Annotated in this window: 48 protein-coding genes and 1 tRNA gene (1 of these 49 cut by a window edge); 14 read left to right on the top strand and 35 right to left on the bottom strand. The window is 39.7% G+C overall.

The window, feature by feature from the left end; translation table 11 throughout:
• Positions 1 to 359: 359 nt before the first annotated feature.
• A complete protein-coding gene (locus tag AB4J89_RS09340) occupies positions 360 to 1,349 on the bottom strand; it encodes a glycosyltransferase (RefSeq protein ID WP_088494549.1) in 990 nt (329 codons plus the stop codon).
• A 425-nt stretch (positions 1,350 to 1,774) separates the two neighbouring features.
• Here AB4J89_RS09340 and AB4J89_RS09335 point away from each other — a divergent pair, with 425 nt between their 5' ends.
• Together AB4J89_RS09335 and AB4J89_RS09330 are read left to right on the top strand one after the other, a co-directional pair.
• A complete protein-coding gene (locus AB4J89_RS09335; RefSeq protein WP_088494548.1) occupies positions 1,775 to 3,148 on the top strand; it encodes a type II toxin-antitoxin system HipA family toxin in 1,374 nt (457 codons plus the stop codon).
• The gene (locus tag AB4J89_RS09330; protein WP_088494547.1) at positions 3,145 to 3,522 is read left to right on the top strand and encodes a helix-turn-helix transcriptional regulator; all 378 of its coding nucleotides are present in this window, start codon (positions 3,145 to 3,147) and stop codon (positions 3,520 to 3,522) included. The genes AB4J89_RS09335 and AB4J89_RS09330 overlap by 4 nt, the downstream gene beginning before the upstream one ends.
• Before the next feature lie 127 nt (positions 3,523 to 3,649).
• Here the strand turns inward: AB4J89_RS09330 and hycI are convergent, their stop codons facing one another.
• The 13 genes from hycI to efp all read right to left on the bottom strand — a co-directional run bounded on the left by hycI (position 3,650) and on the right by efp (position 17,418).
• Positions 3,650 to 4,150, bottom strand: coding sequence for a hydrogenase maturation peptidase HycI (hycI, locus tag AB4J89_RS09325; protein WP_088494546.1), 501 nt, complete (start codon positions 4,148 to 4,150; stop codon positions 3,650 to 3,652).
• A complete protein-coding gene (locus tag AB4J89_RS09320) occupies positions 4,147 to 4,557 on the bottom strand; it encodes a formate hydrogenlyase maturation HycH family protein (RefSeq protein WP_088494545.1) in 411 nt (136 codons plus the stop codon). Before AB4J89_RS09320 ends, hycI begins: the two co-directional genes overlap by 4 nt.
• A complete protein-coding gene (locus AB4J89_RS09315; RefSeq protein ID WP_072069032.1) occupies positions 4,550 to 5,332 on the bottom strand; it encodes an NADH-quinone oxidoreductase subunit B family protein in 783 nt (260 codons plus the stop codon). The genes AB4J89_RS09320 and AB4J89_RS09315 overlap by 8 nt, the downstream gene beginning before the upstream one ends.
• On the bottom strand, positions 5,329 to 5,883 hold the full coding sequence (gene hyfH / locus AB4J89_RS09310) for a hydrogenase 4 subunit H (protein ID WP_069369752.1): 555 nt from the start codon (positions 5,881 to 5,883) through the stop codon (positions 5,329 to 5,331). The genes AB4J89_RS09315 and hyfH overlap by 4 nt, the downstream gene beginning before the upstream one ends.
• Positions 5,884 to 5,894: 11 nt before the next feature.
• Positions 5,895 to 7,628 (bottom strand): NADH-quinone oxidoreductase subunit C, encoded by a 1,734-nt coding sequence (locus AB4J89_RS09305; protein ID WP_088494544.1) that lies wholly within the window; start codon positions 7,626 to 7,628, stop codon positions 5,895 to 5,897.
• 1 nt (position 7,629) lies between these two features.
• Complete coding sequence (locus tag AB4J89_RS09300; RefSeq protein WP_088494543.1) at positions 7,630 to 9,198, bottom strand: hydrogenase 4 subunit F; 1,569 nt, start codon at positions 9,196 to 9,198, stop codon at positions 7,630 to 7,632.
• Between the two features lie 4 nt (positions 9,199 to 9,202).
• Positions 9,203 to 9,853 carry a hydrogenase 4 membrane subunit gene (hyfE, locus tag AB4J89_RS09295; protein WP_036934333.1) on the bottom strand — a complete coding sequence of 217 codons (651 nt, stop codon included), beginning with the start codon at positions 9,851 to 9,853 and terminating at the stop codon, positions 9,203 to 9,205.
• A gap of 12 nt (positions 9,854 to 9,865) precedes the next feature.
• Positions 9,866 to 11,317, bottom strand: a complete 1,452-nt coding sequence (locus tag AB4J89_RS09290; protein WP_088494542.1) for a hydrogenase 4 subunit D — start codon at positions 11,315 to 11,317, stop codon at positions 9,866 to 9,868.
• A gap of 6 nt (positions 11,318 to 11,323) precedes the next feature.
• The gene (locus tag AB4J89_RS09285; RefSeq protein ID WP_006536164.1) at positions 11,324 to 12,274 is read right to left on the bottom strand and encodes a respiratory chain complex I subunit 1 family protein; all 951 of its coding nucleotides are present in this window, start codon (positions 12,272 to 12,274) and stop codon (positions 11,324 to 11,326) included.
• A gap of 12 nt (positions 12,275 to 12,286) precedes the next feature.
• Positions 12,287 to 14,302 carry a hydrogenase 4 subunit B gene (hyfB, locus tag AB4J89_RS09280; RefSeq protein WP_088494541.1) on the bottom strand — a complete coding sequence of 672 codons (2,016 nt, stop codon included), beginning with the start codon at positions 14,300 to 14,302 and terminating at the stop codon, positions 12,287 to 12,289.
• A gap of 1 nt (position 14,303) precedes the next feature.
• A complete protein-coding gene (locus AB4J89_RS09275) occupies positions 14,304 to 14,924 on the bottom strand; it encodes a 4Fe-4S dicluster domain-containing protein (protein WP_075673437.1) in 621 nt (206 codons plus the stop codon).
• A gap of 321 nt (positions 14,925 to 15,245) precedes the next feature.
• The gene (locus AB4J89_RS09270) at positions 15,246 to 16,142 is read right to left on the bottom strand and encodes a pirin family protein (RefSeq protein ID WP_311755269.1); all 897 of its coding nucleotides are present in this window, start codon (positions 16,140 to 16,142) and stop codon (positions 15,246 to 15,248) included.
• Positions 16,143 to 16,851: 709 nt separating this feature from the next.
• Positions 16,852 to 17,418 carry an elongation factor P gene (gene efp, locus AB4J89_RS09265; RefSeq protein WP_088494539.1) on the bottom strand — a complete coding sequence of 189 codons (567 nt, stop codon included), beginning with the start codon at positions 17,416 to 17,418 and terminating at the stop codon, positions 16,852 to 16,854.
• A 44-nt stretch (positions 17,419 to 17,462) separates the two neighbouring features.
• On the opposite strand from efp, the gene epmB reads away from it, so the two are divergent.
• On the top strand, positions 17,463 to 18,491 hold the full coding sequence (epmB, locus tag AB4J89_RS09260; protein ID WP_088494538.1) for an EF-P beta-lysylation protein EpmB: 1,029 nt from the start codon (positions 17,463 to 17,465) through the stop codon (positions 18,489 to 18,491).
• 107 nt (positions 18,492 to 18,598) lie between these two features.
• Here the strand turns inward: epmB and AB4J89_RS09255 are convergent, their stop codons facing one another.
• The 5 genes from AB4J89_RS09255 to AB4J89_RS09235 form a co-directional block, all read right to left on the bottom strand.
• Complete coding sequence (locus AB4J89_RS09255; RefSeq protein WP_023582946.1) at positions 18,599 to 18,943, bottom strand: DUF4156 domain-containing protein; 345 nt, start codon at positions 18,941 to 18,943, stop codon at positions 18,599 to 18,601.
• A gap of 324 nt (positions 18,944 to 19,267) precedes the next feature.
• Entirely contained in the window at positions 19,268 to 20,899 is a 1,632-nt protein-coding gene (locus AB4J89_RS09250; protein ID WP_311755268.1) for a Na+/H+ antiporter, read from the bottom strand.
• Between the two features lie 189 nt (positions 20,900 to 21,088).
• Positions 21,089 to 22,735, bottom strand: a complete 1,647-nt coding sequence (gene groL, locus AB4J89_RS09245; RefSeq protein WP_088494536.1) for a chaperonin GroEL — start codon at positions 22,733 to 22,735, stop codon at positions 21,089 to 21,091.
• Between the two features lie 52 nt (positions 22,736 to 22,787).
• Positions 22,788 to 23,081: a co-chaperone GroES gene (locus AB4J89_RS09240; protein ID WP_036914050.1), complete on the bottom strand. Its 294-nt coding sequence runs from the start codon at positions 23,079 to 23,081 to the stop codon at positions 22,788 to 22,790.
• 169 nt (positions 23,082 to 23,250) lie between these two features.
• Positions 23,251 to 23,757 carry an FxsA family protein gene (locus AB4J89_RS09235; protein WP_088494535.1) on the bottom strand — a complete coding sequence of 169 codons (507 nt, stop codon included), beginning with the start codon at positions 23,755 to 23,757 and terminating at the stop codon, positions 23,251 to 23,253.
• Between the two features lie 373 nt (positions 23,758 to 24,130).
• Between AB4J89_RS09235 and aspA the strand changes: the two genes are divergently transcribed.
• The 11 genes from aspA to AB4J89_RS09180 all read left to right on the top strand — a co-directional run bounded on the left by aspA (position 24,131) and on the right by AB4J89_RS09180 (position 40,135).
• Entirely contained in the window at positions 24,131 to 25,555 is a 1,425-nt protein-coding gene (gene aspA / locus AB4J89_RS09230) for an aspartate ammonia-lyase (RefSeq protein WP_088494534.1), read from the top strand.
• A gap of 158 nt (positions 25,556 to 25,713) precedes the next feature.
• On the top strand, positions 25,714 to 27,039 hold the full coding sequence (locus AB4J89_RS09225; protein ID WP_088494533.1) for an anaerobic C4-dicarboxylate transporter: 1,326 nt from the start codon (positions 25,714 to 25,716) through the stop codon (positions 27,037 to 27,039).
• A gap of 184 nt (positions 27,040 to 27,223) precedes the next feature.
• Entirely contained in the window at positions 27,224 to 27,796 is a 573-nt protein-coding gene (locus AB4J89_RS09220; RefSeq protein ID WP_368469007.1) for a transcriptional regulator, read from the top strand.
• 296 nt (positions 27,797 to 28,092) lie between these two features.
• Positions 28,093 to 28,168: transfer RNA gene (locus AB4J89_RS09215), tRNA-Phe, on the top strand.
• A gap of 277 nt (positions 28,169 to 28,445) precedes the next feature.
• Complete coding sequence (locus tag AB4J89_RS09210; protein ID WP_088494531.1) at positions 28,446 to 28,781, top strand: type II toxin-antitoxin system PrlF family antitoxin; 336 nt, start codon at positions 28,446 to 28,448, stop codon at positions 28,779 to 28,781.
• A 6-nt stretch (positions 28,782 to 28,787) separates the two neighbouring features.
• Entirely contained in the window at positions 28,788 to 29,261 is a 474-nt protein-coding gene (locus tag AB4J89_RS09205) for a type II toxin-antitoxin system YhaV family toxin (protein ID WP_368469005.1), read from the top strand.
• 310 nt (positions 29,262 to 29,571) lie between these two features.
• The gene (locus tag AB4J89_RS09200) at positions 29,572 to 30,219 is read left to right on the top strand and encodes a CPBP family intramembrane glutamic endopeptidase (protein ID WP_088494529.1); all 648 of its coding nucleotides are present in this window, start codon (positions 29,572 to 29,574) and stop codon (positions 30,217 to 30,219) included.
• A 302-nt stretch (positions 30,220 to 30,521) separates the two neighbouring features.
• Complete coding sequence (locus AB4J89_RS09195; RefSeq protein ID WP_194951260.1) at positions 30,522 to 31,157, top strand: OB-fold-containig protein; 636 nt, start codon at positions 30,522 to 30,524, stop codon at positions 31,155 to 31,157.
• An 86-nt stretch (positions 31,158 to 31,243) separates the two neighbouring features.
• The gene (locus AB4J89_RS09190; RefSeq protein ID WP_088494527.1) at positions 31,244 to 33,439 is read left to right on the top strand and encodes a hypothetical protein; all 2,196 of its coding nucleotides are present in this window, start codon (positions 31,244 to 31,246) and stop codon (positions 33,437 to 33,439) included.
• A 90-nt stretch (positions 33,440 to 33,529) separates the two neighbouring features.
• Positions 33,530 to 38,464 (top strand): DNA repair ATPase, encoded by a 4,935-nt coding sequence (locus AB4J89_RS09185; RefSeq protein ID WP_368469003.1) that lies wholly within the window; start codon positions 33,530 to 33,532, stop codon positions 38,462 to 38,464.
• Between the two features lie 705 nt (positions 38,465 to 39,169).
• Positions 39,170 to 40,135 (top strand): helix-turn-helix domain-containing protein, encoded by a 966-nt coding sequence (locus AB4J89_RS09180; RefSeq protein ID WP_088494525.1) that lies wholly within the window; start codon positions 39,170 to 39,172, stop codon positions 40,133 to 40,135.
• Positions 40,136 to 40,205: 70 nt separating this feature from the next.
• Here the strand turns inward: AB4J89_RS09180 and AB4J89_RS09175 are convergent, their stop codons facing one another.
• From AB4J89_RS09175 to AB4J89_RS09100, 16 genes are all read right to left on the bottom strand, one after another.
• Positions 40,206 to 40,490: a ferredoxin family protein gene (locus tag AB4J89_RS09175; protein WP_075673872.1), complete on the bottom strand. Its 285-nt coding sequence runs from the start codon at positions 40,488 to 40,490 to the stop codon at positions 40,206 to 40,208.
• Positions 40,487 to 41,773 carry an FAD-dependent oxidoreductase gene (locus tag AB4J89_RS09170; RefSeq protein WP_088494524.1) on the bottom strand — a complete coding sequence of 429 codons (1,287 nt, stop codon included), beginning with the start codon at positions 41,771 to 41,773 and terminating at the stop codon, positions 40,487 to 40,489. The genes AB4J89_RS09175 and AB4J89_RS09170 overlap by 4 nt, the downstream gene beginning before the upstream one ends.
• A gap of 63 nt (positions 41,774 to 41,836) precedes the next feature.
• Positions 41,837 to 42,778: an FAD-binding protein gene (locus tag AB4J89_RS09165; RefSeq protein WP_311755263.1), complete on the bottom strand. Its 942-nt coding sequence runs from the start codon at positions 42,776 to 42,778 to the stop codon at positions 41,837 to 41,839.
• A gap of 11 nt (positions 42,779 to 42,789) precedes the next feature.
• A complete protein-coding gene (fixA, locus tag AB4J89_RS09160) occupies positions 42,790 to 43,566 on the bottom strand; it encodes a putative electron transfer flavoprotein FixA (protein ID WP_368469000.1) in 777 nt (258 codons plus the stop codon).
• Between the two features lie 53 nt (positions 43,567 to 43,619).
• On the bottom strand, positions 43,620 to 44,759 hold the full coding sequence (locus AB4J89_RS09155) for an acyl-CoA dehydrogenase family protein (protein ID WP_088494521.1): 1,140 nt from the start codon (positions 44,757 to 44,759) through the stop codon (positions 43,620 to 43,622).
• A gap of 95 nt (positions 44,760 to 44,854) precedes the next feature.
• Positions 44,855 to 46,174: a GntP family permease gene (locus AB4J89_RS09150; protein ID WP_072069069.1), complete on the bottom strand. Its 1,320-nt coding sequence runs from the start codon at positions 46,172 to 46,174 to the stop codon at positions 44,855 to 44,857.
• 80 nt (positions 46,175 to 46,254) lie between these two features.
• On the bottom strand, positions 46,255 to 47,388 hold the full coding sequence (locus AB4J89_RS09145; protein WP_368468997.1) for a 2-hydroxyacyl-CoA dehydratase subunit D: 1,134 nt from the start codon (positions 47,386 to 47,388) through the stop codon (positions 46,255 to 46,257).
• On the bottom strand, positions 47,388 to 48,629 hold the full coding sequence (locus AB4J89_RS09140) for a 2-hydroxyacyl-CoA dehydratase subunit D (protein ID WP_036934372.1): 1,242 nt from the start codon (positions 48,627 to 48,629) through the stop codon (positions 47,388 to 47,390). The genes AB4J89_RS09145 and AB4J89_RS09140 overlap by 1 nt, the downstream gene beginning before the upstream one ends.
• Positions 48,626 to 49,453, bottom strand: coding sequence for an acyl-CoA dehydratase activase (locus tag AB4J89_RS09135; RefSeq protein ID WP_023582974.1), 828 nt, complete (start codon positions 49,451 to 49,453; stop codon positions 48,626 to 48,628). The genes AB4J89_RS09140 and AB4J89_RS09135 overlap by 4 nt, the downstream gene beginning before the upstream one ends.
• A 36-nt stretch (positions 49,454 to 49,489) precedes the next feature.
• Positions 49,490 to 50,725: a CaiB/BaiF CoA-transferase family protein gene (locus AB4J89_RS09130; RefSeq protein WP_088494519.1), complete on the bottom strand. Its 1,236-nt coding sequence runs from the start codon at positions 50,723 to 50,725 to the stop codon at positions 49,490 to 49,492.
• A gap of 66 nt (positions 50,726 to 50,791) precedes the next feature.
• The gene (locus AB4J89_RS09125; protein ID WP_311755262.1) at positions 50,792 to 52,429 is read right to left on the bottom strand and encodes an AMP-binding protein; all 1,638 of its coding nucleotides are present in this window, start codon (positions 52,427 to 52,429) and stop codon (positions 50,792 to 50,794) included.
• Positions 52,430 to 52,911: 482 nt separating this feature from the next.
• Positions 52,912 to 54,234: an MFS transporter gene (locus tag AB4J89_RS09120; RefSeq protein ID WP_368468994.1), complete on the bottom strand. Its 1,323-nt coding sequence runs from the start codon at positions 54,232 to 54,234 to the stop codon at positions 52,912 to 52,914.
• Between the two features lie 84 nt (positions 54,235 to 54,318).
• Positions 54,319 to 54,606, bottom strand: a complete 288-nt coding sequence (fixX, locus tag AB4J89_RS09115; protein WP_023582978.1) for a ferredoxin-like protein FixX — start codon at positions 54,604 to 54,606, stop codon at positions 54,319 to 54,321.
• On the bottom strand, positions 54,603 to 55,895 hold the full coding sequence (gene fixC / locus AB4J89_RS09110; RefSeq protein ID WP_368468992.1) for an FAD-dependent oxidoreductase FixC: 1,293 nt from the start codon (positions 55,893 to 55,895) through the stop codon (positions 54,603 to 54,605). Before fixC ends, fixX begins: the two co-directional genes overlap by 4 nt.
• A 57-nt stretch (positions 55,896 to 55,952) precedes the next feature.
• Entirely contained in the window at positions 55,953 to 56,891 is a 939-nt protein-coding gene (locus AB4J89_RS09105) for an FAD-binding protein (protein WP_088494515.1), read from the bottom strand.
• 11 nt (positions 56,892 to 56,902) lie between these two features.
• Positions 56,903 to 57,671, bottom strand: the 3' portion of a protein-coding gene (locus AB4J89_RS09100) for an electron transfer flavoprotein FixA (RefSeq protein ID WP_088494514.1). It continues 5 nt past the right edge of the window; only the last 769 of its 774 coding nucleotides appear in the window; its start codon lies beyond the right edge, outside the window; its stop codon occupies positions 56,903 to 56,905.

The raw sequence follows: 57,671 nt of genomic DNA, 5'->3' as shown, positions 1-57,671 counted from the left end.
TCTAAATAAGATGAAGAGGCTGAAACAAGATAAATAACAATGATAATTATGATGTTCTGCAACTTGGTACAGATAAAGGCTAAACCAGTGGCATCATAATAAGTTTTTTTATTCAACTACTCGAATAATATTCGACAGTTTATTGATTTTACATAAACTTTTATTAAGCAGTAATACTCATTATGGCAAACTTCTAGCAAGTGCACAGTATTTTTCTAATAAATAAGTTATATATTTATCATTGAATTTATTAGTGAGCGCAAAACGAAATAAAGTGACTTTTTAACGAAATTAGATTATTTCATTTTATTTAATATGCACTGAAAATAAAAAAGGCACATTATTGTGCCCTCTTGTGATTATGAATTTAATATTCTTTTTAATTTAAAATAGCGTCGTCCTAGACGCCAACGCAATCTAAAATCTTTCGCATTATTCCAAATTAATGACCATATTCCTCTATCAAAAAACTCTTTAACTATCTGTTTTTTAACTTCAATAGATTGAATAGAACCAATTGAATGGATGATCCCCAACCCCTCTTTAGCTATTTGCCAATAACATGCATTGATATTTTGAGACACTTCCTTATGCTTTTGATTAATAGCATCAAGCATTTCTAATATTTTCATGTAATTATGAATTGTTCTAACATGAATAGAATCATTAGGTGTTGTATGAGAAACAGATCCAGAGTGAATAAAGTAATCGTAGTAACGCTCATCAATATATTTGACACGTTTAGCGGTTAATAATGCTTCTGTTGTCCACGGAATATCTTGATGATGTAAACCAGGCTCAAAATAATAACCATGAGCAAGTAGAAATTCGCGTCGATAAATATTTAACCAAGTCACATGCAAAAATTTCTTAGAATTTAATGCCATTTCTAGCCATTGTGGCCCAGTTAAAACATCGGTTGAATGTAATCGGTTAGATGGGAATATAGGTCGTGAAGGTCGTCCATCTGCATAGACATAATTACCATTGCAAGTCGCAATATCTAAATCATCAGCAAGAGCGATTTCGAGCAAACGAGAATACATTCTGGCATCGATAACATCGTCAATATCAGGGAAAGCGACGTATTTTCCACGAGCAGCATGAAAACCAGTATTGCGAGCAACGGAAACGCCTTGGTTTTCTTGTGTCAAAATAGTGACATCAGGGAATTTATCTTCCCATTCATAAAGTAATTTCAGTGAATTATCTTTAGAACCATCATCAACAAGAATAAGCTCCCAACTCGGTAGTTTCTGCGCTTGTAAATAGTTAAAAAATTTCGATAAAAATTTCTCACCATTATAAACGGCAACGATAATACTTAATTGAGGTACAAAAGAAGACATAACCAACCTTTTATTCTTTCTAATAAGTAACTTTCGTTCTGAACATATTGGTTAAGGATAGCAAAGATACCAACCTCAATATGGAGCTATTCTTGCTATTCACTCGTTATGCTTAAATAAAAAGTTACTTTTCTGCCGATTCGAAGTAAAAATCATTATTAATAAAGAATAAGTATAGTTAACTTTGAAGATATCCCATGAAGAAAGGGTTAAGGTGGTTTATTTTTTAAAAGAAATAACTAAAGGGAAAATTAAGGTTTATACAGAAAAAACATGTTATTAGTCGTTATGCTATTTATTAATGAGTAATATAAGTGTCATTAGTGCTCATCTTTGCAGTTAACGAGTAATATAAGTGTCATTAAATTCTTTTTTATGCTTTAATGAGTAATATATCACTCATTAGGGTATGAAGGATAATTGATATGGAAAAAATAACATTACAAGCCTTCCTGAATCAAGAATGGACAGATATTGCCATTATTAATTTTCCTAAGTATGACCGCATGTTATATGCCAATAAATATGATATTACTTATCCAATTACAGAGTTGGAGTATGAAACAAGTTATTCAATAGAGCATCTTTATCAAGATGATCACCATGCCGTTTCTATTAATCATCCTGTTGAACTTTATTTTGATGATAATGGCTCACCAAGCTGGCTTAAATTCTTAGATGATATTGTACCTAGTGGAGCGAGTCGGCGATATTGGATCCAATATCTTGATATTGCTGAACTTAGCATTGAACAACAAAATTATAAATTACTTCATAACGGTACTATTTCTCCCATTGGAAACTTAAGGGTGAAAGAGTCATTACCCATACCATCTCCCTTAAATAGAAATCTTTTTTTCACTATTAATGATGTAAAAAATCGAGCGAGTGATTTTTTAGATTATGCTCAACGTAAAGGAGCAGCAGCAGGTGGCGCAACAGGGGCTGGAGGTGAGGCACCTAAGTTATTATTAAGATGCAACGATAATGAGGAAGTTTGGATTGATACTTATCAAGACGATATATCTAATCTTGATAAGCATTATTTAGTTAAGTTTCCTAGAGGAAGCCGTTCAACTGTAGATTGTAATATCTTAAGAGCAGAATATCATTTTTATCACGAACTCACAGATATGGGATTTGATACGATCCCAATTAATGATATGCGTTTAGAAGAAGGTGATAATTACCCTTCTTTATGGCTGCCTCGGTTTGATATAAAAATAGAAGATAACAAAATTATTCGTTTAGCTATGGAGTCCGTCTATTCCATATTGAATAAAGCACCAGGTACAACGCTATATCATGAAACTGTTATCAAAGAATTAATAGATAAGATTACCCACAGTAATATGGTTACTGAATTTGGTTTTCAATTTGATACGGCAAATTTTATTATCGAATGGGTAAGGCGAGATTTATTGAATATTATTTTTGGTAATAGCGATAATCATGGGCGAAATACTTCTTTTATAAGATATAACAACGCAATTTATCTCGCACCTATTTATGATTTTGCACCAATGAAAGCTGATCCAGAAGGTATTGCTAGAACGACAAAATGGAGCTCTCAAAGTGAAATTGGTGGTGAGTACAATTTTATTAATATTGCAGATTCCTTATCTGATTTAATATCGCCAGAACAATTACTTAAAGCATTAAAAGAAACAGCACAACAATTACTGACTTTAAAAGAAAGATTAGAAATGAGGGGTGTACCTACGCAAATTTTGACCATGCCTTCATTTGGCTTTGATTTCATACCTAATAAATTAGAACGCTGGGGATTATTACCATGAACAATGTTGAAAATAAAAATCACATAGATAAATTTCCCACTAGAGCTTCTAAGAATCATCAGTTTGTAGCAACAACTGATAGAAAACAAGTCATTAGCAAGATTATGGCAAATCTGTTATTCGGAGAAATAACTCAAGGAGAAGCATTGAAAATGCTAAGGATTAGAGTCCTAGGTTTGAATCAAGATCTTTATGCAAAACTCATTAATGTTTCACGCAAAACCTTATCTGAAATAGAAAATGATAGAGGTAATTACTCTGCTGATATCATTAATAAAGTATTCAAACCTTTTGGCTTAAAGGTAGGACTTGTTCCTTCTTCACCACATGTTTTATCTTTACTATTAAAAGAACGCCTTCCAATTAATGAGTAATATAAGTGTCATTAGCACTCATTTTTGTAGTTAATGAGTAATATAAGTGTCATTAACGAAAAACATCCGCAAAGCGGATGTTTTAGTTTTTATTTATATAAATAATCAGTGGATACTTGTTGTATTTTTATTCTTCAATATCTTCTTCATCGCAGACTTCAAGTTCTGGAAAGTAATCAACTCGCCAAGACTTAATCCCTTGATACACTTCATCAACGGCATTTTTTACCGCTTCGGTCATTGGATAATAAAAACCGACGAGATCGGGCTGGATACCTAAGAAAGTGATATCTGGAATATCATCTTTTAATTGATCGATAAGAAAATTCAGCGGCATATTATGGGTGCTCATAATAAACATTTCCGCTATGTAATCAGGATCTATCACCCTAATTTCACCGGGGTTTAGACCAATATCAGCTGCATCAACAATGACAACACATTGAGGTTGTAGTTCTCTTACTTGATAAGAGACATTTTCAGGTGCACTTCCCCCGTTGATAACAATCCATCCATCAATGGGATTTGCTTCCATTAACTCAGCAAGCAGAGGACCTGCACCATCGTCGCCCATCATGCTGTTGCCAACCGTTAATACCACTTTAGGTGCTGTCATTGCTTTACTCATGGTTTTCTCTTCACAATCAAATAAATAGCAGGTTCTGCATGGATCTCACCCAGTAATTTAATCAGCGTTTGACTCCATTCACTAAAAATAGGATCGTCATTTTTGATAATAGGATCAAAGGCTAACGCTAATAAGTGAGTATGCTCCGAGTTAATATTGATTTCACCGAATGTCAGCAATCCTTGCATTTTGCGTTTTGCTTCACCTTCAGGTAATAAATCAATCCATGCTTTATATTTTTCTAAAGGGCAGACTAGCTCTGTTTTTAGACAATCAATCATACCCACATGGTGACCAATCGCGAGCGAATAGTACATCACCTGTTGCGCTTGCTCAGGAATATCATCATCGCTATCAACAAACTTTTGTCTTAGTGACCAAAAGTAAACTTTAGCGTCATCAGGCATAAATTCCTCCTTGGCTTAATGAATAGACCAGACGTTTTACAATCTCAGATAAACGAGGATCGTTTGCTTGTCGTAGCCATTCATCAACACGTCCACTCACTTCTTGAATAGTGGCACCTTCTAATAAGGTGAGGAAATGATCACTGATTTGTCTTCCTTGATAATAACCAGCAAGACGTCGTGCTTCACGCTCAATCATTACTCGAGCATCTAAAGGAATCGAAGGCAGAATTAGAGATGCTTTCTCATTTTCTACTTCAATGTGTGATTCACCTTTTAATTTTTGGTCTAACAAACCCAGTGCAACAGCAAATCCATAAATCGTTGCCGCTGGTGTTGGAGGACAACCGGGTATCCACACATCAATAGGAACGATAGATTCACTACCACCCCATACACAATAGAGATCGTGGAAAATACCGCCACCACAGCCACAAGCGCCATAAGAGATACAGATTTTTGGATCTGGCGCTGATTCATAAGCACGTAATGCAGGTACACGCATCTGGCGCGTTACTGCGCCAGTAAATAATAAAATATCAGCGTGACGAGGTGAGGCTACCACTTTGATACCAAAACGTTCAGCATCAAAAACCGGTGTAATTGCGGAGAAAATTTCAATCTCACAACCATTACAACCACCACAGTCAACACGATAAACATAGGCTGAACGCTGAATATCTTTCAACAATGTCTGTTTTAGCTTTTGTACCTGATCATCAAGGGTGATCGGTTGGCTAACATGATGATTAATGGGAATTTCTGGTAGACTCATTTTATTGTACTCCCAATTTCGCCCATACTAATATTTTCACGGCCATCAGATAACAAGTTATGTTTACGCTTACATTCAGGGCAAGTTTCAAATTGTGGGCGCATCGCTTCAACAGTTTGCTCATCCCAACCTGATTGCACTAATAGTTCCATCGCATATTCAACTGATTTTCTAGGCGTAAATGGTTGATGGCATTCTCGGCAATTCAATAATTTAAAAGTCCCTTTAATATAAAGATCTGACTTTTTAGTCACTGCCGTTTCAAACATATCGGATAAAACAATCGCTCTTGTTGGGCAAACTTCTTCACAACGACCGCAGTAAATACAGCGACCAATGAATAATTGCCAATGACGCTCGCCTGTTTCCAAATTCGTTTCCATCGTTAACGCATTAGCAGGACAGGCTGCGGTGCAAGCACCACAGACAATACATTGCTGTGCATCATATTCAGGCTTTCCTCTGAAACCATCAGGTAAATCCAGAGGCTTAAACGGATATTTGGTCGTTGCTTCGCCTGTTTTGATTATGGTTTTAAACAATTTTAACATCGTTCATTCCCTCACTTGAGCGGCGAATTTTTACGTTCGATGCTGTAACGTTCAATTTCTTTATAAGAAACTGTTTTAGATTTACGTTTTTTCACATCGACGAGCGTTACCCTGTCAGTACAGGAATAACAAGGGTCAAGACTACCGATAATTAACGGCGCATCAGAGACGGTATTTCCTTGTAACATATAACGTAATACAGGCCAGTTAGCATAAGTTGCAGCACGGCAACGCCAGCGGAATAATTTTTGGTTATCACCCAACATACTCCAGTGAACGTCTTCGCCTCGTGGTGCTTCAGTAAAGCCTAGTGCAAATTTATAAGGTTGATAAGTAAAGCCTTCGGTTAACAATGGGCCTTCTGGCAAATTATCTAAGGCGTATTCAATCATTGCCATTGAATCCAAAACCTCTTTGATACGTACCATCACACGGGAGAATACGTCGCCACCTTCATAACTAAATAGAGTCAGTGGAAGATTGCCATAATCTGCAAATGGGTGGTCAAAACGCACGTCACGTTTAAAGCCACTCGCTCTGATCATTGGACCTACTGGGCTGAAATCACGAGCCACTTTCTTATCTAAAATACCTACGCCGACTGTACGCTGCTCCATATTAGGCGCTGATAGAAGAATATCTACCAGTTCAGTAACTTCTAGACGCATTTCTCTAACTAACTGAATTGTTTTCAGACGCTGATCTTTTAAGATATCGCGACGAATACCACCAATTAAGTTTAAGCCATACGTTTTACGCGCACCGGTCAGCATTTCTGCAATTTGCATTGATTTTTCACGAATACGGAAAAATTGCATAAAACCAGTATCAAAGCCTGTAAAGTGGCTAGCTAAACCAATATTTAATAAATGGCTATGAAGACGTTCGACTTCTAATAAGATAGAACGAATAGTATGCGCACGACGAGGCACTTCAATGCCTAACGCATTTTCAACAGAAGTCACATACGCCACACTGTGAGTAAAACCACAAATACCACACACGCGGTCTGATAAGAATGTGACCTCGTTATAACCCATACGGGTTTCAGCCAGTTTTTCCATACCACGGTGAACATAGAACATGCGGTAATCAGCATCAACAATGTTTTCACCGTCTACGAATAAGCGGAAGTGTCCCGGTTCATCTGAGGTAATGTGCATAGGACCAATTGGTACAACACGTGCATCTTGCTTACCTTCATTCAAGAAAGGATAAGTTTCAACTTCAGTTGCTGGTGCTGGACGTTGGCGGTAATCCATCGCGTCTTTACGCAGTGGATACATCTCTTCAGGCCAGTCATCTGGAAGCACTAAACGACGTTCATCAGGTAAACCAACAGGGATAAGACCGTACATATCACGGATTTCACGTTCTCCCCACACTGCAGCAGGTACACGCGGTGTTACTGACGGGAATTCTAAAGTGATTGGGCTAACGTGGGCTTTTACTACAACCCAGCACTTTTCACCCTCTTCCATTGATAATGCGTAGTAAACAGCATAGTCCCCGTTTAAACTACGTTCATCATTACCAAATAAAACAGGTAACCAACCGCCTAAGCCGTAATACAGGTATTCCACCACTTCAGGAAGTGATTCCGTTTTTACTGTTATCGTCAATTGATCAGCGGTTTGTCGCTCTTCATCAAGAACAGCTGATGGGAATTTTTCACGAACTTTGGCAACATAATCTCCGCCTAATTCTTTTCCCTCTTTTCTACTGACATAATTTTGGTAGCTCACGTTACATCTCCTGAACCGATGTGGATGGATTGCTGATTAAAGCCGTTGGCCATGCATAAGTAGGTGACTCACTTTTATCAATATTCATCACGATATTAGCGGCATTTTCTAACAGCTCGCTGACAGGCTTAGGAATGTGAGTTCCCATTAACAGCATAAGTGCAATCAGAATGACCATTGGTAATGTGGTTAAAATTCCCAGTTCACCTTTAGCAACAACATCAGGTTTTGGACCAAAGACAGTTTTAGCCACCATACGAACTAACCCACCTAATACCACGGTCAATAACAATAATAATAGGATAGTTAAGCCAATGTGCTGAGAAGCTAAACCTGCTACAACAATCATAAATTCACTGATAAAGACGTTGAAAGGAGGCATACCGCCTAACGCTAAAGCACCACCAGCAAAAAGAGCGGCACTTAATGGCATCACTTTAAACATGCCTTTCACGACATTTAAATCACGAGTACCGTATTTCAATAACACGTTACCTGAGCCACAGAACAACAGTGCTTTCGCCAGACTGTGGTTTAAGGTGTGGAATAAAGCAGCCAAAATACCGATCGGTCCACCAATTCCTAATGCGACGGCGATTAATCCCATGTTTTCCACACTGGAATATGCTAAAAGACGTTTCATATCACGCTGAATAAGGATAAAGAACGCCGCGATAGCAACAGAGAGGAAGCCAAAGATTAACAATAAGTTACGTGTGAATTCAGTACCAATTGCCGCATCAATAATGATGTAGTAACGAATGATGATTAGCAGTGCACAATTCAGTAGTACAGCTGATAACAGCGCACTGACTGGGCTTGGTGCTTCACTGTGCGCATCGGGTAACCATGCATGCATTGGGAATAAACCCGTTTTGGTACCGAAACCGATTAAAATAAAGACAAAAGCTAAATGCATCAGTGTTGGGTCTAACTGGTCTGTATATTTCAACACTTCAGTCCAGAAGATAGCCTGATCTGGATCAGGCATAAAGCTTGCGGCATTGGCATAAACCAAAATAGTACCGAAAAGGCCAAACGCTACACCCACACTACAAATGATGATGTACTTCCACGCAGCTTCCAGAGAAGAACGTTGACCATAAATTCCGACTAAGAATGCAGAACTTAGGGTTGTTGCTTCAATCGCAGCCCACATTAATATCAAGTTATTACTCGTGATTGCTAATAACATGGTGAATAAAAAGAGGTGGAAGAAACCATAGTAGTTACACAAAGTGCGCACTGAGATTTCACCCTCATCCACTTCATGATTCATATAGCCAATAGAATAAAGCCCCGTTAAAAAGCCGATAATACCTAAGATGGCAAGGAATAATGCGCCAAGGCTATCCACATGAACCCAATTAGCAGCAGCCAATATTTCGCCATGAGACATGACATCTGCCACAGTCCCTAATGCAGCGATTAACAATACGGTGATACCAATAGCATGAATACCCGTCACGACAGGACGCGCACCCGCTTTTAATAACGGACTTAGAAACGCCAGTATTGAAAATACCAACGGTGCAAACATTAAAATTGTTAACATGGTTGTTTGGTTCATCTCCTCACCCCTTCAGCGCGGTCAGTTGATCCACGTTCAGTGTGTTGAGCGTGCGGTAAATCTTACGAGCCAACACTGCCATAACAATCACAGCAAAGATGGCGTCAGTGGCGATACCGATTTCGACCAGTTCTGGTGCTCTCCACGCTAATAGTGCCAGTGTTAAGTGAGAGCCGTTTTCCATTAAGCAGTAACCAAAAGCTTGTTTTAGGATATTTCGTTGAGTCACGATACAAAGCAGACCCAACATAAAGTGTCCTAAAGAAACCGCGAGTGCAGGTTTCAAATCAACAACCATTGGTATTTGAATTGGCTCAACCACAAACCAACTTAAAATAACGATAACAGCAGCCAGCAACATTAAAAGTGCAGGGCTAATAACACTGATATTCGCACTAGGATCGGATAACTTACGGAATGCAAATCCTAAAATAAGTGGCACAAGCAGAACTTTAGTAAAGAAGGCGGTAATCGCCCAAAGTGTGAGTTGGTGTGCATCCAATGTATTGGCTAAAGTGACGAAAATCATCACTAAAACGAAAGATTGCAATGCATAGAACCAACATGAAGCAATCGGCTTTTTAGCGCCAATCACCAGTAGCGAGGTGATCATCATTAACCCCGCCAAATTGTTTACGATAAGTGCTCCAGTCATGATTTATCTCCCTTATCCTAGCCAAGTGACTGCGATAACACTGGATGCAAAGGACATAACAATCAGTATTCCAATCACAATTTGCATTGCCATAGGAACAGGTTGCCCTTGTGCAACTTCTGTACTTGGTTTGCCAGGAACAACACGACCAAACCAGTAGATAAACCAAGTGAAGCTAGCAACAGATTCAATCAGTACTAGCACCATAATTGGTGTCATCACCCAGAAAACACTCGACAGTTCAAAACCTGCGGCAAAAATTGGGAATTTACTAAAGAAACCATTCATTGGTGGAACACCTGCAATTGCCAGCGCGGCAACACAGAAACCGACACCCAATAATGGATATTTGTTAATTAACCCTTTTAAGCGAGGCAACATACGAGTACCACAGCTATAACTCAGCGCACCTGCAACTAAGAAGAACAAACTTTTAGCGAAGGCATGGTTAAAGATATAAGCGATACCGCCTTCAAACGCTTCGCGCGGTCCAAAGATAGAAATAGATAATGCAAGGAAGATATAAGAGAGCTGAGTGATGGTTGACCATGCTAACAGGCGTTTCATATCTTTTTGTGGCAGATACATCATAAAGCCATAAATCAACGTGATAACCGCCATGGTAATACCCACCCAACCAATAAGATGAGGGACATCACCATCTGCTGACATAATCGCACGAGCAAAGATGTAAACACCGACTTTTACCATTGACGCTGCGTGTAAGTAAGCACTAACAGGAGTTGGTGCTTCCATTGCATCAGGTAACCAAGCTTGCAGTGGTAATTGAGCTGATTTACCCCAAGCAGCAAAGAGAATTCCACCAAACACAATCAGTTTGGTTGGTTCATCTAAGGTTGCAATTGCAGTTAACTCAAAGGTACCCGTACTCACAAACAAGGTTGCTGCCGCAAGATAAAGACCGATTGAAGCAACGTGAGTTATCAACAACGCTTTCATTGCTGAGCGGAGCGATTTTTCAGATTGGTAGTAACCGATTAATCCCCAAGAACATCCCCCTGTGATTTCGAAAAACAGGAGTTGACCTAAAATAGTCGATGAAAGGACTAATCCCGCCATTGCACCAATAAAAATCAGTAAAAAGGCATAATAGCGACGAGTACCATCATGTGGATGCTCACGGTTGCCATTGGTCAGATAGCCAGTAGAGTAAAAACTCACTAACAATCCTAAGAACACAACAGCGAAAGCAATCAATGTACTGACACGGTCAATGGTAAAACCAAAGAGCGCAACATCACCATATTGTACTAGCGTAATTGTGGTATCGACTTTACCTTCAGCGAGGAACTGCCAACCTAAAACAACCGTTCCTAATGTGGCTAATAAAGCGAACAGTGTACATAACCACTTCGCCATCCGATTTGGCATTAAGGACGTAATCAACGCCCCCGCAAATGGGATGAGTAAGGTCGCAAGAGCTATATTTTCCATTGTAATCATCGCTCCTTATAGACCGGTTAAATAGAAAACAAGAGCCAGTGCCGCAACACCGAATCCTAACCATGTCACATGGTGAGTCAGTAAGAAGCGACCACGCGCTAAACTGTTTTCAACCAATGACGCTAATACAAACACTACTAACAATTTCACTGCCATTAAAACTAGCGCAATGATCAATGCAATAAAGGTGAATTCTGTTGCTTTACCGAAAGGAATAAAGATGGCTAAGAACAGTTCAGCCACAACCACTTGTTTTAAACCAAGACCCAGTTTTACCATTGCAAAACCAGAGCCTGAATACTCAGTTAATGGCCCTTCTTGTAACTCTTGCTCAGCTTCCGCAACATCGAATGGCATTTTGCCCATTTCGATAAATGCGGCAAAAGCACAAGCTAATAGCGCTAACAGTGTGGCAGTTGGTGATACCCAACCTTGAGCAAGTGTTGCACTGATAGTGCCGACGTTGGTTGAACCCACAATTAAAGCCACCACAATCAGTGATAACACTAAGATTGGCTCAACTAACACACCCAGTGTTAATTCACGGCTAGCACCAATACCCGCAAATGGGCTTCCTGAATCCAAACCAGATAAAGAGAAGAAGAAACGATAAAGTGCAAACAAATAAATCAGTGCGATAAGATCCGCTGCACCCGCAAACAGTGACGTTGCAGTAAAGACGGGCAGCGCCATAGCAACCACTAACATACTTCCGAGTAATACATATGGCATCACTTGGAAGATCACACCAGATTGCTCAGGCGCTACTGATTGACGTTTAAATAACTTAAAGATATCTCGATAATCTTGCAGAATTCCGGGGCCTTGACGAGAGTGCATCTTGGCGCGAATTGTGCGCGAAATACCTGTACATAATGGGGTTATCGCCAGCAAAAAGAGTGCTTGTATAAGTGCGAATATTCCCATCATTAACGTAGGTGCTTCTTGGAAAGTCATAAGTCCCTCTCCTTACGCTGCGATGACTAAAAGCAAGATGACCAGCGCTGCGACAACGTATAGACAATAGAGTCTGAAATCCCCACCTTGTAGGCATTGGATACGTTTTGCAAAGCGTTGGATACCACGAACCAGAGGATAAATAATGCGTTCATCCCAAAATGGTTCGACCTTTTCAGCACCGAGCTGTGTTTTATTAAAACCACGAGACAGCAATGGAGATGGATCAAGTTGTTTACGCATACGATAAAGTGGTGCAAACATGCTACGTAATGCTTGAGTAAAGCCACCTGCTGACACTGCCATGTCTTTTTCCCACACATAACCACACGCCCAAGGATTACCTTTGCGACGAAACGCAGGTTGATTGCCTTTCAGACCGAGGTAAATCAGGAATGGAATAAGCGGTAGAGCAATTAATAAAACAAATGTTAATGCTGGAGAGAACATTGCTTGCGATGCAGCATCAGGAACAAGCATGGAGCCTTGAGCCACAGTTAATGCGCTGGTTTCGCTAAGAGACATTGCAATATTTGCAATAATTGGTGCGACAAAAGCAGCACCCACACCTAACACAACACAGAAAAGGGCTAATAAACCCATCGCAATCGTCATTGGTAATGGTACTTCTTTTGCTTTTGTTGCTTGCTCACTACGAGGGCCACCACAGAAGCTAACACCATAGACTTTAACGAAACACATTGCCGCTAATGCCCCTGTAATTGCCAACATAATAATGGCAATAGGACCACTTAAGCGCATCACAAAGTTACCTTCGTGACTCATCGTGAATAGAGATTGATAGGTATACCATTCGCTCACAAAACCGTTTAATGGTGGTAACGCGGAAATCGCCATACAACCAATTAAAAATGCTGTTGCAGTGTAAGGCATCAGTTTGGCTAACCCACCCATTTTATCCATATCACGAGTGTGAATTTGGTTAATAATGGCACCAGCACCTAGGAATAATAATCCTTTGAACACCGCATGGTTTAATAAGTGATATAGAGCACCTAACAGGCCAAGTGCAGCAATAACAGGATGGTCTGTTGCCATTCCTACCATACCTACACCAACACCCATTAAGATGATGCCGATATTTTCAACGGTATGCCATGCAAGTAAACGTTTTAAATCGTGCTCTGCTAATGCGTACATAACACCCAGTACAGAAGAAACTGCACCGAATGCGAGGACAACAATTCCCCACCACATTTCTGTTGCACCCAGTAAATCGATACCCACTTTGATTATCCCGAAGATACCAATTTTGACCATCACACCTGACATTAATGCCGATGCATGTGAAGGTGCTGCGGGGTGAGCTTTTGGTAACCAACTGTGTAATGGCAACATACCGGCTTTGGCACCAAAACCAAAAAAGCCCAGTAAGAACACCACAGAGGCCATTGCAGGAGAAAGAGAAAGTTGACGGAATGAATCAAAATCTAGGCTACCACTTTCACGCCACATCAAGAAGAAGGCAATCATGATTAACACGGAGCCTGCGTGAGCGATAAAGAAGTAAAGTAGACCTGCGTGAATAGATTCGTCATCTTGGTCAGCAATAACTAAGAACCAAGAAGCCAGTGACATCATTTCGAATAGGATAATAAAGTAGAACGCATTATCCATCACGACTAAGCCAACCATAGAAGCAATAAACAGATTCATAAAGAATCCCATGCTCCAAGCGCCACGTCCTTTATATTCTTGTACATAAGCAAGAGAATAAAGCGCACACACGCTGACCAGTAATGAAATGACGAACACCATAAACGCGCCTAACATATCCATACGCACCACGAAGGCGGCAAAATCGAAAGGCCCTGCGGCAGTAAAAGTCGCGATTTCACCACCAAAAATAACCGGTAATGCACTTAAAATACCTAAGACACCACCAATGATTGCGCTGATCCCTGAAATAAGGATTGCCAACCCTTCCTGTTTTTTTAAAAACAGTGCAATAACGCCACCAACAACATACAGGATGACTGACCACAGCAGTAACTGAAGAGGTTCCATATTACTTCCGCTCCTGTGTCAAAGTAGATAAATCGTCAAGACTGGTAATTGGTTCCATCACTGAGCCTAAGCGACGCGTTTTCATCTGCTCTTCAAGTTTGTCTTCTTCAACTAAATGCAATGCATCGGTTGGACATACGTTGACACAAGCAGGGCCTTCATCTGAGAAAGCACATAAATCGCATTTCACTGCGATTGCGCGGACACCCACATTCCATGCAAGGAATGGGTTGGTTGTTGGAAGGCTTGCTGGTACATCAGCCAACATTTCTTCAGGCACAAAGTGTTCAAAAACAGCCGGTAAGTTAACGGGTTTACTGCCTGATGGTGTAATTGCACCAAAAGGACAAACCAGACCACACAACTTACAGCCAATACACAGGCTCTCATTAAGAAAGATCATATTATCTTCATGAGTGATGGCATTGACTGGGCACACGCGAGCACAAGGAGCATCCTCACAGTGCCGACAAAGCATCGGTGCTGTCTGATCCTCCACTTTTACCACTGTAAGACGCGGATGCGCCTGTAAACCCACAGCTTGGTGAACTTCTGAACAAGCTGCCATACAGGTATTACACCCTATGCATCGTTGTGGCTCTGCAATTACAAAGCGATTCATTCGCCACATCCTCCGAGAAAAACGTTTAACAGCATTACTGTCGTCAATTTTTCTTTAGATAAAGCATATTTCATGCCAAGAGAGGATTTAAATTATTTGCCATAAAAATCAATTGGATAGAAATAAAGAGAGGGACTAAGAATGACGTGTCGACAATAATGACGTTGACAGTAAGAGGTGTGTTCTAAACAACAATTTCGTCGTCACTATGATGAAGTATCAAAAATGGTGGAGTACAAAGAAAAAAATAGCTGAATTATATTTAGATAACTCAGCTAAGTTTAAACGCGTAATATTAAGACTTACCTTTATAACATAGGATTAAGGCATTAAAGGTGATACCAGCGGTGTTCTTTCATCATTAACCACTTTACCAAAACGCTCACTGCCTGCATTCCAATCGGTAATTGCTTGCTGAATTTCCTCTTTGCTACGACCAATAAAATTCCACCACATCAAAATTTTTTCATTTAAAGGTTCACCACCTAAAAAGAGAATTTGGGCATTATCACTAAGTTCAATCGTTAATGACTCTGGGTTTTGTATCCCAATATAAGCAAGTTCATTCGCAGCAAAGGTTTCCCCTTCTATTATCATTTCTCCCGTTAAGACAAAAAGCCCATACTCATATTTAGGATTTAATGATAAAAGAATACGAGTGGCATGTTTTGCCATAATATCCATGCCAACCATGGGTAATAAACATAATACGGGAGAGTTCTGATTTTGATAATCACCAATTAATAATGTGAAATCAGCACCGTCGGCTTGCCATTTGGGTAGGTCAGGATAGTGATCAAAACGCGGTGGCATATTTCTTTTATCGTTTGGTAGCACTATCCATAATTGTGCCAGATGAACTTCTTTTTTATCACCGTGGCTATCTTCTGAATGGCTAATACCATGCCCTGCTGTCATTAAATTAACTTGTTGAGGACGAATAACTTGCTGAAAACCGAGACTATCACGATGTAATATTTCCCCATCTAACATCCAAGTAAAGGTTTGCAAGCCAATATGGGGATGTGGCGAAATGGCTAATTTATCGACAGAGTCATTAAAAACGGTGGGGCCTAAATGATCGAGAAAACACCACGGTCCAATTAAGCGTTGTTTTTTATCAGGTAAAGCACGATAAGTTTCAATCCCTCCAACATCACGGGTTTTAGAGGTAATACGTAATGGGGTATTTACTGCATCAGAGTGTTGATGTTCCATTGTTCACCTACTTTTGATTTATTGTTTTAAGTATTTTTTAGTGTAGCGAGCAAATGGCACTAGCTCAATCTTTGAAAAATAAATAAATTTTTTATTTATAATAAATAATTTTTAAATAGGATATTTAAAAAAATAGGTATAGAAACGTTATTTTTGGACACGTTAAAATATTTTAAAATAAAGAAATGAACAACAAATAGAAAGGATTAAATAGATAATAAAGTGTTTCTAAAAAAACAAAAGAGATATATCAAAGTAAATGTCTATATTGAAAGGGTTTCCCTAGTACAACTAAAATATAAAATAAAGATCAATAATATTACAGGATTAATGTTTTTATCTATACTCTTCAATATCTCTTAAAGGAAAGTCAAAATAACTTAAATAAATATTGCTGTGGATTATCTTTACCAAAACAACCTACACATTCATTCTAAGAAAATGGTTATTTTTTACCAATTCCAATATTGAATACGGCATTCTATTTTGGCATTAGATATAATGAAGGGATAAATAAATCAGAAACAAAATAATAACACAAAAAATTAAATAATGCAGTAATACAAATCACTCAAATTTTTAGAAAGAAAATACTGCCTATTAATCAATATTTATAAATTAAAATAAAAAAATACCGCAGATATTTAACATTATCTGCGGTAATTATTTATTGTGCATAACGTTGCACTCAGTAAAATAATCTACGCGATTATTTTACGCGCGATACGTATTCACCTGAACGAGTATCAACTTTGATAACTTCACCGATTTGTACAAACAGTGGAACTTTAACAACAGCACCAGTGCTTAATGTTGCTGGTTTACCACCTGTACCTGCGGTGTCACCTTTCAGGCCTGGATCAGTATCAACGATTTCTAATTCAACAAAGTTTGGTGGAACAACAGCGATAGGACGACCATCCCACAGTGTTACGATACACTCAGCTTGGTCGATCAGCCATTTAGCGTTTTCGCCAACAGCTTTCTCGTCTGCTGCTAATTGTTCGAAGGTTTCATTATTCATGAAATGCCAGAACTCACCGTCGTTGTACAGGTAAGTTAAGTTGATATCCATGACATCAGCACCATCTGCTGAATCAGTAGATTTAAATGTTTTTTCCAGTAATTTGTTAGAAATCAGTTTACGCAGACGCACACGAGCAAATGCCTGACCTTTACCTGGTTTAACAAATTCACATTCAGTAATGACGGCTGGCTCGCCATCTAACATGATTTTAAGACCTGAACGAAAATCGTTGGTATTATAAGAAGCCATGAATATCCTCTAACTTTTTTAATTTAAAATGGCATAGCCAAAAAATGGCACACATTGTAACTCATAATCACCCCACCAGAGAAGTCTGGTTAACACAACTCGCGCAGGCAATCAGTGATCCTGTTGAATTACTCCAACTTTTAGCGTTGGAACATCACGCTGATCTCCAAAAAGGGGCTCAGGCACGACGGCTTTTTCCGCTACGGGTTCCCCGTGAATTCGTTGCACGCATGAAAAAAGGCGATCCTAACGATCCATTACTTTTACAAGTATTAACTGCAAATGCTGAATTTACCATAACACCGGGATTTTCTACGGACCCGTTAGATGAGCAACAAAATGCGGTGCCAGGTTTATTACATAAATATCAGAATCGTGCATTGCTTCTGGTCAAAGGTGGTTGCGCTGTCAATTGTCGCTACTGTTTTCGTCGTCATTTTCCTTACGAAGATAACAAAGGAAACAAAGCGAATTGGCAAAAAGCAATTGAGTATATCAAAAATAACCCAAAACTCGATGAAATCATCTTCTCTGGGGGAGATCCCCTTATGGCGAAAGATGATGAGCTTGATTGGCTGATTACACAATTAGAGGCTATTCCTCATCTTAAGCGCTTACGTATCCATTCTCGTTTACCTGTGGTCATTCCAGCACGTGTCACTGATGCGCTATGTCAGCGCTTACAACAATCACGTTTGCAAAATATCATGGTACTGCATACCAATCACGCCAATGAGATTGATGATGCATTAAGAGAAGCCTGTGCAAAACTAAAAAATGCCAATGTCACTTTATTGAATCAAGGTGTGTTATTACGAGGTGTCAATGACAGTGCTGAAGTCCTTGCGGATTTAAGCCGTGCACTCTTTGATGCCGGTGTTATGCCGTATTACTTACACGTTCTAGATAAAGTACAAGGTGCTGCTCACTTTATGGTGCCAGACAGTGAAGCGAGAGAAATTATGAAAGCACTGATGAGCTTAGTTTCAGGTTATATGGTTCCCAAACTCACGCGTGAAATCGGTGGTGAACCGAGTAAAACATTGTTAGATCTTGGGTTACGCCAGCAATAATCAATGCCACAAAAACAAAAAAGCTGTAGCTCAGTTCAAATAGATGAAGTGACTACAGCTTTTTTATCTATTAGTAGACTAATAAATAGTGAATAAATTAAATGCCCTTATTGGCATTTATAAACTTGTCCACTCATTTTGCTATCTAATGGTGCAAAGCTATCAACAAAGCTACCTGCGCCAGTACCAACGTTAAAAATAACGTTACCACCCATTGCGGCTGCTTTGTTACGTAGATCGTTAGCAGCACCTCGCAGTGATTGGCTTTCAGTACGGGAACCTGATAACCAGTTATTCTGAACACCTGTCACTGTTCCTAATAATTGGCATTCACTGCCTGGTTGCGTATCAGTGATTTGTACCTGTGAGCCCGCAGTGCTTAATGTGTTTGTTGCAGAACAGCCTGCTAGTAACAACGCTGCAGCAGCTCCCAATAACAATTTAATTCGCATGATCCCCTCATTTATTTGAGTGTCCGTTTAGTCACGACAACAATATACCTTGTCATCCCTATTATGCGCAAAAATAAATCATCATTGCTATCTCACATTAGCCAATAGCCTTAAGATATTATTTTCGCTTTAAACTTATTTTAACGTACAAATTCAGCTTTGAGATAGACAAAGCAATAATGTCTCTATTCTACACCGCTTTTATGCTTTTAAAACGATCTGGCTTATTTTCGGTCTATACAGTGCGAGAATGAACACACAATTAGTTCATTTTTTAAAAATCTTCAGACAGCAAACCGCTATCTGAAGATAATATTGTCCAAATTAACTCAAATGATGATTCAGTGCTTCTTCTTTTAAATCCAACTCATGTCGTAAACGATGGTAAATATGTTCACTAATATGACGAGATTTGCGTAATTGTTGCAATGCATCTCGCTCAACTTTTAAAGCACTACGCGATAATTTACGTTCCATACTAAACAAGCGTTTAAGATCAAGTGCTCCTTCTTGCACGCTGTCTTCACTATCAAGGCGACGACTGTAGATTTCTAATAAATGAGAACCCGCTTCTATACGCAATGACATTTCATCGAGATCTTCACAAGGTTGATTCATCAATTCATTAATATGAGCAATCGCCGCTTCGTTTAACGCTAAACGAGTCCGAATTTCATCATCTTCATACGGTAAATCTTCTGATAGCCCTTTGGTTAAAATCGGCAACGCGATAGTTGCAATTAATAATGAACAGAGAATAACGCCCATGGCAATAAAGATAGCGAGATCACGGGTTGGGAAAGGTGAACCATCTGTCATTAATAAAGGAAGGGTTAAGATACCTGCTAGTGTAATTGCGCCTCGTACTCCTGCGGTTGCCATAATGGCCATTAAGCGTAGATCATGGCGAGATAAACGCTTATCAGGAGAGCGAAACACGGTCAGCGACATAGAGATCCACACCCATGTAAAACGTAATACGGCAAGCCCTATCGTAATAATGATGATATAACCTACCACCGCCCACGGATTAGTCGCGCCTGCTGATTGCGTCACTTCAGGTAACACTTTCCACATTGCAGGAAGTTGTTCACCTAATAAAATAAAGATCATCCCATTAAGTGCAACTTGAACAGTATCCCAAACCGCTTTACTTTGCATACGTGTAGCGGCTTGCATACGACCCACAATTTTTTCGTAGTGCATTGCAATACCAGCAACAACTGCGGCTAAGATCCCCGATACATGGAAATGCTCTGCCAATAAATAAGCAATAAATGGCATCAACAAGCTTATCAAGATTTGGATAGCCGGATCTTCACCAGTACGTTTAACCAAAAACTGATTTAATCGACCAATAACGCCCGCCACAATTAATCCAATTGCAGCACCACCTAAAGCCACAACTAAAAATTGTCCTGTCGCTGAAGCAATAGAAAAAGATCCCGTTAATGCAGCTGCAACAGCAAAACTAAAGCAGACTAAACCTGTCGCGTCATTAAGCAATGATTCGCCTTCTAAAATATGCGTCATACGCGAAGGAAGTGGCGAATTTACGGTCATAGCCGAAACTGAAACAGGATCGGTTGGTGACAAAATTGCCGCTAATGCAAAAGCAACCGCAAGTGAAATTGAAGGAATAAGCCAGTGAATAAAAAAGCCCATACCAATCACTGTCACTACGACTAAACCAATTGCCAGCGACATAATCGGTTTAATTTCTTGGAATAACGCCTCTTTGGGAATACGCCAACCATCTAAAAAGAGCAATGGAGGAATAAACAGGAATAAGAAAAGATGCGGATCGAAATCAACTTCAAAGCCAAAGATAGATAAACAAGCTCCGACAGCAATCTGGATCAAGGGTAAAGGAATTTTTTCTGACAGTAATCGAGAGATAAATACACTCACAATCACGGCAAAAAGAAAAATAAGCACGATGGCGACGACAGACATGGTGAACACCCCAATTTATTTAATTATTTTTTAAGCGATGCAGTAAAAACGATCTGTTGTCTAGTTGTAAAGAAATAAGTTGTTTCTAATTATATAAAAAATAAATTATTAGAGACTTCTGAAGTAAAAATGCATAAAAAAACCCGAGCCTAAGCTCGGGTTCTTCGTGCAAAACAGTTAGCTGATGAATTACATCATGCCGCCCATTCCACCCATGCCGCCCATACCACCAGCGCCACCTAAATCCATTTTGTCGTCTTTAGGTGAATCTGTGATCATCGCTTCTGTTGTGATCATCAGACCTGCGATAGATGCAGCAAATTGCAGTGCAGAACGAGTAACTTTAGTTGGATCTAAGATACCCATATCAATCATATCGCCGTAAACATCTGTTGCAGCGTTATAACCGTAGTTACCTTCACCTGCTTTCACGTTGTTTACAACAACAGATGGCTCTTCACCTGCGTTAGCAACGATTTGACGCATTGGGGATTCCATTGCACGTAATGCAACGCGGATACCTACTGTTTGTTCTTCGTTATCACCAACCATCTCACGCAGAGCGTTAGCAACACGAACCAGAGCAGTACCACCACCAGCAACAACGCCTTCTTCAACTGCTGCGCGAGTTGCGTGCAGAGCATCGTCAACACGAGCGCGTTTTTCTTTCATTTCAACTTCAGTTGCTGCACCGACTTTAATTACTGCAACACCGCCAGCTAATTTAGCAACGCGTTCTTGTAATTTTTCACGGTCATAATCTGAAGTTGCATCTTCGATTTGTTGACGGATTTGAGATACACGACCGCTAATTGCGTCTTGATCACCTAAACCATCAATAATCGTTGTTGTATCTTTGTTGATAACAACGCGTTTTGCTTGACCTAAGTCTTCTAATGTCGCTTTTTCTAACTCCATGCCGATTTCTTCAGAAATCACAGCACCGTTAGTTAATGTTGCAATATCTTGCAGCATTGCTTTACGACGATCACCAAAGCCTGGTGCTTTAACAGCAGCAACTTTAACGATACCACGCATGTTGTTCACAACTAATGTTGCCAGTGCTTCACCTTCAACATCTTCTGCAATGATAAGCAGAGGTTTGTTAGCTTTAGCAACGCCTTCTAATACAGGCAGTAATTCACGGATGTTAGAAACTTTTTTGTCAACTAACAGAATGAATGGGTTTTCTAATTCTGCTGTGCCCGTTTCAGGTTTGTTGATGAAGTAAGGAGACAGATAACCGCGGTCAAACTGCATACCTTCAACAACGTCTAGCTCATCTTCTAAGCCAGTACCTTCTTCAACGGTGATAACACCTTCTTTACCAACTTTATCCATCGCTTGCGCAATCAGAGTACCGACGGTTTCATCAGAGTTAGCAGAAATTGTACCAACCTGAGCAATCGCTTTAGTATCTGAACATGGAACAGACAGTTTTTTCAGTTCTTCGACTGCTGCAACAACGGCTTTATCGATACCGCGTTTCAGATCCATTGGGTTCATGCCAGCAGCAACTGCTTTTAAGCCTTCGGCAATGATTGATTGTGCTAATACTGTTGCAGTTGTAGTACCGTCACCTGCCGCATCATTGGCTTTAGAAGCAACTTCTTTCACCATCTGTGCGCCCATGTTCTCGAATTTATCTTCGAGTTCAATTTCACGTGCAACAGATACACCATCTTTAGTAATAACAGGTGCGCCGAAAGATTTATCTAAAACAACGTTACGACCTTTAGGGCCTAAAGTTACTTTAACTGCATCTGCAAGAACATTAACACCACGTAACATTTTATTACGAGCATCTACACCGAATTTGACGTCTTTAGCTGCCATCGTATATTTCCTTTGAATTCGTTCAGTTTAAGAAGATCTTAAAAGAGAAAAATTATTCTTCTACAATTGCTAAAATGTCGCTTTCAGACATGATAAGCACGTCTTCGTTATCAATTTTTTCTGTTTTAACGCCATAACCGTCGTTAAAAATTACGATATCGCCAACTTTAACATCCAGCGGTTTAACGTCGCCGTTTTCCATAATACGGCCTTGACCTACGGCTAAAATTTCGCCACGAGTAGATTTACCCGCCGCTGTGCCAGTCAGTACGATACCGCCTGCTGATTTAGCTTCGACTTCTTTACGTTTAACAATAACACGGTCATGTAATGGACGAATCTTCATTAATAGTGCTCCTATAAAAAAGTCCATATCAGGATTAAGGTTGATACCAGTGCCCAAGATGAACCAGTACCATGACGATACAGGTGGGGGCATCCGGTAAAACTTCAAGGGGAGAAGTGTGATTTTTTTTCAAATTTTCCCCATTTCAGTTGATTATGCTTTGGGCTAATTATTTTTTGTCAGAAAAATGGTCGTTATCCTGATCTTCAGCCTTATTATTCAGCTGGTTACTCGGTGAATCCTCTTTACGCTGAAACTCGCCTTCGAATGTTGTTCCATTCTGATTAGAAGAAAATCCACTTTGACCATGACCTGCTGAATAAATTTGAATTCGAGAGATCAGTTTCGTCACTAATAGCGCTTGCAATGGTGGTAATAACAACAGCAAGCCCAAGAAATCCGTAAAGAAGCCGGGGATCAACAATAAAATACCCGCCAATATTAACGAAACGCTTTTCACCATTTCAGCTGCGGGGACTTCACCTACTGCGAGTTTTTGTTGCATTGAAGCAATATTTTTTACGCCCTGATTTTTTACCAGTGAGACACCAACACAAGAAGTCAGCACCACAAGGAATAGTGTTGTAAGAACGCCAATAGAAGATGCCACATTGACGAAAATAACAGCTTCTATATAGATAAGAAGGCAGATAATAATTAATGGGAGCCAACGCACTTGGTTCTCCTTTTTATAAAAAAGATTCATATTATTAATAGAAAGGAGTGTGAACTACATCTAAGGTGATGGTTTACAAACTCGCTTTTTCTTAGTTTATCTACATAATAATGGGGAGCCTAACACTCCTTTTCAAGGGGCGTTAAAAAGAGAAGTAGAACTGTAAAATCCATGAGATAGATCACAAAAAGAAAATATTTAAACGTTATTTACTTATAAAGTGATCCAGCTTAAAGGTATTTGTTCACAACCCGAATATGATCGTGTCAGTACCAAGCAAAACGGTAAGTTATATTACATTATTAACCGTTAACGATATATTTTATTAACAAGCGCATAACTAGACAGTTAAAATTTTAATAAGAAGGTTCTCATGTCAAATAAAACTCGTATCGAAGAAGACCTGTTAGGTAAAAGAGAAGTTCCTGCTGATGCTTATTACGGCGTCCACACTTTACGTGCTATTGAAAACTTCTACATCAGTGATCGTACCATCAATGATGTTCCAGAATTCATCCGCGGTATGGTAATGGTGAAAAAAGCTGCTGCATTAGCAAACAAAGAACTTCACACTATTCCTCGCGAAATCGCTGATACGATTATCAAAGCCTGTGACGTAGTATTAGAAACAGGTAAACACATGGATCAATTCCCAGTTGATGTATTCCAAGGCGGTGCTGGTACTTCATTAAATATGAATACCAATGAAGTTATCGCAAACATCGGTCTGGAATTAATGGGCCACCAAAAAGGTGAATACCAATACCTGAACCCGAATGACCACGTCAATAAGAGCCAATCAACAAACGACGCTTATCCTTGTGGCTTCCGTGTAGCGGTTTATAACTCTGTTATCAAATTAACTGAATCTATCGAACTGCTGAAAGCAGGTTTTGATAGAAAAGCGGTTGAGTTCAAAGACATCCTGAAAATGGGTCGTACTCAATTACAAGATGCTGTACCAATGACTTTAGGTCAAGAATTCCACGCTTTCTCTGTACTGATGAAAGAAGAAATCAAAAACCTAAAACGCACTGCTGAGTTATTGTTAGAAATGAACTTAGGTGCAACAGCTATCGGTACTGGTCTGAATACAGCGCCTGGTTACCAAGAACTATCTGTTAAAAAATTAGCAGAAGTTACTGGTTTAGCGTGTGTTCCAGCAGAAGACTTAATTGAAGCAACTTCTGACTGTGGTGCTTATGTGATGGTTCACGGCGCATTAAAACGCTTAGCTGTGAAAATGTCTAAAATCTGTAATGACTTACGTTTACTGTCCTCTGGTCCTCGTGCAGGTCTGAAAGAAATTAATCTTCCAGAACTACAAGCAGGCTCTTCAATCATGCCAGCAAAAGTAAACCCAGTAATTCCAGAAGTTGTTAACCAAGCTTGCTTTAAAGTTATCGGTAATGACACTTGTGTGACTATGGCTGCTGAAGCAGGTCAATTACAATTAAACGTAATGGAACCAGCAATCGGTCAAGCAATGTTCGAATCAATATCTCTATTAAGCAACGCTTGCCGTAACTTAGTAGAAAAATGTGTTGATGGTATCACTGCGAATAAAGAAATCTGTGAACACTTCGTATTCAACTCAATCGGTATCGTTACTTATCTGAACCCATTCATCGGTCACCATAACGGCGACATCGTTGGTAAGATTTGTGCTGAAACAGGTAAGAGTGTACGTGAAGTTGTTCTAGAACGCGGTTTATTAACCGAAGAACAACTGGATGATATCTTCTCTGTTGAGAACTTAAAAAACCCGGCTTACAAAGCAAAACGCTTCGATGATTAATAATTGTGTTTTATAACATGACACTGTTAAACATAAGAATGAGCTCTTAAAAACACAAGGCACGGACTCTTTAAGAGACGTGCCTTTTTACTTGATTGTAAAAACAAAAATTTAACTTATTTTTCTCATTTTTTTAATTATCTCAAGGAGTAAACGCTATGTTAGCCGTAGAATTGATTATCGTTCTGCTGGCCATTTTCCTCGGTGCGAGACTTGGGGGAATTGGTATCGGGTTTGCCGGTGGTTTAGGGGTTTTAGTTTTAGCTGCTATCGGTGTTAAACCTGGTTCAATCCCTTTTGATGTTATCTCCATCATTATGGCTGTTATTGCCGCAATCTCTGCAATGCAGGTTGCTGGTGGTTTGGATTACCTTGTTGGCCAAACTGAAAAACTGTTAAGACGTAATCCAAAATACATCACAATTCTTGCGCCAATTGTGACTTATTTCTTAACTCTATTTGCAGGTACAGGGAACATCTCTTTAGCAACACTGCCAGTTATCGCTGAAGTTGCAAAAGAACAAGGCATCAAACCTTGCCGTCCTTTATCAACTGGTGTTGTTGCAGCTCAAATCGGTATTACTGCATCTCCAATCTCTGCTGCTGTTGTTTACATGGCATCTGTCATGGAAAACCCAGCAATGGTCGGTGAAGGTAATACAGTAAGCTACATCACTCTGCTGTCTATCTTATTACCAGCGACTTTCCTTGCAATCATTCTGATGTCATTCATCGTGTCTTGGGTATTTAACTCAAAACTGTCTGATGATGCTGTCTATCGTGAGCGTTTAGAACAAGGTCTGGTTGAATTACGTGGTAGCCAAGCGCGTAGAGAAACATTACCGGGTGCTAAATCATCTGTAATGCTGTTCTTATTGGGTGTTATCTGCGTTGTTACTTATGCAATCATCAATAGCCCAAGCTTAGGTATCGTGAAAGAACCGTTAATGAACACCACTAACGCTATTCTTATCATCATGCTGAGTGTTGCAACTCTTATCACTGTTTTCTGTAAAGTTAAAACTGACACCATCCTCAACTCAAGTACCTTTAAAGCAGGTATGAGTGCATGTATTTGTATTCTGGGTGTTGCATGGTTAGGTGATACTTTCGTTTCAAGCAACATCGATTGGATCAAACTGACTGCGGGTGACTTAATCACTGGCCATCCTTGGTTATTAGCGGTTATCTTCTTCTTCTGTTCTGCTCTGTTATATTCTCAAGCAGCAACAGCAAAAGCGTTAATGCCAATGGCTTTAGCATTAGGTGTATCTCCATTAACTGCGATTGCATCTTTCTCTGCGGTTTCTGGTCTGTTCATTCTGCCAACGTACCCAACACTGGTTGCTGCGGTTCAAATGGATGACACAGGTACAACTCGTATTGGTAAATTAGTCTTCAACCACCCATTCTTTATCCCAGGTACTATTGGTGTGGTATTAGCTGTCGGATTTGGTTTCCTCTTCGGCGGTATGATCCTGTAGTTTGAAGTAAAAAATTAAAACATTGCAAAAAAGCGCCTAGCGCTTACAAGAAATAAAAAAACAAGAAAATACCCCGTCGCAAGATGGGGTATTTTCATTTTAGCCTGTCGCTCCTTGCTTTCATTTTTAGCTAAAGTCTGCTAATTATGATGTTCTCGCGACAACGTGATTTAAGGAGATTTCCGTGCAACGTGAAGCGTTATTAGACCACGTACTTATCCAGTTAGAGCAATACGGCTTAGCAGCAACCTTACCTGAGCTTATTCAAGATTCTGGTATCAATGAATCTGATCTTCACCCTTTCTGGCCAGATAGAGACGCCTTGATTTTTGATTGTCTTCGTCACCACGGACAGCAAATTGATATTTGGCAACGCCAAGTCATGCTAGATGAAGAACTGACTATCGAACAAAAATTACTGGCTCGTTATGATCAACTGGCGATGCGTTTAGAGAAAAATCGTTTTCCCGGTTGTCTATTCGTAGCGGCTTGTAGCGCATATCCTGATGAGCACTCTCAAATTCATCAATTAAGCCAACGTCAAAAGCAAAGCTCATTTGATTACTCTAGAACACTACTACGCGAGCTTGATATCGAAGATAGTGAGTTAGTTGCCAAACAGATGGAACTCATCTTAGAAGGCTGCTTAAGCCGGTTAATGGTGAATCATCATACTGATGATATTATTACAGCAAAATTATTGGCAGAAGATATTCTCAAGATTGCTCAATGCCGTAAAAATGGTGCACTAAGTTAGTTTTGAGTGTTGGAAAACGAAAGAAATGAGTTATTTTTTCGCTTGTACTCAATTTCTCTCTGTTGAGTAGTGAAAAATAAATTAAATCATCAAAAAAAGAGAAAATTTTCACTTTGATATGCAAAAAAGTGAATATCTTTACTGATTGTTATTTAAGCATTTTTTACTTAAAAATTGCTTATGATGAAAATTTAAACTCGAATAGAATAAAAAGAAAGCAAACAAACTTATTTTTGCATTTTTTATTAAAAAGACGTTGACGCATCACGCTGAATACGGTTTAATGCGCCTCGTTAGCCCGAATAGCTCAGTCGGTAGAGCAGGGGATTGAAAATCCCCGTGTCCTTGGTTCGATTCCGAGTTCGGGCACCATCTTTAGAAAAACCAGCCTTAGGGCTGGTTTTTTTGCTTTCTAGCGGTTTGAAAATCATTCTTTTATATCTTAGCTATTTTCTTTTCTTATATATTTAACAACACTGACGTAATCTCACATCAATTCATACATTAAAAACATAGCCGTATTCATAGATTTTCAATTAATTTTAGAGCAAAAAAACAATGCAATTAAATTGCAATGCATTTGCATTGTTTTCTTCTATTATCTATAATCAGTTCATAAAACATACACCGTAAGTAAAAGGAGCAAATCATGCTAACCCACGTTTGCACTGACAACATCGCTCTTGAAGCTGATTCAAAAATAACAGAACGTCATCAAACCACAATTCCCGCGTCAATTAGAGAAGCTCTACATCTTAGTGGTGGAGATCGTATTCACTACAAATTACTGAGCACTGGTGATGTACTTATCTCACGTCACAGCGATGGATCAAAAGATCCTGTTATGGCATCGTTTCTTAATTTTCTCGCTCAAGATATAACTAATCATCCTCAAACCATTCAACCTCTCGATATATCTCGCGGTTTTGAATTAGTTGAAGGTATGGATATCAACCTTGACGATGACATCACCGATAACGAATAAAATAATATGCATTTCCCTACAGATTTGAATGGATGGACAATCTATGCACATCCTTGCTTTAAACAACAATATGATGAATTACTACAAAAAGTTGAAGCACTGAAAAAAAAATATCCCGAAGATTATCAGAAAAAAGCAGATACAAAAATTTTTGCTCATGTATTGAAATCTATAGTAAACATCACAAATGATCCACGGGCACCAGAGTTTAGGTTGGGTAATACTTTAGGAGAAGAAAATAAAAATTGGTCACGAATTAAATTAGTAAATGGAAGATATCGTTTATTTTTTAGATTCAGTTTTAAGGAAAAGATCATCATTCTGGCATGGATAAATGATAATGATACTTTGCGAACTTATGGCAATAAAACTGATGCTTACCGAGTCTTTGAGAAAAAACTAAAGAAAGGTCACCCGCCTAAAAATTGGAATGATTTATTTAGTGACTGTATAAATGAAGCTGACTATCAGGATCATTAATTTTCTATCTCTTATCACCCTTTTAAGGTGATAATTTTTTGTTTACAAAAAAAGATAATTTTTATTAAGTCAATAATCGATTGAATATTTGCCTATAATTTTTAGAAATACAATAAATCTCTTAGTGAAGAACGTTATCATTTTTTGAAAATGAAAAATAGAATATACAAACTATTTTATAATTATTGGTTTTCATCTTAATTATTAAAGTAGAGTAATATCATTTTCATTAGATTTAATTAATATCTAAACTCTGTTTTCTATAATATCGCTCTAAACGGTATGATTTATCACCCAAGGATCAACAAAAATGGAATTTCCCAAAGACCGAATTTATCACTCCTTTATCTGCGTACTTGCCTTTATAGGTTATTTTTTCTCCTCTTTTAGTCTATTACTGACGCCAGCGCCTGCAGCACTGTTTCAATCGCCTTATATCATCTCATTAATCAGTTTTTTTATTTATCTCCCCTACTGTCTAATTATTTGGTTTGCCTATCAAAAACATATTAAATTAATGCCGTTAGGTCGCCTTCAATGGAGTACACTAAAAGCCCCCTTTTTAGCCTTAGTGGGATTATATTTTATTAGTCTATTTTTAGGCTCTGAAGATGATTCATGGGTTACAGAAATCGAATCTATTACAGGCTTTGCCTTCTTCTTATTTGCCCTTTCTGTTATTTTTATTGCTCCAATTACTGAAGAAATCATTTTTAGAGGTTTTCTACTAAATGCAGGTATGTGGTATGGCAATATAGGTAAATGGGTAGCCATTATTATCTCATCACTTCTATTTGCAGTGATGCACACTCAATATGAGTCAATCACTACATTTATCCTTATTTTTATTGTGGGTGTTGTGTTTTGCCAAATCAGAATAGGAACTCGTTCATTAATCGCACCAATAGTGTTACATGGGATACACAATACAATCAGTATCGTTTTTTTAATGTTATAGAGTTTTTATTTAATAAATTTCTATTTTTTATAACAAAATACTTATTCACTTAAAAAGAAATGATATTTAATAGATGAAAATGTTTTTATTATTTTTTAGAGAATGATCTGATTCTATACGCAATAATACCGAATATTATTTATAATTATCTCAATAAGTTATATTAAATTCTATAAAAGATAAAATCGAAAAATAAATAGAGAATGTGATTATAACTACATGCTTTTTCAACGTTTTGAAGTATGATAAGAGATATTAATATGACAATAACATTGCCATTTTCTTAAATTAAGAGAACCTTTATGAATTTGTTTTTCCAAAATAGCCTAGCGTTTCCCAGCATTATTTTTAGTGCATTACTTATTATTATCTCTTTTTATTGGCTCTGCGCTGCTTTTGGATTATTAGATATTGATTTATTTAATATTGATAGTGAATTGGATATCAATGTTGATGCAACAGGGCTTGCTGGTTGGTTAACTAAATTAGGATTAGCCGGTATTCCTGTCACCATTATTTTAACTTTCTTCACCCTTTTTGGCTGGTTTATCAGTTACTTTACTAATTATTGGATTATTAGTGCTATCGAAACGAATTTTATTCGTTATTTAACAGGCTTTGTTGCCTTTATCATTACCTCTTTTATTGCACTTAATCTTACGGCGGTATGTTTAAAACCGATCCGTAAAAAACTGATGTCACGTAATAAGCCTAAATCAGTACACCAATTGGTAGGTAAATTAGCGTTAGTACGGTCAATCAATGTAACAGAAAACAAAGGTGAAGCTGTTTTAGAAGATGGGGGCGCGGGTTTAATTTTACAAATTAGAGCGCCTGAAACAGAAAATATTAAACGAGGGGATAGCGTAGTTATTATTAGTTATGACGCGCCCACTCACAGTTATCAAGTCGTAACGGAAGATGAATTTCATCGCTAATATCCACATTGATGAAAGACAATTTAGTTAACAGACAAACACTATTAAAAAATGACGGTATCGTCTGAACCTATGGAGAAAAAAGTATGGATTTGGCTTTCGTTATGCCTTTCTTAACTGTCGTTGGTTTCACAATCCTAATTATTTTAGGACTATTTGGATTATTTAAGGCTTTCTATATTAAGGTGCCTCAAGGTACAGCCTTAATTGTCAACGATATGACCTCACAACCTAAAGTCCATTTTACGGGTGCATTGGTTTATCCGGTTATCTACAAAAAAGAGTTTATGCGTATTTCTCTTTTAACATTAGAAGTAGACCGTCGTGGTAAAGATGGTCTGATTTGTCAGGATAACTTACGTGCAGATATCACGGTTGCTTTCTATCTACGTGTTAATGAAACCACTGAAGACGTACTAAAAGTCGCTAAAGCCATTGGTGTTGATAGAGCCTCCGATCACCAAGCAGTTAGTACGCTTTTTAGTGCAAAATTTTCTGAAGCATTAAAAACCGTAGGTAAACAACTTGAACTGTCTAAGCTTTTTGAAGATAGACAAAATTTCCGTGATCGCATTGTTGATGTCATCGGTAAAGATCTAAACGGCTATGCATTAGAAGACGTTGCTATCGACTATTTAGAACAAACCCCGAAATCAGCGCTTGATCCTAATAATATTTTTGACTCTGAAGGTATCCGTAAAATCACGGAAATTACCGCCATTCATAATATTGAAACCAACCAAAAAGAGCGCGATCAAGAGCTCGCTATTCAAAAGAAAAATGTTGAAACTCGCGAAGCCAGCCTGGCTTTAGAGCGCCAACAAGCCGATGCAGAAGCACGTCAAAAACGAGAAATCGATAATATTCGCGCTCGTGAAACATCAGAAACACTACGCGTTCAAGAAGAAGAGCGTCTTAAAGCAGAACAGGCACGTATTCAGACTCAACAAGAAATTGAGATCCGTGAAGAAAACCGTATGCGCGAGGTGGAAGTAGCACAACAAAATCGTACCCGCGCCGTCACTATTGAACAAGAGCGTGTAAATCGTGCGCGTGAGTTAGAAATTGTGGCTCGTGAACGTGAAGTTGAGTTGCAACGTATTGAGAAAGAAAAAGCGTTAGAAGAAGAACGTAAAAACATCTCAAATGTTATCCGTGAACGTGTTGCCGTAGAAAAAACCGTAGCTCAAGAAGAAGAACGCATTAAAGAAGTACGTGAAGTCTCAGAAGCTGAACGTATGCGCCAAGTCACCATCATAAATGCACAAGCAGAAGCAGAAGAGTCTTTAGTTCGCCAAGTGAAAAGAGCTGAAGCCGATGAATCTAGTGCTAAACATAAAGCTGAAGAAATCAGCACTATGGCGAAAGCGGAATTAGAAGCCTCAGTAAAACAAGCCGAAGCGAAAAAACGTTTAGCTGAAGGTATTGAAGCAGAGCATGCAGCATTAGGTCTTGCTGAAGCTCGTGTACGTCAAGCAACAGCAGAAGCCGAAGAGAAAGAAGGTTTAGTGCTTGCTACTGTTACCGCTGAAAAACTATTAGCGGAAGCACGAGGCATGAAAGAAAAAGGCTTAACTGAAGCACAAGTGATGGAAGCTAAAGCACAGGCCCAACAACAGCAAGGCCTTGCAGAAGCGAAAATCTTGGAAGAAAAATTAGCGGCTCAAGCACGTGGTGAAGAACAACAAGCCAATGCAAAAGAGAAATTAGGTCTTGCTGATGCGAAAATTCTTGAAGAAAAACTCGCTGCTCAAGCGCGTGGTGAAGGCCAATTAGGTTCAGCACAAGCCGAAGTTATTCGTCAACGTCTGAAAGCAGAAGCAGATGGTTTAACGGATAAATTTAAATCGATGGATCACCTCAGCGATACGGCACGTTCGCACGAAGAGTTCCGTATGCGTCTTGAAAAACAATTTGAACAAGCAATGGCGTCTATTGAAGCCAATAAAGAAATTGCACGCGAACAAGCTGATGTATTGGCAGCCGCTCTAAGCAAAACCAATATTGAAATTGTGGGTGGTGATGGCAACTTCTTTAATACCTTCTCTAAAGCATTAAGCTTAGGTAAAGCTGTTGATGGCTTTATGGATAAAAGCAGTTTTGCCAAAGAGAACGTTGAAAAGCTGATTAACCGTACTCAACAAGATAAAAAACTCGATATCGCTTCTTTATTAAAAAATCCTGAAGTTCAAGATTTAATTAATGGATTTATGGCAACAAAAGGCGCCAGTCAGCTAATTAAAGATGTGACAACTAAATCAGACTCCTCTAAAGAAGAATAATTTTATTTAAAGGAGGTGAAAAGACATAGCGTTAATCTCTGTGTCTTTTCTTTTGTTTTTATCGTTTAAGCCAAGGAAATCCGTTATACCATGTCTGAAATTCTGGATACGAATCGCGAGCAGGAAATACTCGATAGCGCCGTTGCACAAGGTGGTGCGTATGAAATTTTACGCAAACGCCTCACTGAGCAAGGTCAACAACTTCATCAAAAAGCCACTGAGCTCAATCAGCATCGCTTAGATGAATTTGGTCAAAGCCAAATGGATATTATTGGCCGTATTCGTATTCGTACTGAAAATAACTGCCAAGCCAGAGATATTGTTCGTGTAGGTGAGTGGTTACTATTTGGCTATAACGTTTTCCTTGGATTAAAACGTGAAATACATCTTGAAGATGTTTTTTCACTTTATCGTTTAATTGAAAATGAGGGCGAATTTGATGTTGAAGCCGTACCTTATGAAAATACATTCTTAAACGACAATCGTTTTATTCAAGATTTTACTGAGCTCTATACTTACTATAAAAATACGCAACTATTACAGTTAGTTGAGCGTGACGGAAAGTTACTCGCCAGTTTCCAGATTGGTGCTCGTATTACTGATGTGCGTGTTTTTCGTTGGTCAATTTCAAGTGATAAGCAACGTATTGAATATATTGATAATCGTGGTGAACGCGATATTGCTCTTCCTCCTGCTTATGATTTTGAATGGACAAAAACCCAACGTGAAGATACGGTCAACGGCCGTTTTCCTCATATCAATATTCTTGATACCGTTTTTGTCGAAACAACCGGTGGTGATCTAACAGTAAAATGTGAAAATAATACTGAAGATGGTTTAGGTATTTATCGTGAAGCTGTATTAGATAAAAACCAATCTCTCGATGATGCACAAATTGAATATGCTCAAACAGGCAGTTTAATTCTGTTAAAAATCTTACCGTATCGCGAAGAAAATTGGCGTTATTTGGTCTACAACATTTTGGCGCAAACCGTCCAACGTATTGATGCAATTGGACAAGCTTGTGTTCAATTACCTGAAGATCACGGCATTATTTTCCCTGGTGGCTATTACTTGCAAAATGGCGAATACAAAACCTTTGATCAACCAATGGAAGGTATGTATTTCCGCCGTCTACGCCGTTCACCTAATGGTGAAGACGTGTTATATGTTTTCTACTCGCCTTCACAAGGTCGCCTTGCGCTTTTCAATTACAATATGATTGAGCGCAAACTTTCTGTGCCTTTAGTCGGTCATGGCTATGCGATGTTAGAAGACGGGAAAATGGTACTGTTTGAAGGTGAAGGCGAAGAAGCAACGCGCGTTCATCCAATGCAAGTTTGGCAAACTCCTTTCTATTCTGAAGAATTTGCCGATAAGCAACCGCCTCGTAATGGTTTCTATGGAAGAATTGGTAATGCCGATTTAGTACGAGGTATTTCTGAAATATTGCATGTCGCAAAAGAAATTGAAGGTAATCAAATTTCTATTGCTCGATATGAGCAACTTAGTTCACAACCTAAAAATTTATTAGATCTCTATTATTGGTTCAATGATGAGCACTGTTTAGGTATTGGAAAACTCCTCAAAGATATCGCTCAAACCAGCGAATTAGTACTTGATGAATATGAAAAAGTAGAAAGTATTCGTCAGCAATCTGCGAAATCCATGCTTGAAGCGGTTAATCGCCAAAAATCACTACTCGCCTTAACATTGCCTGATAGCTGGAATGATATACAACAATTTGTTGATAGCTTAAATTTACTGAATGCTCATCGCGGGCATCTTATTTCCTTGCGTGAATTCCGTTATATGGATTTAACCAAGCTCAGCGCGATGGAAACGGAAATTACAGAAACTCAGCAACGTGTTTCTCAAGCCACAGCGCTGTTTCTTGCTAGTGATAAAGCGTTACAACCGTTTAAAACTCAGCTTGTTACCTTTGAAAATCTCATTGAAAAAGCACAAAACAGCGCACAGTTAGATATTCCGATGAATGACATGGAAAAAATGTCTGCTGATTTGGATATGCTTTCTAACTTAATGACATCTTTAACATTCCAAGATGTCACTCAACAAACCCATATTATTGATGCGATTTCACAGATCTATGCTCAACTAAACCAATCCCGCGCTCGACTACAACAAAAACGCAAATCACAAAGTAGTGTCGAAAGCGTGGCACAATTTGGTGCACAATTTCGCTTATTTAGCCAAGGGATCACCAATGCATTATCTCTTGCAACCGATCCTGAGCGTTGTGACGATCAACTTTCTCGCTTATTGCTTCAATTAGAGGAGCTTGAAAGCCAATTTAGTCATCATGATGAATTTCTTGATGATATTCTCGCTAAACGTGAAGAGTTAGTTGAAACCTTTGAATCGCACAAACAAGTACTGCTTGATGATCGTCAACGTCGATCACAAAGCTTGCTTACTGCGGCAAATCGCTTGCTAGAAAATCTGCAACGTCGCACTTCTCGTTTGCAATCACAAGATGAATTAAATGCATTTTTTGCATCCGATCCACTATCATTAAAAACACGAGAAATCATTGAAAAGCTAAGAGAAATCAATGATAACGTCAAAGCTGATGATATTGATGCGCGTCTAAAATCCTCTCGTGATCAAGCTATTCGTATCCTACGAGATAAAACCGATATTTTTGAAGACGGCGGCAATGTCATTAAATTAGGATCTCGCCATCGCTTTAGTGTTAATACGCAAGAGCTTGACCTCACTATCTTACCTAAAGAAGATAAACTCTGGTTATACCTAACAGGCACAGATTACCAAGAGCCGATTGAAAATGCAGAGCTAGCCCAATTACAACCTTATTGGAATGCCTCACTTGAGTCTGAATCTGACACCGTTTATCGCGCAGAATACCTCGCTTATTCCATTATTTATGCGGCGGCAAAACGTCAAGATAATCTTGATTACGAAACACTAAAAGAAGCACTCACCATTCCAGAAAAACTGGAAAAACTTGTGCGCGATTTTGCAACACCACGTTATAAAGAAGGCTATGAAAAAGGTATCCATGATCACGATGCGATCGCTATATTGAAAAAGCTGATCCCAATAGGTGAAAGTGCCGATCTTCTACGCTACAACCCGACTGCTCGCGCAGTAGCCGCACTATTTTGGGAAACTAAACAAAATGAGCAATACCCTGCTCTGTGGCCTGAACGTGCAAGAACCGCACTAAATATTCAGCAATTATTCCATACAGATGACGCGTTAACCGATCTGCAAGCTGAAATCGAAGCGGATATACGCCTATTCCTTCATGATAATCCGATTGAGTGCGAACACTATATTCCGATACAAGCCTCTGAATATTTAAGCTTTGCTTTGGCGAGAACACCCATTGAATTGGTTTATAGCAAATATGCTAAAGAGTTAGTGGTTGCATTACAAAGTCGATTAGAAGAAGCCCATATGTGGATGGACTTTAATCGTTCACAACAAAATTTAGGTACACGATACGCACAGCGTTGGGCACTGATCCAAAATTGGCTACAAGGGTTATGCTCTCTACCTGATTATACCGATCTTACGCCTTATATTCCGGGTGCTATCGCCATCATTATTTTAGATAAAGTCGCATCAGCGCGTTATAGCGAAGCTGATTTATACTTTACAATAACGGGCTTATTAGGCTCTCACCCAACGATTGAAAACCAAGCGTTATCACTCAGTTTAGATGACTATTTCAGTCGAATGCGTGGGCAAAGAAAGAACTTTATTCCTGCATTTCGACAGTACCTCACCTTGCGCCAGAAAATAGTCAGTGATGAACGTGAACGCTTAAAACTACATGAATTTAAAGCCAAACCGTTAAGCTCTTTTGTCCGTAACAAGCTGATTAATGATGTTTATTTACCAATTATTGGCGACAATATGGCAAAACAAATTGGTGCTTTAGGGGAAGGTAAGCGCACCGATTTAATGGGATTATTATTAATGATCTCCCCTCCGGGTTACGGTAAAACCACATTAATGGAATATGCTGCGGCACGTTTAGGTCTGATTTTTATGAAGATCAATGGCCCTGCGTTAGGACATAACGTGCTATCACTCGATCCAGAGCAAGCGCCCAACGCAACAGCGAGACAAGAGCTTGAGAAGCTCAACTTAGCGCTAGAAATGGGTAATAACGTTATGCTGTATGTGGATGATATTCAGCATACTCACCCTGAATTCTTACAGAAATTTATCTCGCTGTGTGATGGAACAAGACGTATTGAAGGGGTATGGAAAGGAAAAACCAAAACCTATGATATGCGTGGTAAAAAATTCTGTGTCGTGATGGCAGGAAACCCTTATACCGAATCAGGCGAAGTCTTCCGTATTCCTGATATGCTGGCTAACCGTGCTGATATTTATAACTTAGGTGAAGTATTAGGGGGTATGGATGAAGCCTTTGCGCTGAGTTATATCGAAAACAGCCTAACATCCAATGCGGTATTAGCACCACTTGCTCTGCGTGACCTTAACGATCTCTATGTTTTAGTGGATAAAGCAATGGGGAAATCCGTTTCGACCAACACATTAAGTTATCCATATTCAGATGCTGAAATTAATGAAATTGTAATGGTACTTAAACACTTAATTACCTTACGAAATGTTATCTTAAAAGTAAATCAGCAATATATTGCCAGCGCCGCTCAATCAGATAAATATCGCACAGAGCCAGCATTCCGTTTGCAAGGCAGTTATCGCAATATGAATAAGTTAAGTGAGAAAGTATCTGCGGTAATGAATGATGAAGAAATTGAACGCTTGCTAGACGATCACTATCTTGGTGAAGCACAACTGCTAACAACGGGCGCTGAAGAGAACTTACTAAAACTCGCTGAATTACGTGGAAAATTAACCGAAAAAGACGCTACTCGTTGGACACAAATCAAGAAAGACTTTATGCGTAATAAGGCATTGGGTGGTGATAACGCTGATATTGGCGACCGCGTAGTATCACAGTTAGCCAACTTAGTGGAAAGTGTGCAAAGTCTACGCTAAAGATAGAAAAAGTCATTTTCAGCCCACTGATTTTAGTGGGCTAAATACTTTTTATAAATCGAGAAACCTATTTCACGTTCACGATACCCACCCGTTCATAACTATTGAACAAATAAATATCATGAACATAATTAAGATAAAGTATTTTTTGTTATAAATAAATCATGATATCAAAGTAAGAATTATTGTAATATATATTATGAACACTATTAATAATTAAATTTATAAAAATTTAATTTCAATTTATATAATTAATAATCCTATGATTAACAATAAATAACAAGATTATTTAACAACCCATTATATTCAGTACATAAAATCCATATTAACTCACACCCTGAAAAGAATGAAATAAACGAGATATTAATAAGAATCACTCTTAATCTATTTATGAGATCTCTCTCTAAAGATAGGAAATTAACTTAGGATTAATATCATAGAAATGATAGCATCAAAAATGCTATAAATTAACTCTATAATTTACATGACTTTAGTTTAAATAAATTAAAAACTTTTAAATATATTGTCTTCAATTTATTAACAAGGAAGATAATAGATATCTTCATTAATAATTATTTAAACGTACTATTCTAATTTTTAGATTAAAGTTATCGAAAAATTATTCTATTTTTGTCTGGTTTAAGGCATTTTTATACCCGACAAGTAGCAACACAACAAAATACTTTCAATAAAAGTGGGCGTACTATGAAAAGCATGTTTACGACTCGGGAACTCCCTGACGTAGATCGGTTTTCCGTATTCAGGGATACAATAAAAGACCGCTTTTTATCGTCTTATGAATGCAATGAAGTCGAATTGCCTCCTCATTCTCGATTTTATGCCAATATTGTCGAGCAACAGGTGACCAATATGCGCTTTATTCAGCTAGAGTCTAATGGGCACTGGGCGAGTAGCCGTCCTTTAACTCATAAACTTAGCTTAGAAGAGCATTTTCAAATTGAGATCCAGCGTTCAGGAACCAGCCATCTTACTCAAGATGGAAGAACCGCATTTCTACGGCAAGGTGACTTTTGTATTTTTGATATGGCAAGACCCGTATCATGGTCTTTTGATAACGATTACTCATTATTTAAAATTTTGATCCCAAGGGAAAAACTGGCATCCCGTTTAGGTAATACCCAAAATCTCACTGCAAGAGCGATACGTGGTAATAGTATTACCGGCTCTCTCGTTTATAGCTTTGTGATGCGCTACATTCCGTTCTTAGATTCAATGCCGCCACAGCATGCACAACAACTTGCCGATATTTTATTGAATTTAATTACGTCTGCTTTCAGTGAATACAGTATAGCGACACCACCGCAAAGCTTAGGAAGATCAACGCTATTTTATTTTGCTCAGCACTATCTTGAGCAACATCTTTCTGATCCAGATTTGAGTGTTAATGAATGCGCAAATGCTTGTGGGATCTCCGTACGCTATTTACAGATGTTATTTAAAGAACAAAATACGTCTGTACTTCGTTGGATCTACCAAAAACGTCTTGAGAATTATAAAGCAGCTTTAGTAAATCCTCTCTTGGCAGAGAAAAATATTACACAGTTAGCTTATGAATGTGGATTTAGCGATATTTCTAATTTAAGTAGAAAATTTAAATCTGAATTTTTTATGACACCTTCCGAGTATCGAAAAATACACTCATTAAGATAAATAGATTAATTATCTCCCCCCTAGTTTACATTTTGGAGGTTATTCTAGAGGGGAGATAAAATTTATTTCATTAGCCGTAACGAAACTCAATGCCTAATGTGCCACACGGATACTCCCATTTTTTTAAAATCGTATCGCCACATAAAACACGGCAAGTACCACACTCTAAACACCCTGCATAATCAAAAAGATATTGTCCTTTTTCATCTTTTTTATATAACCCTGCGGGGCAAGCTTTCATTAAGATTTCAAATTGTGCAGGATCGATATCATCCTTTAAAACGATATGTGGATTTTCTTCATCCACATTAAATTTATTGACGCCTAATTTAACGTCTACGTTTACTTGACTCATAAAGAACGTACCCCCTTAAATCCATCTTTAATTAAGTTCATCACACCGACTTTCTTAACTTGAGACAGTATTTTCTTACGTACAGGTTTTTCTGGGCCATTAATCACGAATAAATCATGCATGACATTGGCAGCCATTTGCGGGTAATCCGTAAAGAATCTTGTATTATCGAGGAAAGAAGGTAAGTCTTTGTATAACTTCATATCTTTCATGACGAAACTGTCATTTAATAAAGATTGGTAGCAACTTAATTCTTTTTGGCTATAACTGTTTTGCTCTTTCGCCATTAATACTGCTTTTGCAGCTGCTTCACCAGAGGCAATTGCTAGATCCATCCCTCTTACGGTATAGCCAACGTTAAGGCAAAATCCAGCAGCATCTCCCGCCACTAATACGCCATCTTTGACTAATTCAGATACCATATTCATGCCACCTTCTGGCACCATATGCGCTGAATATTCTAATAATTTGCCATCTTTGATAAGTGGTGCAACAACAGGATGTTGTTTAAAATCTTCTAATAATTGAGGAACCGTTTTTTCGAATTTGTCGACATTATGTAGCCCTAAAACAAGGCCTAAAGAAACGGTGTTTTTATTGGTATATAAGAATCCGCCGCCTAAATATCCACCTGATGGCGCGCCAGCAAAAAGCCAAGCTAAACCTTCGTCATTGGTACAACCAAATCGGTCTTCCATTTGTTGTGGCGTGAATTCCAATAACTCTTTAACCCCTACCGCCACAGTGTGAGGATTAACTTTTTGTGTCATACCTAGCTGTTTTGCTAATAATGAGTTAACACCATCAGCAAGAATAACGACGTGAGCTTCAATTTCATCATCACCCGCTTTTACACCACACACCTTTCCATCTTTTACCAACACTTCATCGACACGAACACCCGTGATCACTTGTGCGCCAGCGTCTTCTGCTTTTTCCATTAACCATTGATCAAATGAAGAACGCAATACGGTATAAGAGCGTGCCGCTTCCTCTTCTTGCTGAGTATGTTGATAATCTAAAGTGACCCCATCGGTTTCCGTTAGCATGGAAATTTTTTCGCGCGTCACTAGTCGTTCAACAGGGGCTTCTTGAGCAAAATTGGGAATGATTTTTTCAAGACTATGTGCGTACAAACGCCCACCTGTCATATTTTTACTGCCAGCGAAATTACCTCGCTCTACCACTAAAACATCACACCCTGCTTGTGCTAATACATAGGCAGCAGTACCACCAGCAAGTCCACCACCCACAATAATGGCGTCAAAAATATCGTCTGACATACTTTCCTATCCTTTTATTATGTGTGGTCGCTTAGCAAATTATCACTAAGCGACCTACGGTGATTAGCCGCCAAGCTTCGCGGTTAATGCAGGTAACACTTTGTAGAGGTCGCCAACAATACCGTAATCCACCATATTGAAAATTGGAGCATTTTTATCTTTGTTGATACCAACAATGATTTTTGCTCTATCCACACCGACCATATGTTGGATTTGCCCAGATATACCGACAGCAACATAAACATCCGCGCCTAAGGTCACGCCTGAAACACCAATATAGCGATCATGTTCCATCCAGCCTTCACCTTCAGCGATTGGACGAGAACAACCTACTTCACCTTGAAGAGCTTTCGCTAATGCTGACGCTAATGCAATATCATCTGCCTTAGCAAAACCGCGTCCAACACCAACAACACAATGCGCTTTACCTAAATCAACAGTACTCCCTTGTTTTGGCTTACGTGCTAACACTTTTAATGTATGTGCGGGGGCGATAAAGGCACTTTGCACCACAGATGCATTGGGTGCGTCTTTGATAGCTTCCACATCAAGCGCACTGCCCACAGTGGCAATCGCATAAGGTGAGCGAATTTCTGCTTTAGCATGTGCCAGACCACCATAAACTTGGTGTGTCGCAATCACAGTATTGTTTTCAATAGCAAGACTTAATGCATCACTGACAACACCAGCTTTTAACGCAACACCAAGGCGAGCTGCAATGGCTTTTGCACGTTTTGATGAAGCAAGAAGAACCAGTGCATTCTCACCCGCCTCTTTAATAATGGCGGCAAAAGAGGCGGCATAATCGTCAGCAATCACACCTTCTTGTGGTGCGAAGCAATAAACACAGTCAGCGCCTAAGTTGACACATTCACGCGTGCTTTCATCATCACCAATAAACAGCACATTAACCTTTTCACCAAGACCACGGGCAAACGCAATCAGCTTTGCTAAATCATCCGCTTTTTCGGCATAAACAAAGGTAGTAGGTAGTAAACTAGCCATTTTTAATCTCCTTATTGATTAACCGCTTGGCGTAAATGTTCAGCAAAAGTGGCAATATTTTCATCTGAATCACCTTCTAAAATAATACCAAGACGATCAGATTGCTCTGGCGCACAAACTTGTGTTTGCACAACAGTCAGAGCAGAAATATCAACACCGATATCTCCTAACCCCAGCTTTTCAATAGGTTTTTTATTCGCTGCTAAAATGGCTTTCATTGAAGGGAGTTTGGGTGTGTTAATGCTCGAAGTAACACACACAATCGCCGGTAATGTCAGTTCAAGTTCTTCAGTGATATTTTCTAAATCACGTTCAACAATGATTTTGTCGCCTTCAACGGTAATTTTGTTTACTGCGTTGACACAAGGTAAACCTAAATATTCACCTACCGCCAAACCCGTTTGTTGAGCGTATAAATCACCAGAACCCTCACCAAAAACTAATAAGTCAAAACCGACTTTTTTTGCAGCTTGCGCAATAATATTGGCAGTATCTGTTGAATAAAGAGCGCTACACGCATCATCAGCAACTAGCGTTAATGCATCAGGACCACGCGATAAAATGTCTTTTTTGATTTTCGCGTTTTCAACCATTGCACTTGTACCCACACTTAATGCCGTTACGGTGCTATCACCAAGGGTAGAGGCAATTTCTACTGCGGTTTCAATGGCATTCAAGTCATACAAACTAATTTTTAAACCCGCATTATCGGTTGCGAGTGTACGATCAGGCCGTGTTGTGATGTCTTGTTCGTCATGAACAACCTTACAGCAGGCAATAAGTTTCATAATTCACATTCTCCGTTTTGCACAATGCAACAAATTAATAAGCTCAAATCCCATTACGCTAAAATATGCTTAGCGATAACCATGCGTTGCACTTCACTTGTGCCTTCAAAAATTTCGGTGAGTTTTGCTTCACGCATCAGACGTTCAACAGGATAGGATTTGGTGTAACCCATACCGCCATGTAATTGGACGGCTTTTTGAGTCACATAAGTGGCAGCCTCTGCTGCATAAAGTTTGGCTTGAGCAGATTCACGGGTATAAGGAAGGCCCGCCATTTTGGCAGCGGCAGCGCGATAAACCAGCATACGTGCGCAATCAACACGAGTTGCCATATCCACTAATACCCATTGAATACCTTGATTAGCCGCAATTGGCTTACCAAATTGAATACGCTCTTTGGTGTAAGCAATCGTGGCATCTAATGCACTTTGCGCAATCCCTAATGCAAGCGCAGAACAACTTAAACGTCCACCGTCTAAGGTTTCCATCGCGATATTAAAGCCTTTACCTTCTTCGCCTAACATGGCGCTGGCTGAAACAACGCAATCACTAAAACTCACAGAGCAAGTTTCAGAGCCGTTCATGCCCATTTTGTCTTCAGGTAAACCAATGCTGATACCCGGGTTATCTCGCTCAACTAAGAATGCAGTGATCCCTTTAACACCTTTGCTTTTATCAGTCATGGCAAATACGATAAAGAACGCACCTTGAGGTGCTGCGGTGATCCACAATTTAGAGCCATTAATCACATAGTTATCGCCTTGGCGAACGGCGGTTGTTTCTTGAGCCGCAGCATCACAACCCGCGCTAGGTTCTGACAAACAGAAGCACCCTAATTTTTCGCCCGAAACCACACCCGGTAAAATGCGTGCTTTAGTTTCTTCATCAGCATATTTTTGAATAATTGGACCAGTTAAAGAGCATTGTGAACCCATGATCATCGCGTGAGAGGCACTGACTTTTGCCATCTCTTCTGTTGCTAATACATAGCTAATTGCATCCGCTTCTGTACCACCATAAGCCTCATCAATATTGAAACCAAAGAGTCCTAATTCAGCCATAGGGGCGACGCTTTCACTTGGAAAACGGTGCTCTTTATCAATTGCACCCGCAATTGGTTTAATATCGTTTTCAACAAACTCTCTGACCATATCGCGGATCAGGACTTGTTCTTCTGTTAGCTGAAAATCCATGTTTATTTTCCTCTGAGAATATTTATGGTTATCTCTATGGCGTGCGATTTCACGTTTGTCGTCTTATCGCACGCATTAATGGGTTAACGTTATTTCTACATCGTCGCTATAGATGCAGGTAAAAAGGTGTACAGCAGCAACATAAACATCATGGCTAACAGTGGGATAGCGAGGGTTAATGTACCCACAGGACCGTATCCCTCTTTATGGCTGACACCACAGACGCTAAAGACGGTAATAATCAATCCGTTAAATGGAGGTGTTGTACTCATAGATGCCATTGTGGCTACACGGTGTAAGGAGCCTTGATCAACCACCGTTGCAGGGAACATTGCAGCAATCATTGGCATAGCAATACTTAACGCACCAGAGCCTGAACCACTGATAAACACCAAGGCACCGACTGAAATTGCAGTCACAACAAGTGGATTAAGACCCGATTGAGCAATTGCTTGGAATGATTCTTTGAACGCAGGTAAGGTCATGACTAACGCACCAAACCCAACAATAACCGCTGTGTTAAAGAGGGAGGTCACCCCTTCCATCGTTCCCGCAGCTAAATTAGGGACGAGTTTTTTCCAATCGAGGTAGCGTAAATACACAATCAAGGCGGCAATAATCGCGCAGAACAGTGCAATAGCAGGGTCCCATTTCAGGATATTCAGCACGACAAGCAGAATAAGCATAGGGAGTAATGCGACTAGCACATTAGGTAATTGACGATCTTTCTTACCTTCTTCTGCTTTTGCTGTTTTTTCGTCTTCAACCCAGCCTTCGCCTTTTGCTTTTACACGCTTAAATAACCAAGTGAGGTAAATAATGACCAAGGTAACTTGGAACAGTGCAGTCAACATACCTGGTACTAAACCAGCCGTAGCCGAAGTACCTAAGAATTTCATTGGGATAAGGTTTTGGATCTGAGGCGAGCCCGGCATTATCATCACAAACGTACCCGCACCTGCAAAATAGACAGCTGGAATAAGTCTGCGAGGAAGATTCGCTTTGCGGAATAAACTCACCATCATGGAATAAACGGTAAACAGTGCAACAAACACTGAAACACCGCCGTAGGCTAAAATGGCACAAGCCGCAACTAATGAAGGAATAACGGCCCTTTCGCCAAATTTGCCAATAATAAAAGAGGCAACACTATCAGCAGCGCCACTGATAGCGGTTAATTTGCCAAAAATCGCACCGAGTACGAAAATGAAGAAGAAGCTGCCAAAATAACCACCTAATCCGCCGGTATACACTTGTAATAGTGCATCGACAGGATTAAGCATATCTGGTGATACAAGCCATGCAGTCACAGCAAGAAACAGGCTGGTGGTAAAGACAGAAATGAAGATATGTATGCCTTTCATACACATAATCATTAATATCGCTAGCCCGATGATTAAACAAATAATACCCATGATTGCCCCACTTATATGTGTTAGGGTTCAATTGACCTGTGCTATCCACACAGGTCTTTTGTGACTATTGATTAACGTTGTTAAGCAGAGAGCACATCTGCAAAAGTTTGCAGTGCCGTTCTCGCCTGTTCATATGTTTTAGTTTGCTGATCGATTTCGATAATGATGGAAGGAATGCCTTCTCTATCGAGGAATTTCTTCACAATAGGGGCATCAAATTCTTCCGGATCACAGAACTTCGTCAGTAAATAGACGACACCATCAGCGCCTGTGTTTTTCACCATATCGGCAATTAAACGACCGCGTTTTTTCTCTGGATCATACAAAAGTGAACACCCTTCAAGCTGAGCAATTTGCTCTGCCATCGCTTCATAAGGTGCTTTATTTTCAGGAATATCTTGGCGGAACTGACGAGATTCATGTGCGACTTCATCTGCCACAATCGCCATCTTGTTATCAGCCAAGATTTGTAGAATTGAAGGGCTATCCGCAATAATGCCTGTTACAACAATCTTGTGCCCTTTCCAAGGTTCTGGAGACAAGGTTTTGCATTGTGCAACAATGGCTTCAACGGCTTTGGTATGTTCAACCACATCCATAAAATAACCACTTTTGATCACGGTATTACGGCGTTGTGGAGTGACTAAATTTGGATGAAGTGCCGCAATATCTGAAAACTCGCGTAATGCGCGACGGCGCTGATTAAACAGATGAATAGCATTTTTCAGTGCTTCATCTGTTACTGCTTGACCGGAAATTTCCCCTAATTGCAGTGCAATTTTTTTGTATTGTTCAGTTAAAAATGCAATACCTGCTGGTGTTTTGCGGTTCTGTGGATGGACTAATTGAATAAAAGGAACTTGCGGTACACCGGCTTTCCAGTTTTGCCCTAAGCATTTTAAAGTGTCACACAAAGAAGGAATTAAGGCAGCAGACAATTTATTTAATGCCCCATCCAATCCCATATCAAGAGAAGAAAGCACTAGCGCACAATAGAAAGGAGGAAAATATTTCTTCGCTTCTGAGATCTCACGTCCTTCAGCACCCCAAATACCAAAAGGCACCATACCTGCCGCATAGACAATTTCATTCGGGGTATATTCAGGAAAACAACCAATAACCTTTTTGCCACTGCGAATAAAACCCTCTAATTGAGCAACAGGGTTATCCACCACGGCTTGTAACTCATCAAACAACTCCGTTAATGTTTTCATTAGATGTCTCCCTTTTTCATTTCTGCTTTGTTAGCAGCCATAATTTCAGTCAATGCTTCAACACGGGTGACATATTGCGCTTCAGAGAAAACGCGAGGATCAGCTTGGTCGCCATCAAAAGTTACTGTTGGGATCTTAAGTTCATGACGAATACGGCGCTCAATTTCAGGCATGATGCCACTCCAGAGCTTGCAACTGCGGTTAACGTGAATAATCGCGCCGTCCACTTTATTCTGACGACTAACGTCAATACGCATATCTGCCGCACGCTCAACAGAGACACAGTTAGGAACGTAAGAGTAAGCGCGCATCATCTCGTCACTGTTTTGATAAATCACACCAAACGCAGTGGCATAAACAGTAGCGGTAACGTTGATACCCTGCTCTTTTAACGGGGTCGATGTGGCACGCAAATAAGGCCAGCAGGCAATACCTTCAAAGAGAACACGGTATTTTTCTTCACCGCGATAAGTCGATTTTTTCTCTTTGATGTTTTGTTCCATCTCTTCACACAGTTGCTCAAAAGCCAGTGCAGCTTCTAATTTACCGCGAGCACAAACCGCAACAGCCATGTGATTAAAGAGATCAAAACCATTCATTGGAGACGGTTCATATTGGCAATATTCTGCTGCTTTTAACCATGCGCGCCCTGTACGTTGTGAGATCTCACAAACTTCTTTGAATTTCTCTTCGGAGAAGACTTTGCCTGTGACTTTTTCGAGTTGTTTAATCGCATCATCAAATTGAGCTTGAACGTATTTCACCGTGACATCATCAGTGTCATAGTCATTTTTATAAGGAATATCGATAAGGATCATCGGGATATTCAGCTCATAAGCGATATTTTCATACCATTTGATCATGCAGTTACAGATGTTATTACAGCACAGTAAGAAGTCAGGCTGTGGCATATCCATCTCTTCACACTGTTTAATATCCATGTAAGAGAGGCTGATGCGAGCATAAGCACAGATGTCATTGGAATATCCCATGCTTTCTGCGTGTTCACACATTTTTAAACCCGCACCTTTCGCTGCAATTGCAGCAGCTTGGTTTTCAGGATAAACCACACATAAACCTAATGTTTCAGCGATTTCTTGAGGGAAGTTAGAGGCACACCACCCTATTTTTTCACCGCTATTTTTCGCATCCCACGCACGCTGATAAGCATCAGCAGCGATTTTTTGCAGTCGTTTTTTCGCAGGAATATAATCCGGCGCATTCATATCTACATTGCTCATTTTGATGTTCCTATTGTTAACGCATCGTCTTCCAGTTGATGGCGGTACGCTTCAAAGGCATAAATGGCGGCACCTATCGCCCCGTTGTATTGTGATAATGGAGAGGTGGCGATAGAGGCGTTCAACTCTTCGCTAACATAACGAACAACTTCAAAATTGCTGGCAACACCGCCTGTCATAACAACAGGAGCTTCAACACCAACCCGTTTTGCAAGACCCGCAATACGGCTAGCCACAGAGCGGTGAATACCATTAATCACGTCGGGTATTGTTTCGTTATTTGCGAGATGGGAGATAACTTCCGATTCAGAGAACACGGTACAGGTTGAGCTAATCGTGACTTTTTTAGTGGACTTAGCGCCCTCTTGAGCGAGATCAGAAATTTTGGTTTCTAATACTCGCGACATCACATCGAGAAAGCGTCCTGTACCAGCAGCGCACTTGTCATTCATCACAAAGTTTAATAAACGTCCTGCACCATCCATATGAAGTGCTTTAACGTCTTGACCACCGATATCAATCACTGTTTTCACGCCCGGAAAAAGAAAGTGTGCGCCTTTCGCATGACAGCTAAGTTCGCTCACTTCTTTGTTGGCTTCTTTCAGCGAATTACGGCCATATCCTGTTGCGCAGATCCAGCTGATCTGACTAAGATCGCCACCAAATTGGCGCAAGACTTCATTGATCGCTTTTTCAGGGCCAGATGTCCCAGCACCGACAGATGCCAATGACTTCGCGACAATAGCGTCACCATTTTTCATGATGATGCATTTTGATGCAGACGATCCGATATCAACGCCCATTGTGAAAATGTCTTGTTGCATGCCTTTGCTCTCCTGAAAATTAAAAAAGTAAGTGGATTATTCTTTCCACGTCATCACGTCTTTATTGGCTTCAAGGTTTGCTATCTCTTCAGCGCTATACCCTAATTCAGCTAATACAGACGGTGTGTCTTCACCTAACAAAGGACCACGGCGGTATTCAGGTAAACCACTCTCTAAGAAATCAATTGGTGGACGAACTAAGGCTTTTTCACTGCCATTTTTGTATTTCATGTTGTAGAAGGTGTTGATTGCCCAAGCCTGTTTGTCTTCCAACACTTCTTCCCAAGTTTGTGCAATGCTGAATGGGATATCGTTTTTGGTGAAAATATCTGCCCACTCTGACGCTGTTTTTTGCTCAACTTGTTGCCAAATCAGGTCATATAATTCAGGAGAGCGATTATTTTTCGCTACTTCTTGTAGACGTGTATAACGAGCGTCTTCCGCTAAATCTGGACGACCAATACAAGAAATAAAGGTTGGATAATAAGCGTCGTAAACAGGCATGCAGACTTGAATAAAACGATCATCTTTCGTTTTATAAGCCAGAATAAATGGACTGGTGGTATTGCGACGGTCGATTGGATAAGGCTGACCATAATCTGGGTATTGCGCCGCTTGGATCATGATAGCTTGGGTATAAATAGAGGTATGTAACAAGTTGGTTGAAACATACTCGCCTTGACCGATATTTTTAGCGCGAATATAAGCGGCTAACACACCTGAAACCAAGCCTAATGCACACTGGTGATCGCCAAGACCTGGGATCACGTTCATAGGTACTGTGCCTTTTTGGTACAGTGATCCTAAAATACCGCCACGCGCAAAGAAGGCTGTGTAGTCAAATCCGGGCAGATCTTTATCTGGACCTTCATCACCATAACCGGTCACGCTGGCGTAAACTAATTTTGGAAAACGTTGTTTTAAGGTTTCATAATCTAAACCTGCGCGCTCTCTTGCACCGGGACGCCAGTTAGTTAAGAAAATGTCTGCTTTTTCTAACAGTTCAAACAGGATTTTTTTCCCGGCTTCTGTTTTCGTATTTAACACAATTCCACGTTTATTGGCGTTTTCTAAATCAAAACTGGTGTTTTCATGTTGATCTAACGGGCGACCTTCTGTTGGTGCGGTATAGCGTAAGTTATCGCCACTTGGAGATTCGATTTTGATTACGTTCGCACCCATATCAGCTAAAATACGACCCGCTGCAGGTACTGCGATAAAGGTCGCCAACTCAACTACGGTGACGCCTTCCAGTGCTTTATGACTTGTCATTTCTTCTCCTAATTATTTTTAGACTTCATACTGCTGTTGTCAGAATGTGGATAAATCCGTTGTCACTTAACCCGCTACTTTGGTTTTTTCATCCTTGATTGAAACGCTATAACCCAGTTGCAATTTCAGAGCTTGCACATCAATTTTTCCGCAAGGGGTATGAGGAAATTCTGTAAAGAAATGGAGTTCTTTGGGGATTTTGTAGCGAGCCAGTCGCTCTTGTAGAAATTCACGTAATTCACTTTCGCCAATGCGGTGATCTTTTTGCACACAAATAGTGGCAATCACTTCTTCGCCTAAGTCAGCAGATGGAACCCCAAATGCTTTTGTCGCATCAACACCGGGATATTCAGCAATCGCTTCTTCTATTTCACAAAGACTGATATTTTCACCACCGCGCACCACAATCTCTTTCATGCGATAGGCATAGTGATAATTTCCTTGTTCATCGATACAGCCGATATCACCCGTATGTAACCAACCCTCTTCGTCTAACGCTTCTTTGGTTTTATCTGGCGCATTGTCATACCCCATCATTACATGGAAGCCTCGCGTACAAATTTCACCTAAAGTGCCCATTGGTACAGGTTTGCCTGTTTTCGGATTGATAATTTTCATTTCGACAAAAGGTAAAGGCTTACCAATAGAGCTGCGTTTGATCTCTAAAGCATCATTAGGGAGAGTTTGAGTGCAACAAGGTGAAGCTTCTGTTTGGCCATAAGAGACGGTGATCCCTTTCATGCCGAGGATATTTTCGATGTCATCGATTAACGCAGGAGGAAAACTCGCCCCTGCGATAATGCCTTTATCAAGGCTAGATAAATCGTAGTGAGAAAACTGCTCGTGCTTCATTAAGCGGCTAAAAATCGTTGGTACGCCATGCATAACTGTACAACGATAGTCTTGCACCACTTTTAAAACATCTTCAGCACAGTAGTTATCTAGAAGAACTAATTGGCATCCGGTTGTTAATGCAAAAAAGAGGCAGGAAGAAAGCCCAAAACAGTGGAACAGAGGAACTGCAAGACAAATCACATCGTCATGCGTAACACCTAAGCGCTGTGCTGACAGCATTGCATTATTAATGACATTATATTGGCTTAGCATGACACCTTTAGGCATTGCAGTACTGCCAGAGGTCATTTGAATTGTCAGCAAATCTTTTACACTGACTTGTGCAACCGCATGTTGATATTCTTTATCTGATATTTTTTGGCTAACTTCTTTTAATTGAGATAAAGAAACACTTTTTTCTGCATGTTCATTTCCCATGCTAATAAATAACTGAGGTAATACATCTTTATTTTCAGATGCTTTTTTAGAAAGGCAATTAATAACTTCAATAAAATGATTACTTTTAAAACCATCTGAAAAACACAGTGCTTTAATTCCAGTTAATCGACATAAATCTAATAACTCTCTTTTCTTAAAATGAAAGTTAATACAAACAACAGGAACACCAATTTGAGCAGCAGCAAGAAAACAGATTATCCACTCTTTACTATTAGCAGACCAAATACCTAAACGATCACCTTTTTTTAAACCAATGGCTAAAAAACCACGCGCAACACTTTCTACTTCTTGTTGTAATTGTTGCCAAGTCAGTGTTGTTTTACTTTGATTTTCAATCAAGGCTATTTGTAAAGCATGTTGCTTTACTACATTGTTTAGACATTCTTTAACTGTCGTTTCTAATAAGGTCATAAATACCTACTCAACCGCTTCTTTGCTGGTGTTTACGTCTGTAATGACCTTATTCTGGGTAGGGGAAATTATTCATTCTTGGTAAATAACGAACTGTTTTTCGTCATTTGAATAGTCTGAGAGAGATTTGTGATTGAGGTCTAGATTTGGCGAGTTAAATACAATTTGTAATTGAAGAGTAATTAATAACAATGAGATAAATTTGAAACTAAGGCGTTATAAAGGTGTTATTTTTAATAAAGAAAAAGGAGAGTCATTTTATTTAAATAAAATAATAAAACCACTCTCTTTTTAATATAAACATACTCATCTCATCTTAAGATATAAACAAATCTTATCAATAAATATTAATGTAATAATTCAAATAAAAATAATATAAAAATAATATAAAAATAAATACAATAACGATTAAAATTTATAACATCTAAATAAAAAATAATTTAAATCACTTAACTTATTTTATTAATCATCGATTCAAGAGACTATTTTCCTCGACGCATTGGCATGGTTGAGGTTTGATTGAGTGTTAGTCCTTTAGTTTCTGGTGCAAACAAGACAGAAACTATCATTCCGAATAAGGAGATCGCAGCGCCCACCAGCATCGTAGTGTTAATACCATAAGTGGCGATAAAGGCAGGAAGAGCACACGTTGAAATAACCGTACCAATACGGCTTATTGACATGATAATGCCCACTGCTGATGCCCGAATATCTGTCGGAAACAATTCGTTAGGATAGAGCCATTGTAAAATTCCGGGGCCACCAGAAAAGAATGCGTAAGTCGCAAACGCTAAGATGACAAATAAGATAGGTAAATCAGGGAAGACGCCTAGCACTAATAATGCCAATGTCATCATGCCAAAACTACCAATCAATAGTGGACGTCGCCCTGTTTGATTTAACCAGAACATGGCGGGAATACACCCGAACATAAAGAACAAGCTAATAACCACATTCCCCAATGCCGCACTTCTTCCCGCATCCCATCCTAATAAACCGACAATTTGTGGTCCAAAGGTATAAATGGCAAACATCGGGATAACTTGGCAAGTCCAAATAACCGCAACAAAGAGAACAAAAGAGAAGTGACGTTTATTAAATAGCTCAATAAAACGCGTTGTTTTAGCATCTTCCGCTTCAAATACTACGGGTTCACCAAAGAGTTTTACCATCATCTCATTACACTCTTTAATACGCCCTTTGCGTATTAGCCAAAGCGGTGATTCAGGTAAATCAAAACGACCAATTAAAATAATGACACAAGGGATAAAAGCACTGCCCAACATCCAACGCCAGCCATCTACAACATCATATAAAAGATAACCGACTAAGTTGGCGCAAGTCGCCCCGATATACCACATTGCAGCAATAAAACCGACGGCAAAAGCGCGTTGTTTTTTATTGGAAAACTCAGTGATCATCGAGGTTGCAATTGGATAATCGGCACCAATTACAATTCCAATAAGAAATCGCATCACCAACAAGCCCACTGGCGTGGAAACAAACATCGTCGCAATAGAAATAATGGCAATAGCCACAATATCCACAAGGAACATTTTACGACGACCGACTTTGTCACAAATATAACCAAAGAGTGACGTACCAATAAAAAGCCCTGCTAATGTTGCCGCACCAAGCAGACCAATCCATTGTGTATCAAGCTGTAATAACGGTGTGAGTTGCTCTAACGCCACGCCGATAATCACTAATACATAGCCATCAAGAAAAGGGCCACCACTCCCCCATAACATCACTCGACGATGCACAGAGGTAAAGCGAATATCATCAAAGTTTCTGGGTTGCATGACTGCGTCCTGGTATTTTTCTAAATAAAGCAAAAAAGAAAAGCTCCCAGGCCGGAGCAGCACTGGGAGAAAAGTAGCGATACATCATCCGTAACGATATTCCACGCCAAATGTTCCGCGTGGGTATTCCCATTTTTCAAGCGCACTATCTAAACCAAGAATTCGACAAGTTCCACACTCTAAGCACCCTGCATAGTCAAAGCTGATGGTGCCATCTTCTTGTTTTTTATAAAGACCTGCTGGACATGCTTTGACTAAAGTTTCCAATACCTGCATATCAGGCTGCTCTTTAACGACGATATGTGGATTTTCCTCATCGACATTAAATTTATTGATGCCTAATTTGACATCGACATTTACGGGAGAACTCATATTGCTTTTACTCCTTTGATCCCATCTTTGATCAGATTCATCCAGCCCACTTTTTTGGTATGGCGCATCATGGTTTTACGCATTGGTACTGGCGCTTCGCCAGTTACGGTGAAGAGATCTTTTGCGATACCAACTACCATTTCAGGGTAGGCGGTGAACATACGAGGGTTATCAAGTAAATCAGGCATACGCTGATAGGCTTTCATATCGCGTAACGGGCCATCTTCTAAATGTTTGAGATACTCATTTAGCGTTTGCTTGCTAAAATCATTTTTCTCCATGGCAGAGAGCACAGCTTTTGCTGCGGCTTCACCTGATGCCATCGCTAAATCCATGCCACGGATAGTAAAACCAAGGTTCATACACATCCCTGCTGCATCACCAGCAATCAATACGCCATCACGTACTAATTCGTTTTGCATTCTCAACCCAGCTTCAGGAACAACGTGTGCACCGTATTCCACCATTTTTCCGCCTTCAATTAGCGGAGCAACAACGGGATGCTGTTTAAAATCTTCCAGCATTTGTGGTACTGATTTTTTCGCGTCTTTAATATGGTGAAGCCCACAAACAAGACCTAAAGAAAGCGTGATTTTATTGGTATATAAAAATCCACCACCCATTAATCCATCGGTAGGCGAACCTGCAAATAACCAAGCCGCACCTTCGTTATCTTTTAGGTTAAAACGATCTTTAATGACACTTTCAGGCAGTTCGATGATCTCTTTTACACCCACTGCTACATTTTCAGCGGCAACACGTTTTGTCATCCCTAACTGTTCAGCCAAGATGGAATTCACACCATCGGCGAGGATCACCGTTTTGGCTTCTAACACATCACCGTCTGCCTCAACACCGACAATCTTGCCATCACGCTCAACGAGCTTATCAACACGAATACCCGTAATACATTGCGCACCCGCGTTTTCGGCTTGCTCCATTAGCCATTGGTCAAATTCGCCACGTAATACAGACCAAGAGGCAGTTTTTGGATTCTTTCCTTCTGTATTTTGGTAATCAATTGTCATTGCGCCGGTTTCGGTCATAAATGACAATTTTTCATGAGTAATAACGCGTTCAACAGGCGCTTCTTGCGCAAACTCAGGAATGATGCGCTCAAGGGTATGTGCATACATACGACCACCGGTTACATTTTTCCCGCCAGCGTAGTTACCTCTTTCTATTAGCAATACTTGTGCGCCTTCCCTTGCCAAAACAAGTGCAGCCACAGATCCTGCTAATCCTGCGCCAACAATAATGGCATCGAAAATATCTTCGGAATCGGACATAACATCTCCAGAATTTGCGATAAACAGCAGAGAAGTTTCCTTCCCTGCTTAAATAAATCAGTTAGATAATTGACGAGTTAATGCAGGTAAAATCTTCATTAAATCACCGACAATGCCGTAATCAGCGAATTGGAAGATAGGTGCATTTTTGTCTTTATTAATAGCAACTATGGTTTGTGCGCCATTAGCGCCGACCATATGTTGAATTTGTCCTGAAATACCGGCAGCTAAATAGAGTTCAGGTTTTAGCATTAGGTTAGAAATACCGACATAACGCTCGTGTTCCATCCACTTCTCATTTTCAGCAACAGGGCGAGAACAAGCGATTTCAGCACCAATGGCTTTCGCTAACTCTTCTGCAATGGCGATATTCTCTTTGCTACCAATACCGCGACCGACGCTGACAACAAAGCGCGCTTTATCTAAATCAACCGCGTTGATTGCGCGTGGTTGAACTGAATTGCGAACGATGGTTTGAGCTGGAGCAATCCATGCTACTTTTTGTGCATTACCCGTAGCGCCAGTTTCTGGTGCAACATCAAAAGCACCCACGCTTGCAGTTACCACACAATAAGGGGTTTTCAGCGTTTCATCACCAAAGGCAAGACCACCATAAACCATGTGTTTTGCCACTAATGCATCACCATCTGCCTTTAAAGATTGCGCGTCGTTAGAAACGACCGCGTCTAAACGGTGACCTAAACGTGCAGCTAATAATTTTCCGCGACGTGTATTAGGCAATAGCACTAAACCTGCATCACCTTTTTGTTTGATGGTTTCAACCATGCTCTGCGCATAGTCTTCGATAATGCGATCGTCAGGTTTACCTTCTAATTGGAAAACCTCTGTTGCCCCTAATTTAAAAGCAGCAACGCTTTGTTCATCATTCAATGTAAATACATTGATAGATTGCCCTAATGAAGAAGCGCCACCCACTAATTCTGGTAAACGGGAAAGTGCATCACTAAATACCCAAACAGTTGAAAACTGGCTCATAACTCCCCCTATTACTTAAGAATTTTACGTAAATGTTCTGCCAACTCAGCAATCTGATCATCGCCATCACCTTCAATAATGATGCGTTGACGTACTTTCTGTTTCGGCGCTGCCACTTTTTGCTCTGAACGCGCAGTAATCGCATCCAAACCAAGATCGGCAACACTCCATTGCTGAACAGGTTTCTTGGCAGCGCCAAGAATGGCTTTCATCGAAGGAATTTGAGGTGTGTTAATGTCGGTAGAAACCGCGATAACAGCAGGTAATGGAATAGTCAGTGTTTCGATTTCATTTTCTAATTCACGCTCAACCGTAATTGAGTCATTAGAAAGAGAAACAATTTTGTTAATACCATTGATTGCAGGAATATTTAAGAATTCACCCACCAGCAAGCTAACTTGTTGTGAGCTAAGATCCGCAGAGCCATCACCGCAAAGAATTAAGTCGTAACCTTTTTTAGTCGCAGCCGCCGCCAGCGCAACCGCTGTTTGGTAAGGTAAAGAGGCTTCAAGTTGGTCATCAACCACAACCACGAGTTCGTCAGCACCACGAGAAAGAACGTCTTTACGTGCTTTCGCGTTTGTCAGTGCTTTACCACCAACACTCATTGCCGTGATTTGAATGCCATCAAGTTGAGTCTTAAGCTGATTAGCAGCTTCAATCGCATTTAAATCATATTGGCTGATTTTGGTGTTAGCACGAGAAAAATCTAGCGAACTATCTGCGCTATTTACCGTAATATCCTGCTCGTCGGGAACACTCTTGTAACATGTAATAATA

Origin of the sequence: Proteus sp. STS61-E, from assembly GCF_040932335.1 — a bacterium.
In the GTDB taxonomy this organism is placed as follows: domain Bacteria; phylum Pseudomonadota; class Gammaproteobacteria; order Enterobacterales; family Enterobacteriaceae; genus Proteus; species Proteus mirabilis_B.
Note: the sequence above shows the minus strand (reverse complement) of the source record. Positions and strands in the feature narration are given on the sequence as shown.

What these genes read in the sequence shown, in the direction of transcription:
- AB4J89_RS09300 (WP_088494543.1), bottom strand. Translation starts at nt 9,198, where the DNA reads ATGAACCAAACAACCATGTTAACAATTTTAATGTTTGCACCGTTGGTA.
- AB4J89_RS09275 (WP_075673437.1), bottom strand. Translation starts at nt 14,924, where the DNA reads ATGAATCGCTTTGTAATTGCAGAGCCACAACGATGCATAGGGTGTAAT.
- AB4J89_RS09130 (WP_088494519.1), bottom strand. Translation starts at nt 50,725, where the DNA reads ATGACAAGTCATAAAGCACTGGAAGGCGTCACCGTAGTTGAGTTGGCG.
- AB4J89_RS09190 (WP_088494527.1), top strand. Translation starts at nt 31,244, where the DNA reads ATGGATTTGGCTTTCGTTATGCCTTTCTTAACTGTCGTTGGTTTCACA.
- hycI (WP_088494546.1), bottom strand. Translation starts at nt 4,150, where the DNA reads ATGAGTAAAGCAATGACAGCACCTAAAGTGGTATTAACGGTTGGCAAC.
- AB4J89_RS09175 (WP_075673872.1), bottom strand. Translation starts at nt 40,490, where the DNA reads ATGAGTCAAGTAAACGTAGACGTTAAATTAGGCGTCAATAAATTTAAT.
- AB4J89_RS09290 (WP_088494542.1), bottom strand. Translation starts at nt 11,317, where the DNA reads ATGATTACAATGGAAAATATAGCTCTTGCGACCTTACTCATCCCATTT.
- fixC (WP_368468992.1), bottom strand. Translation starts at nt 55,895, where the DNA reads ATGTCCGATTCCGAAGATATTTTCGATGCCATTATTGTTGGCGCAGGA.
- AB4J89_RS09340 (WP_088494549.1), bottom strand. Translation starts at nt 1,349, where the DNA reads ATGTCTTCTTTTGTACCTCAATTAAGTATTATCGTTGCCGTTTATAAT.
- AB4J89_RS09165 (WP_311755263.1), bottom strand. Translation starts at nt 42,778, where the DNA reads ATGGCTAGTTTACTACCTACTACCTTTGTTTATGCCGAAAAAGCGGAT.
- AB4J89_RS09205 (WP_368469005.1), top strand. Translation starts at nt 28,788, where the DNA reads ATGCATTTCCCTACAGATTTGAATGGATGGACAATCTATGCACATCCT.
- AB4J89_RS09135 (WP_023582974.1), bottom strand. Translation starts at nt 49,453, where the DNA reads ATGCAACAAGACATTTTCACAATGGGCGTTGATATCGGATCGTCTGCA.
- AB4J89_RS09105 (WP_088494515.1), bottom strand. Translation starts at nt 56,891, where the DNA reads ATGAGCCAGTTTTCAACTGTTTGGGTATTTAGTGATGCACTTTCCCGT.
- efp (WP_088494539.1), bottom strand. Translation starts at nt 17,418, where the DNA reads ATGGCTTCTTATAATACCAACGATTTTCGTTCAGGTCTTAAAATCATG.
- AB4J89_RS09195 (WP_194951260.1), top strand. Translation starts at nt 30,522, where the DNA reads ATGAATTTGTTTTTCCAAAATAGCCTAGCGTTTCCCAGCATTATTTTT.
- AB4J89_RS09170 (WP_088494524.1), bottom strand. Translation starts at nt 41,773, where the DNA reads ATGTCAGACGATATTTTTGACGCCATTATTGTGGGTGGTGGACTTGCT.
- AB4J89_RS09155 (WP_088494521.1), bottom strand. Translation starts at nt 44,759, where the DNA reads ATGGATTTTCAGCTAACAGAAGAACAAGTCCTGATCCGCGATATGGTC.
- AB4J89_RS09330 (WP_088494547.1), top strand. Translation starts at nt 3,145, where the DNA reads ATGAACAATGTTGAAAATAAAAATCACATAGATAAATTTCCCACTAGA.
- hyfB (WP_088494541.1), bottom strand. Translation starts at nt 14,302, where the DNA reads ATGGAACCTCTTCAGTTACTGCTGTGGTCAGTCATCCTGTATGTTGTT.
- AB4J89_RS09240 (WP_036914050.1), bottom strand. Translation starts at nt 23,081, where the DNA reads ATGAAGATTCGTCCATTACATGACCGTGTTATTGTTAAACGTAAAGAA.
- AB4J89_RS09285 (WP_006536164.1), bottom strand. Translation starts at nt 12,274, where the DNA reads ATGACTTTCCAAGAAGCACCTACGTTAATGATGGGAATATTCGCACTT.
- AB4J89_RS09320 (WP_088494545.1), bottom strand. Translation starts at nt 4,557, where the DNA reads ATGCCTGATGACGCTAAAGTTTACTTTTGGTCACTAAGACAAAAGTTT.
- AB4J89_RS09120 (WP_368468994.1), bottom strand. Translation starts at nt 54,234, where the DNA reads ATGCAACCCAGAAACTTTGATGATATTCGCTTTACCTCTGTGCATCGT.
- hyfH (WP_069369752.1), bottom strand. Translation starts at nt 5,883, where the DNA reads ATGTTAAAATTGTTTAAAACCATAATCAAAACAGGCGAAGCAACGACC.
- epmB (WP_088494538.1), top strand. Translation starts at nt 17,463, where the DNA reads ATGGCACACATTGTAACTCATAATCACCCCACCAGAGAAGTCTGGTTA.
- AB4J89_RS09270 (WP_311755269.1), bottom strand. Translation starts at nt 16,142, where the DNA reads ATGGAACATCAACACTCTGATGCAGTAAATACCCCATTACGTATTACC.
- groL (WP_088494536.1), bottom strand. Translation starts at nt 22,735, where the DNA reads ATGGCAGCTAAAGACGTCAAATTCGGTGTAGATGCTCGTAATAAAATG.
- AB4J89_RS09200 (WP_088494529.1), top strand. Translation starts at nt 29,572, where the DNA reads ATGGAATTTCCCAAAGACCGAATTTATCACTCCTTTATCTGCGTACTT.
- AB4J89_RS09150 (WP_072069069.1), bottom strand. Translation starts at nt 46,174, where the DNA reads ATGGGTATTATTTGTTTAATCATCGGGCTAGCGATATTAATGATTATG.
- AB4J89_RS09250 (WP_311755268.1), bottom strand. Translation starts at nt 20,899, where the DNA reads ATGTCTGTCGTCGCCATCGTGCTTATTTTTCTTTTTGCCGTGATTGTG.
- AB4J89_RS09315 (WP_072069032.1), bottom strand. Translation starts at nt 5,332, where the DNA reads ATGAGTCTACCAGAAATTCCCATTAATCATCATGTTAGCCAACCGATC.
- fixX (WP_023582978.1), bottom strand. Translation starts at nt 54,606, where the DNA reads ATGAGTTCTCCCGTAAATGTCGATGTCAAATTAGGCATCAATAAATTT.
- aspA (WP_088494534.1), top strand. Translation starts at nt 24,131, where the DNA reads ATGTCAAATAAAACTCGTATCGAAGAAGACCTGTTAGGTAAAAGAGAA.
- AB4J89_RS09185 (WP_368469003.1), top strand. Translation starts at nt 33,530, where the DNA reads ATGTCTGAAATTCTGGATACGAATCGCGAGCAGGAAATACTCGATAGC.
- AB4J89_RS09335 (WP_088494548.1), top strand. Translation starts at nt 1,775, where the DNA reads ATGGAAAAAATAACATTACAAGCCTTCCTGAATCAAGAATGGACAGAT.
- AB4J89_RS09255 (WP_023582946.1), bottom strand. Translation starts at nt 18,943, where the DNA reads ATGCGAATTAAATTGTTATTGGGAGCTGCTGCAGCGTTGTTACTAGCA.
- AB4J89_RS09225 (WP_088494533.1), top strand. Translation starts at nt 25,714, where the DNA reads ATGTTAGCCGTAGAATTGATTATCGTTCTGCTGGCCATTTTCCTCGGT.
- hyfE (WP_036934333.1), bottom strand. Translation starts at nt 9,853, where the DNA reads ATGACTGGAGCACTTATCGTAAACAATTTGGCGGGGTTAATGATGATC.
- AB4J89_RS09210 (WP_088494531.1), top strand. Translation starts at nt 28,446, where the DNA reads ATGCTAACCCACGTTTGCACTGACAACATCGCTCTTGAAGCTGATTCA.
- AB4J89_RS09140 (WP_036934372.1), bottom strand. Translation starts at nt 48,629, where the DNA reads ATGAGCAATGTAGATATGAATGCGCCGGATTATATTCCTGCGAAAAAA.
- AB4J89_RS09125 (WP_311755262.1), bottom strand. Translation starts at nt 52,429, where the DNA reads ATGACCTTATTAGAAACGACAGTTAAAGAATGTCTAAACAATGTAGTA.
- fixA (WP_368469000.1), bottom strand. Translation starts at nt 43,566, where the DNA reads ATGAAACTTATTGCCTGCTGTAAGGTTGTTCATGACGAACAAGACATC.
- AB4J89_RS09145 (WP_368468997.1), bottom strand. Translation starts at nt 47,388, where the DNA reads ATGAAAACATTAACGGAGTTGTTTGATGAGTTACAAGCCGTGGTGGAT.
- AB4J89_RS09180 (WP_088494525.1), top strand. Translation starts at nt 39,170, where the DNA reads ATGAAAAGCATGTTTACGACTCGGGAACTCCCTGACGTAGATCGGTTT.